60 protein-coding genes, 1 pseudogene and 1 other annotated feature (1 of these 62 running past the window's edge) are annotated in these 57,428 nt (G+C 41.0%); of the genes and pseudogenes, 34 read left to right on the forward strand and 27 right to left on the reverse strand.

Features of this window, described 5'->3' with window-relative positions; all coding sequences use genetic code 11:
- Positions 1-195, reverse strand: a 195-nt coding sequence (locus AC1DSK_RS13035; RefSeq protein WP_477548818.1) for a transposase, incomplete at its 3' end; no start/stop codon positions are given.
- 125 nt (positions 196-320) lie between these two features.
- Here AC1DSK_RS13035 and AC1DSK_RS13040 point away from each other — a divergent pair.
- The 3 genes from AC1DSK_RS13040 (at position 321) to AC1DSK_RS13050 (ending at position 2,650) form a co-directional block, all read left to right on the forward strand.
- Complete coding sequence (locus tag AC1DSK_RS13040) at positions 321-767, forward strand: hypothetical protein (protein WP_477548470.1); 447 nt, start codon at positions 321-323, stop codon at positions 765-767.
- Positions 768-1,061: 294 nt separating this feature from the next.
- Positions 1,062-1,625 (forward strand): sigma-70 family RNA polymerase sigma factor, encoded by a 564-nt coding sequence (locus tag AC1DSK_RS13045; protein WP_477548469.1) that lies wholly within the window; start codon positions 1,062-1,064, stop codon positions 1,623-1,625.
- Entirely contained in the window at positions 1,622-2,650 is a 1,029-nt protein-coding gene (locus tag AC1DSK_RS13050; RefSeq protein WP_477548468.1) for a DUF4179 domain-containing protein, read from the forward strand. Before AC1DSK_RS13045 ends, AC1DSK_RS13050 begins: the two co-directional genes overlap by 4 nt.
- Before the next feature lie 690 nt (positions 2,651-3,340).
- Here AC1DSK_RS13050 and AC1DSK_RS13055 read toward each other — a convergent pair.
- Complete coding sequence (locus AC1DSK_RS13055) at positions 3,341-3,802, reverse strand: hypothetical protein (RefSeq protein ID WP_477548467.1); 462 nt, start codon at positions 3,800-3,802, stop codon at positions 3,341-3,343.
- Between the two features lie 188 nt (positions 3,803-3,990).
- Between AC1DSK_RS13055 and AC1DSK_RS13060 the strand changes: the two genes are divergently transcribed.
- A complete protein-coding gene (locus AC1DSK_RS13060; RefSeq protein ID WP_477548466.1) occupies positions 3,991-4,116 on the forward strand; it encodes a hypothetical protein in 126 nt (41 codons plus the stop codon).
- A 936-nt stretch (positions 4,117-5,052) separates the two neighbouring features.
- Here the strand turns inward: AC1DSK_RS13060 and AC1DSK_RS13065 are convergent.
- The gene (locus AC1DSK_RS13065; RefSeq protein WP_477548465.1) at positions 5,053-6,390 is read right to left on the reverse strand and encodes a M28 family peptidase; all 1,338 of its coding nucleotides are present in this window, start codon (positions 6,388-6,390) and stop codon (positions 5,053-5,055) included.
- A 67-nt stretch (positions 6,391-6,457) separates the two neighbouring features.
- Positions 6,458-7,279: an AAC(3) family N-acetyltransferase gene (locus AC1DSK_RS13070; RefSeq protein ID WP_477548464.1), complete on the reverse strand. Its 822-nt coding sequence runs from the start codon at positions 7,277-7,279 to the stop codon at positions 6,458-6,460.
- 143 nt (positions 7,280-7,422) lie between these two features.
- Between AC1DSK_RS13070 and AC1DSK_RS13075 the strand changes: the two genes are divergently transcribed.
- Positions 7,423-7,908, forward strand: coding sequence for a DUF2306 domain-containing protein (locus tag AC1DSK_RS13075; RefSeq protein WP_477548463.1), 486 nt, complete (start codon positions 7,423-7,425; stop codon positions 7,906-7,908).
- Between the two features lie 19 nt (positions 7,909-7,927).
- Here AC1DSK_RS13075 and AC1DSK_RS13080 read toward each other — a convergent pair whose 3' ends face one another.
- Both AC1DSK_RS13080 and AC1DSK_RS13085 read right to left on the reverse strand, forming a co-directional pair.
- Positions 7,928-8,932: an NADP-dependent oxidoreductase gene (locus AC1DSK_RS13080; protein ID WP_477548462.1), complete on the reverse strand. Its 1,005-nt coding sequence runs from the start codon at positions 8,930-8,932 to the stop codon at positions 7,928-7,930.
- 105 nt (positions 8,933-9,037) lie between these two features.
- Positions 9,038-9,529, reverse strand: coding sequence for a YusW family protein (locus tag AC1DSK_RS13085; RefSeq protein WP_477548461.1), 492 nt, complete (start codon positions 9,527-9,529; stop codon positions 9,038-9,040).
- Positions 9,530-9,701: 172 nt separating this feature from the next.
- Here AC1DSK_RS13085 and AC1DSK_RS13090 point away from each other — a divergent pair, with 172 nt between their 5' ends.
- The 3 genes from AC1DSK_RS13090 to AC1DSK_RS13100 all read left to right on the forward strand — a co-directional run bounded on the left by AC1DSK_RS13090 (position 9,702) and on the right by AC1DSK_RS13100 (position 12,636).
- On the forward strand, positions 9,702-10,679 hold the full coding sequence (locus AC1DSK_RS13090; RefSeq protein ID WP_477548460.1) for a DUF4003 family protein: 978 nt from the start codon (positions 9,702-9,704) through the stop codon (positions 10,677-10,679).
- Between the two features lie 47 nt (positions 10,680-10,726).
- A complete protein-coding gene (locus AC1DSK_RS13095) occupies positions 10,727-12,154 on the forward strand; it encodes an aldehyde dehydrogenase family protein (RefSeq protein ID WP_477548459.1) in 1,428 nt (475 codons plus the stop codon).
- 284 nt (positions 12,155-12,438) lie between these two features.
- Positions 12,439-12,636, forward strand: a complete 198-nt coding sequence (locus AC1DSK_RS13100; protein ID WP_477548458.1) for a hypothetical protein — start codon at positions 12,439-12,441, stop codon at positions 12,634-12,636.
- A gap of 214 nt (positions 12,637-12,850) precedes the next feature.
- On the opposite strand, the gene AC1DSK_RS13105 is transcribed toward AC1DSK_RS13100, so the two are convergent.
- From AC1DSK_RS13105 to trpE, 8 genes are all read right to left on the reverse strand, one after another.
- Positions 12,851-13,330, reverse strand: a complete 480-nt coding sequence (locus AC1DSK_RS13105; protein ID WP_477548473.1) for a hypothetical protein — start codon at positions 13,328-13,330, stop codon at positions 12,851-12,853.
- A gap of 195 nt (positions 13,331-13,525) precedes the next feature.
- Entirely contained in the window at positions 13,526-14,314 is a 789-nt protein-coding gene (gene trpA, locus AC1DSK_RS13110; RefSeq protein WP_477548457.1) for a tryptophan synthase subunit alpha, read from the reverse strand.
- Entirely contained in the window at positions 14,307-15,515 is a 1,209-nt protein-coding gene (trpB, locus tag AC1DSK_RS13115; protein WP_477548456.1) for a tryptophan synthase subunit beta, read from the reverse strand. Before trpB ends, trpA begins: the two co-directional genes overlap by 8 nt.
- Before the next feature lie 2 nt (positions 15,516-15,517).
- Positions 15,518-16,132, reverse strand: coding sequence for a phosphoribosylanthranilate isomerase (locus tag AC1DSK_RS13120; protein ID WP_477548455.1), 615 nt, complete (start codon positions 16,130-16,132; stop codon positions 15,518-15,520).
- Positions 16,132-16,920, reverse strand: a complete 789-nt coding sequence (gene trpC / locus AC1DSK_RS13125) for an indole-3-glycerol phosphate synthase TrpC (RefSeq protein ID WP_477548454.1) — start codon at positions 16,918-16,920, stop codon at positions 16,132-16,134. Before trpC ends, AC1DSK_RS13120 begins: the two co-directional genes overlap by 1 nt.
- Positions 16,917-17,948: an anthranilate phosphoribosyltransferase gene (trpD, locus tag AC1DSK_RS13130; RefSeq protein WP_477548453.1), complete on the reverse strand. Its 1,032-nt coding sequence runs from the start codon at positions 17,946-17,948 to the stop codon at positions 16,917-16,919. Before trpD ends, trpC begins: the two co-directional genes overlap by 4 nt.
- 17 nt (positions 17,949-17,965) lie before the next feature.
- The gene (locus tag AC1DSK_RS13135; RefSeq protein WP_477548452.1) at positions 17,966-18,547 is read right to left on the reverse strand and encodes an anthranilate synthase component II; all 582 of its coding nucleotides are present in this window, start codon (positions 18,545-18,547) and stop codon (positions 17,966-17,968) included.
- Entirely contained in the window at positions 18,544-19,908 is a 1,365-nt protein-coding gene (gene trpE, locus AC1DSK_RS13140) for an anthranilate synthase component I (protein WP_477548451.1), read from the reverse strand. The genes AC1DSK_RS13135 and trpE overlap by 4 nt, the downstream gene beginning before the upstream one ends.
- A gap of 78 nt (positions 19,909-19,986) precedes the next feature.
- Positions 19,987-20,199, reverse strand: a binding site (T-box leader).
- A gap of 409 nt (positions 20,200-20,608) precedes the next feature.
- On the opposite strand from trpE, the gene AC1DSK_RS13145 reads away from it, so the two are divergent.
- From AC1DSK_RS13145 to AC1DSK_RS13205, 13 genes are all read left to right on the forward strand, one after another.
- The gene (locus tag AC1DSK_RS13145; protein ID WP_477548450.1) at positions 20,609-21,433 is read left to right on the forward strand and encodes a M55 family metallopeptidase; all 825 of its coding nucleotides are present in this window, start codon (positions 20,609-20,611) and stop codon (positions 21,431-21,433) included.
- A gap of 12 nt (positions 21,434-21,445) precedes the next feature.
- Positions 21,446-22,381 carry an ABC transporter permease gene (locus AC1DSK_RS13150; protein ID WP_477531283.1) on the forward strand — a complete coding sequence of 312 codons (936 nt, stop codon included), beginning with the start codon at positions 21,446-21,448 and terminating at the stop codon, positions 22,379-22,381.
- Positions 22,381-23,334, forward strand: coding sequence for an ABC transporter permease (locus AC1DSK_RS13155; protein ID WP_477548449.1), 954 nt, complete (start codon positions 22,381-22,383; stop codon positions 23,332-23,334). Before AC1DSK_RS13150 ends, AC1DSK_RS13155 begins: the two co-directional genes overlap by 1 nt.
- A gap of 5 nt (positions 23,335-23,339) precedes the next feature.
- Complete coding sequence (locus tag AC1DSK_RS13160) at positions 23,340-24,467, forward strand: ABC transporter ATP-binding protein (protein ID WP_477548448.1); 1,128 nt, start codon at positions 23,340-23,342, stop codon at positions 24,465-24,467.
- A 62-nt stretch (positions 24,468-24,529) separates the two neighbouring features.
- Positions 24,530-26,167, forward strand: coding sequence for a peptide ABC transporter substrate-binding protein (locus tag AC1DSK_RS13165; protein WP_477548447.1), 1,638 nt, complete (start codon positions 24,530-24,532; stop codon positions 26,165-26,167).
- A gap of 281 nt (positions 26,168-26,448) precedes the next feature.
- Positions 26,449-27,372: a S66 peptidase family protein gene (locus AC1DSK_RS13170; protein ID WP_477598273.1), complete on the forward strand. Its 924-nt coding sequence runs from the start codon at positions 26,449-26,451 to the stop codon at positions 27,370-27,372.
- Positions 27,373-27,390: 18 nt separating this feature from the next.
- On the forward strand, positions 27,391-28,494 hold the full coding sequence (locus tag AC1DSK_RS13175) for a mandelate racemase/muconate lactonizing enzyme family protein (RefSeq protein ID WP_477548445.1): 1,104 nt from the start codon (positions 27,391-27,393) through the stop codon (positions 28,492-28,494).
- Between the two features lie 13 nt (positions 28,495-28,507).
- Positions 28,508-29,449, forward strand: a complete 942-nt coding sequence (locus tag AC1DSK_RS13180; protein ID WP_477548444.1) for a C40 family peptidase — start codon at positions 28,508-28,510, stop codon at positions 29,447-29,449.
- Positions 29,446-30,408, forward strand: coding sequence for an ABC transporter ATP-binding protein (locus AC1DSK_RS13185; protein ID WP_477548443.1), 963 nt, complete (start codon positions 29,446-29,448; stop codon positions 30,406-30,408). Before AC1DSK_RS13180 ends, AC1DSK_RS13185 begins: the two co-directional genes overlap by 4 nt.
- Before the next feature lie 84 nt (positions 30,409-30,492).
- A complete protein-coding gene (locus tag AC1DSK_RS13190) occupies positions 30,493-30,966 on the forward strand; it encodes an acyl-CoA thioesterase (protein ID WP_016428753.1) in 474 nt (157 codons plus the stop codon).
- A gap of 340 nt (positions 30,967-31,306) precedes the next feature.
- Positions 31,307-31,558: a hypothetical protein gene (locus AC1DSK_RS13195; RefSeq protein WP_477548442.1), complete on the forward strand. Its 252-nt coding sequence runs from the start codon at positions 31,307-31,309 to the stop codon at positions 31,556-31,558.
- Positions 31,559-32,023 (forward strand): GNAT family N-acetyltransferase, encoded by a 465-nt coding sequence (locus tag AC1DSK_RS13200; protein ID WP_016428751.1) that lies wholly within the window; start codon positions 31,559-31,561, stop codon positions 32,021-32,023.
- Between the two features lie 192 nt (positions 32,024-32,215).
- Entirely contained in the window at positions 32,216-32,671 is a 456-nt protein-coding gene (locus AC1DSK_RS13205; RefSeq protein ID WP_477548472.1) for a GNAT family N-acetyltransferase, read from the forward strand.
- A gap of 218 nt (positions 32,672-32,889) precedes the next feature.
- Here AC1DSK_RS13205 and AC1DSK_RS13210 read toward each other — a convergent pair whose 3' ends face one another.
- A complete protein-coding gene (locus AC1DSK_RS13210; RefSeq protein WP_477548441.1) occupies positions 32,890-33,525 on the reverse strand; it encodes a histidine phosphatase family protein in 636 nt (211 codons plus the stop codon).
- Between the two features lie 100 nt (positions 33,526-33,625).
- Between AC1DSK_RS13210 and AC1DSK_RS13215 the strand changes: the two genes are divergently transcribed.
- Positions 33,626-34,012, forward strand: a complete 387-nt coding sequence (locus AC1DSK_RS13215) for a hypothetical protein (protein ID WP_477548440.1) — start codon at positions 33,626-33,628, stop codon at positions 34,010-34,012.
- A gap of 204 nt (positions 34,013-34,216) precedes the next feature.
- On the opposite strand, the gene AC1DSK_RS13220 is transcribed toward AC1DSK_RS13215, so the two are convergent.
- Positions 34,217-34,732, reverse strand: coding sequence for a GNAT family N-acetyltransferase (locus tag AC1DSK_RS13220; protein ID WP_477548439.1), 516 nt, complete (start codon positions 34,730-34,732; stop codon positions 34,217-34,219).
- Positions 34,733-34,845: 113 nt separating this feature from the next.
- Between AC1DSK_RS13220 and AC1DSK_RS13225 the strand changes: the two genes are divergently transcribed.
- Together AC1DSK_RS13225 and AC1DSK_RS13230 are read left to right on the forward strand one after the other, a co-directional pair.
- Entirely contained in the window at positions 34,846-35,580 is a 735-nt protein-coding gene (locus tag AC1DSK_RS13225) for a sulfite exporter TauE/SafE family protein (RefSeq protein ID WP_477531269.1), read from the forward strand.
- 53 nt (positions 35,581-35,633) lie between these two features.
- Positions 35,634-36,065 (forward strand): YkvA family protein, encoded by a 432-nt coding sequence (locus AC1DSK_RS13230; protein ID WP_477548438.1) that lies wholly within the window; start codon positions 35,634-35,636, stop codon positions 36,063-36,065.
- A gap of 29 nt (positions 36,066-36,094) precedes the next feature.
- Here the strand turns inward: AC1DSK_RS13230 and AC1DSK_RS13235 are convergent, their stop codons facing one another.
- Positions 36,095-36,811 (reverse strand): serine hydrolase, encoded by a 717-nt coding sequence (locus AC1DSK_RS13235; RefSeq protein WP_477548437.1) that lies wholly within the window; start codon positions 36,809-36,811, stop codon positions 36,095-36,097.
- A gap of 159 nt (positions 36,812-36,970) precedes the next feature.
- Here AC1DSK_RS13235 and AC1DSK_RS13240 point away from each other — a divergent pair, with 159 nt between their 5' ends.
- The 3 genes from AC1DSK_RS13240 (at position 36,971) to AC1DSK_RS13250 (ending at position 39,535) form a co-directional block, all read left to right on the forward strand.
- Positions 36,971-37,921, forward strand: coding sequence for an ABC transporter ATP-binding protein (locus AC1DSK_RS13240; RefSeq protein WP_477598275.1), 951 nt, complete (start codon positions 36,971-36,973; stop codon positions 37,919-37,921).
- Positions 37,890-38,846: an ABC transporter permease gene (locus AC1DSK_RS13245; RefSeq protein ID WP_477598277.1), complete on the forward strand. Its 957-nt coding sequence runs from the start codon at positions 37,890-37,892 to the stop codon at positions 38,844-38,846. The genes AC1DSK_RS13240 and AC1DSK_RS13245 overlap by 32 nt, the downstream gene beginning before the upstream one ends.
- Positions 38,847-38,977: 131 nt before the next feature.
- Positions 38,978-39,535: a M15 family metallopeptidase gene (locus tag AC1DSK_RS13250; protein WP_477548434.1), complete on the forward strand. Its 558-nt coding sequence runs from the start codon at positions 38,978-38,980 to the stop codon at positions 39,533-39,535.
- A gap of 73 nt (positions 39,536-39,608) precedes the next feature.
- On the opposite strand, the gene AC1DSK_RS13255 is transcribed toward AC1DSK_RS13250, so the two are convergent.
- The 3 genes and pseudogenes from AC1DSK_RS13255 to AC1DSK_RS13265 form a co-directional block, all read right to left on the reverse strand.
- A complete protein-coding gene (locus AC1DSK_RS13255; RefSeq protein WP_477548433.1) occupies positions 39,609-40,133 on the reverse strand; it encodes a GrpB family protein in 525 nt (174 codons plus the stop codon).
- Between the two features lie 45 nt (positions 40,134-40,178).
- A complete protein-coding gene (locus AC1DSK_RS13260) occupies positions 40,179-40,475 on the reverse strand; it encodes an MGMT family protein (protein ID WP_477548432.1) in 297 nt (98 codons plus the stop codon).
- Positions 40,451-41,320 (reverse strand): annotated as a pseudogene (locus tag AC1DSK_RS13265) (alpha/beta fold hydrolase). The gene AC1DSK_RS13260 and the pseudogene AC1DSK_RS13265 overlap by 25 nt, the downstream one beginning before the upstream one ends.
- Positions 41,321-41,711: 391 nt before the next feature.
- Between AC1DSK_RS13265 and AC1DSK_RS13270 the strand changes: the two are divergent.
- Entirely contained in the window at positions 41,712-41,993 is a 282-nt protein-coding gene (locus AC1DSK_RS13270) for a DUF6509 family protein (RefSeq protein WP_477548431.1), read from the forward strand.
- Positions 41,994-42,112: 119 nt separating this feature from the next.
- On the opposite strand, the gene AC1DSK_RS13275 is transcribed toward AC1DSK_RS13270, so the two are convergent.
- On the reverse strand, positions 42,113-43,210 hold the full coding sequence (locus AC1DSK_RS13275; protein WP_477548430.1) for an MBL fold metallo-hydrolase: 1,098 nt from the start codon (positions 43,208-43,210) through the stop codon (positions 42,113-42,115).
- Between the two features lie 418 nt (positions 43,211-43,628).
- Here AC1DSK_RS13275 and AC1DSK_RS13280 point away from each other — a divergent pair, with 418 nt between their 5' ends.
- Positions 43,629-44,816, forward strand: coding sequence for a hypothetical protein (locus AC1DSK_RS13280; RefSeq protein ID WP_477548429.1), 1,188 nt, complete (start codon positions 43,629-43,631; stop codon positions 44,814-44,816).
- A 286-nt stretch (positions 44,817-45,102) separates the two neighbouring features.
- Here AC1DSK_RS13280 and AC1DSK_RS13285 read toward each other — a convergent pair whose 3' ends face one another.
- The gene (locus AC1DSK_RS13285; protein ID WP_477548428.1) at positions 45,103-46,017 is read right to left on the reverse strand and encodes a thermonuclease family protein; all 915 of its coding nucleotides are present in this window, start codon (positions 46,015-46,017) and stop codon (positions 45,103-45,105) included.
- 144 nt (positions 46,018-46,161) lie between these two features.
- A complete protein-coding gene (locus AC1DSK_RS13290; protein ID WP_477531256.1) occupies positions 46,162-46,677 on the reverse strand; it encodes a helix-turn-helix domain-containing protein in 516 nt (171 codons plus the stop codon).
- A gap of 173 nt (positions 46,678-46,850) precedes the next feature.
- On the opposite strand from AC1DSK_RS13290, the gene AC1DSK_RS13295 reads away from it, so the two are divergent.
- Entirely contained in the window at positions 46,851-48,155 is a 1,305-nt protein-coding gene (locus tag AC1DSK_RS13295) for an MFS transporter (RefSeq protein WP_477531255.1), read from the forward strand.
- A gap of 87 nt (positions 48,156-48,242) precedes the next feature.
- A complete protein-coding gene (locus tag AC1DSK_RS13300) occupies positions 48,243-49,226 on the forward strand; it encodes an ornithine cyclodeaminase family protein (protein WP_477531254.1) in 984 nt (327 codons plus the stop codon).
- Between the two features lie 55 nt (positions 49,227-49,281).
- Here AC1DSK_RS13300 and AC1DSK_RS13305 read toward each other — a convergent pair whose 3' ends face one another.
- Positions 49,282-49,506 carry a hypothetical protein gene (locus AC1DSK_RS13305; protein WP_016428730.1) on the reverse strand — a complete coding sequence of 75 codons (225 nt, stop codon included), beginning with the start codon at positions 49,504-49,506 and terminating at the stop codon, positions 49,282-49,284.
- A gap of 56 nt (positions 49,507-49,562) precedes the next feature.
- Entirely contained in the window at positions 49,563-51,407 is a 1,845-nt protein-coding gene (locus AC1DSK_RS13310; RefSeq protein WP_477531253.1) for a DNA ligase D, read from the reverse strand.
- Between the two features lie 114 nt (positions 51,408-51,521).
- Here AC1DSK_RS13310 and ku point away from each other — a divergent pair, with 114 nt between their 5' ends.
- Both ku and AC1DSK_RS13320 read left to right on the forward strand, forming a co-directional pair.
- Entirely contained in the window at positions 51,522-52,346 is an 825-nt protein-coding gene (ku, locus tag AC1DSK_RS13315) for a non-homologous end joining protein Ku (RefSeq protein WP_477531252.1), read from the forward strand.
- An 84-nt stretch (positions 52,347-52,430) separates the two neighbouring features.
- A complete protein-coding gene (locus tag AC1DSK_RS13320) occupies positions 52,431-52,718 on the forward strand; it encodes a hypothetical protein (protein ID WP_477531301.1) in 288 nt (95 codons plus the stop codon).
- Positions 52,719-52,801: 83 nt separating this feature from the next.
- Here AC1DSK_RS13320 and AC1DSK_RS13325 read toward each other — a convergent pair whose 3' ends face one another.
- Both AC1DSK_RS13325 and AC1DSK_RS13330 read right to left on the reverse strand, forming a co-directional pair.
- Positions 52,802-53,608: a DUF2935 domain-containing protein gene (locus tag AC1DSK_RS13325; RefSeq protein ID WP_477548427.1), complete on the reverse strand. Its 807-nt coding sequence runs from the start codon at positions 53,606-53,608 to the stop codon at positions 52,802-52,804.
- Between the two features lie 205 nt (positions 53,609-53,813).
- Complete coding sequence (locus AC1DSK_RS13330) at positions 53,814-55,001, reverse strand: CapA family protein (protein WP_477548426.1); 1,188 nt, start codon at positions 54,999-55,001, stop codon at positions 53,814-53,816.
- A 608-nt stretch (positions 55,002-55,609) separates the two neighbouring features.
- Here AC1DSK_RS13330 and AC1DSK_RS13335 point away from each other — a divergent pair.
- Positions 55,610-57,428 carry the 5' portion of an endonuclease MutS2 gene (locus AC1DSK_RS13335; RefSeq protein ID WP_477548425.1) on the forward strand. 116 nt of this gene lie beyond the right edge of the window, so only the first 1,819 of its 1,935 coding nucleotides appear in the window; its start codon is at positions 55,610-55,612; its stop codon lies beyond the right edge, outside the window.

A 57,428-nucleotide genomic window follows, 5' to 3' on the forward strand; every position in this document is an offset into this window, starting at 1 on the left:
TTCCTGTTCTTCTGGTAGTCTGTTGTCCTTTTCTTTAAAAGATCCAGACTGACGGAATTGTGTAATCCATCTATCTAATGCAGAAGCTGTTAGATCATATTCGCGGGCAATTTCTTGGCGGCTTTTTCCGTTTTCATATAGAGCTACCACTTGTTTCTTGAACTCTGTTGAAAACGTTCTTCTTTTTTGGGACATAGTAGATTCTCCTCAACTTGTTTTGTATTAGTCTACTTGCCCTTAATTTGATTGTCCAACTAAGTGTAGCCTATCCAAATGAATTTGTAAGTTTATTTTAAATCAAATAAGAGGAGGGAATAAAGTTGGTATATAATGCAAAAGTTCAGCGAGGAGTTATAGGGTTTTTATTTGCGATGATGATGGGTTTATTAATTTCAAATATTACAGGATTTAATTTTTCCAAAGGGTTATTATATTTTCAAATAGTAGTTCTTGTTTTTCTTTTTGTATCATTCTTTATTCGATATAAGTTTGAAATAAATGACGGTTATCTAACGTATCAACCATTTTTCTTAGCAATTCCTCTCTATAAAAAAGTAATATATCCCAATCAAATAATTAAGATAAAATTTAAACGATTAGGTTGGAGAAACAAAGGTGCTATTATACAAATCAAAAAGGGATTTAACATTCATGTTGTTTATTTCGAACCCGACAACGTATTTATAGATTTAATTAATTTTACAAATAAAAATTCTGTTTCAATCTTAAAAACAAAGGATTATCTGATTTTAGAAAAAATGAAATAACCTTATTCAACTAAAGGGTGCTTTAGTTCAATAAGAACCAAGAAAATAATCAAACTTTTTTATAAAAACTTTATATTAAAATTACAAGAAAGAATCCATTTTGTTAAATCTAAATGGATTCTTTTTATTATCTTAAATATTGAAGTTTTGTTCGAACTTTCGCTCATTCTTTATTTGAAAGTTACACTAATGAGTAAATAACAAAAAATTCTAGAATTTTTTTGAGAATAAACTGTAAGACTGTTCGTTGTACTTTATGAAAAAGCTTTTTCAATCACATAAGGAGCGAAGCAAATGAAAAGTTCATCGACCAACTTTATCACTCGGTTAAAAAAACAAAAAGAAGATGCACTCGAGTATATCATTGATGCCTATATGCCACTCGTGAAAACAATCGCTACAAAAATTTTACACAATATGAAGCGAGCAGATATTGATGAATGTATCAATGATGTTTTTCTAACGGTTTGGCAAAATGCTCATCAGTTTCATGGAGAAACATCAGACTTTAAAAAATGGATTGGCATGATTACGAAATACAAAGCAATCGATCGATATCGGCACGCTGAAAAACAAATCGAACATGAACAATCGGATACACCACTCGAACAAAAAGCAAGCTCCCTACAAACAGATTTATCCGTCTTGCAACGAGAAGAAAAAAATGAATTATTACTGGCAATCAGTCAACTAGAGGAAATTGACCGCGATATTTTTATGATGAAATATTATATGGAGCTACCAAACAGTGAAATTGCCGATGCACTCAGGCTAACGAAAGCTGCTGTTGATAACCGCCTATATCGAGGTAAGAAGATACTAGCTACAAACATGAGGCTAAAGGAGCGATTCATATGAGTATGAAAGAATGGATTGATTTAGATATCGATAAACTTGAGCTTCTAGAGGTGACAGATATTGAAAAAGCACAAGTTAAACAAAATGTACTTAATAAGCGTAAAAAATCACCAATCTGGCGTCATATTGCAGTCGCTGCAGTTATGATTGTTGGTGCCACTACGGCAACCGGTTTTGCGTTCCCGTCTTTTGCATCACAAATTCCGTTTATGGATAATGTCATTAGTTATTTTAATAACGAAGAGCAGCACTACAAAAATTTTGAGACCTTCTCTACTAATATTGATCTTGCGCAGACGAGTAATGGTGTTACAGTCATGATTGATAATGCGGTATATGACGGGACGAACGTCACTGTGTCGTTTGCGATTGAAACTAATCATGAATTTGGAAAAGAGATGCATATGAGTGCGCCAAATTGGTTTGATGCCGTCGGTGCAAGCAATAGTAGTGGTGGCGGAAGTCAAATTACAAAGATTAGTGATACACGCTATGTTGGCTTATCAACATTTACGCCACGCTTCAAAGATGATGTATCTCCAGAAACGGTGGAAGTCACTTGGACTCCACATGCCTTTTATGGTATGTCGAATGATTTAGAGGTTGAGGGAGATTGGTCGTTCGCCTTTTCATTAAAGCGTTTAGAGGGGGATATACAGCTCGTCAATGAAACGGTCCTGCACAAAGACGTGAGCTTCACGCTTCAATCTGTTGAATTTACAGATGTTTCAACCGTTATTTTGTATGAACAAGTGGTAACTGATGAACTGTTAAAAGAGTGGCCAAGTGTGTCACCTGTTTTCTATGTAACCGATGATCTCGGTCATGTGTACTTGAATGGGTCGGGTGGTTCAGGCATGTCACCTGATAATGGGAAAACATTTAACGGAACGACCGCACTTGGCGCTATCCAAGAAGGTGCTAGCCATCTCATCATTCAGCCTGTTGAAATTGCGAGTCTTATGTACGGAAAAGGTCATATCGAAATTGAGCTTGATCCGATTATCGTTGACTTAAAAAAATAATAGCGAAAGCCCCCGTAGAAATTCGGCTGTTGTCTAACATTTACAGTGGCCTTATTTTGCAATGAACGTCCACTATTAGAATCTGTTTTTGGTATAGAATATGCAGGAGGCTTATTAAACTAACGGTTGCTTTAGTTAAAGATCATAGGGCTGTTTAAACAGCCCTTTTCTTATTGAACTAACGGGGTAAGTTGTTTAACAATAATTGGAACTTTTCGTGAAAACTTAGAGTCATATTTAGAAAATGATTTAGGGGTGTTTGTAATATAAAACGTTTAAGTATAAGCTCAATAGTCCTTATATTTTTAGGATTATTTCTTCTTTTTACATTAAACTGGATAATAGACGATTATGTTGAACCTATTATACTTCTAGGAGCTATCTTTTTATTAATTGGGGCTATCTTTTGTTTTATTGCTTTCTCTAAAAGGGAAAAAGGAAGTATAAAATATATATCACTTACTTCTTTTTTTATTATTCTATTTTTAGTTACTTGGTTTGAACCATTCCAAGTTATTCGAATGATGACTTGGATTAAAAATATTATTTAACTACCATGAAAATATATTTCTTCATGAAAAGAAAAATGACAACACTTAAGAAGGCCATGCTCAATCGTTAAAAAAGAGGAGAGCGTACTTTAATAATTCTATGGATTGCGGTGGACACGGAGCAGGTTCACTGGTTAGGTTATTTAAGGCTTTCTACTTCAGCATGAGCCTTTTCCAAGTTCTCAGAGGCTATACCTAAGTGGTGATCCGCTTTTGCTCCTACTTCATCACTGGGATCATCCAAAAGTTCCACCATAGCCCAACCCCAATCAATATAGTTCTCAAGAGCCACTATTAGCATCTCATTCGCTTCTTGGTATTCCTTTGGAGGTGTTAACTCACTCATTACCTGCAAATTAATATTGGTTGTATGTGAAAAAGCCCTACATAATTCCTCCATATCGTCTAGTGAGGATGATGCTGATGCTGCAGATATTTTATTTAAATTTTCATGTATTAAATCATAGTTGTTTTCAAACTTACCCACATACTCCTGTTCTGTGATGGGTTCTGATTTTTCATTTTCACTGGACGTAACCTTTTCTGAACACCCTGTTATTAGCAAGCCACCAATCAACATTATCCCCATTGCTTTTCTCAATTCCCTATCCCCCTTTATTTTTTACTGTATTATTGTTTTCAGAATACTTCAATAATAATAAGTCATATTTATTTTTTAGGTTACACATTCATCGTTACAAATATTGAATCAGTGCTGTCTGCATTATTAATCAGTTTTTTCTCTGCTTTTAATCACTTTCAGTCCATGTTTTAAGGAGCGTTTCATGTTTGCGTACAGCAGAACAAAACCATTTAGGGAAAGAAGTAAAGTCTGGAGTTATCGAACGCAAAGAATCTGGTTTGCCCATTCGATATTTAAGAACAATCGGACAATGGCAAGCCAAACCATCTTAAAATCCAAGCATATAATAGAGATGGGACTATTCATTGGAAAGATGGTATTTGTGATGAAGGCTTATTTCGAGGAAGAACAAATAAGTACAACTAACGGGGTTAGTGAATAATACTACTTTGAATGGATTATGTCGCGAAAATTTAAGCCTATTACAAAAGAAAAAAGCCTTGAGGTTTTTAATTACCAAAAGGCTTTTTGGATTTTAGTAAAGGGTAGGAGTAGGATAACAGGCAACAGCATCTATAAATCTTGGGTCAATTCCGTAGAATTGCCAGAAGGAACCGTTCCATCTATATCCAGATACTTCACCATATTCCACGCGAGTTGGGTAAAACCAGAATTGGTCCCCATTTATAAGCCATACATAAGTGTTCTGATATACACAATCAATTATATAGGATACAGAAGGTTTTGTTGGTATGAGAGGTGGGGGAGGGGAAGTTGGTGCCATTGTTCCCTCGGGCTGGAAAAATCCCATGTTATTTCACTCCTTTAAGTTAGGGTCTCATATTATATGTAGAAAAGAAGTAAAAGGATTATTTAACTGGACTATCAAAAACTAAACATTGTGAAGTAATGTACTTAAACTCCCATGAAAATTAAAATCAAAAAAAAGCAAATTAAAGTAGACCCAGAAAACACTTTTTAAAAAAAGGCTGAGCCTTGTAAGATTTATTATTAATCTAATCTGTCAGATAATCAAAAATCCTCCCTAAAGTAAAAAGTATAGGATGATTGGCTAGTGCAACAACCTGAGTAGGATTAATCTTCCATGAGTGCTACCCATAAAGGGCGAGACATTCAGTGGTTCATCGTCCTTCCTCATCCAGCCGTAGTAATCCTTTTGGAGGCTCTGTGAAAGTATAGTAGACGTTACGTAAAAACCCCACGTAACGGGATCATCCGATCCAGTGACGTGGGGTTTAAGATTTACACTATTTGACTTGGCGATCGATTTTGATTTGATTCCATACAGCTATACTGACGATTTCCGAAACATCTTGCAGTTTTTCTTTGCTGATTTTATCTATTGTATCTTGTGGCTTGTGGTACCAAGGCTCAGCGGGATTGTGGATGAATAGGGCAGCGGGAATGCCTGCATTTGAAAAGGGTACATGGTCGCTGCTGTCACCTTGATTGTAAGGTGTTGGTTCACCGTTTAGCTGTGTGCTTGCATCCTGGGCGAGATCAGTCACAAGGTTAGGCTTATTATCGACCGTTTGCAAGATTAATTCCCCGGCATCTTTGCTTCCGACCATGTCCAAATTGAAGTTTGCCACGATTCGGCTGATTTCATTTTTCGGTAACTGTTTGACATAATGATTGGATCCAAGTAATCCAAGCTCTTCCGCACCGAACGTGATAAATCGAATTTCTGTGTCGGTTGGAATGGTTTTCAAGACACGTGCAAGTTCAAGTGTCATGGCAGTTCCTGATGCATCGTCATTAGCACCCGGCGCACTTGCAACTGAATCGTGATGAGCACCGATGACCAATATATCATGAGATTCTTTGTTGGAAACGTTGGGCTTTTTTGTCGCAATGACATTGTGCGATGTATTTTGAGCGGATTTAGCACCTTCAATGTTCAATGAGACAACAGCACGCGGGTTTTTGTTGAGATGAATCAATATCGCTTCTCCTTCTGTCTGGGTCAACAGCACAGACGGAACATAAGCCTTATTTGGTTCACCTAAACTTCCCATGATGGTTCCTGGTGCATTGTTGTAAAATATGACCCCGGCAGCACCTTTCGCAGCCACATTCAACATTTTCTCCTTGAAGCTGATGACGCCACGTTGCAGGAGTACTATTTTTCCAGTAAGATCCAATTGTGCGATGTCGTTTTTCTGACCAAGTCCAGCGAAGATAACTTCCGCGGTAGCTTTTCCACTAACCGAATATTCTAAAGCCTGTGGATCCAATTTTTTCGAAAATCGCTCGACATCCAACCCGATGGAATTAGGGGCTGTATAGTCATTGAAAGTGAATGCTTGAACTTCGGCTTTATACCCGTAAGCTTCGAATTGCTTTTTGATATAAGCAACTGCAGCATCTTCTTGCTGGGTCCCAGCTACCCTAGGTGTTTTGGATAAAAATTTAATATTGTTATACATGTTATCTGCATCAAGAGACTGCAGTATTTTTGTTTCAAGATTGGTTTCTTTTTCATTCTGGGTAGAAGTGTAATGAGTTGCGAAAGTGGCGATAGGAGCTATGACACTTAGGCAAAGAATAGCTGCAATCGCAAATTTATAAAATTTATTTTTCATTTTGTTCCTCCATCATGTTAGTTCCATTAGGATGAACAAAAATGAGAATTTTACTAATAAAATTTTTTTAATCTTCCTCTACAGGATTTTCTTTTAACCACTCCGTACCAAAATCAACTAGCTGTTTCATTTGAATGATGCGACAGTCGGCTTGACCTAATTTTCCAACATGATAGGCATCGGGATGTTCTTTCTCAAATGCTTCTCCAAGGTCTGGGAAACGATCCGAGTCTACATCAAGTGTTTGGTACTCAATCCACTGACGCTCACCATCCACCAGCATCGCTGCACCCTGATTCATGTAAGTCTTCTTTTCAATTAAATTCTCCGATAGGTGCAAAGCCGTGCACGAATCATATCCGACACCAATTAACAGGATTTTAACATTTTCATTCAAAAAAGAACCGAGTGGGGAAGTCATTCCAAATGAATCCTCAAGTGGATGTTCCATCATCCATTTTTCAGCATCCTTGCCCCAGGCCATAAAGCTGTGAACAGGGTGGTAGCTGCGAATGGTTTTAGGATGACGATGAAAGCATTCCGCTATTTTGCCCATCCCACGTAGTGGGGTCAAATGTGGATCGTAAGCTGGAGTATGTTCTCGGATAGGCGCATGCCATTCTTTTGGAACTGGCGGCAGCATCCAATAGGAAGGCTCTGAGTTCTCGGCAGATTGGGCTGGCATGATAATGGTCCCTTTTTCCGTGATTGTTTCCATCAATACGTCGATAACAGCTTTTGCGCCACCGGCAATCCAACCCATTGATTTGATGGATGAATGAACCATAATGGCGTCTCCTGCTTTGATGCCAAGTGTCTGCAATTGTTGTTTCAATGTTTCAACTGATTGGAAAGATGTAGTTTCTTGTACAAGATCAAATTCACTCATGTTGGCGGCCTCCGAAATCTTTAATAACTTAATCATATAAGAGTAGAGATAACATTAACAATCGGAATATTTTTTTGAATGAATGAAATGGAACTTTATGTATGTTACTATAATTAGGGAATAAATGTAAATAATTGGAGGTGTTGAATTTGTTCAACCTGTTTTTAATGATTCATATTGCAGCTGGATGCATTTGTTTGATTACTGGTTTGCTGGCTGGTATTTCTAAAAAGAGAAAAGGCAGACATACAATCAGTGGAGAGATTTATCATGGATTTTTCGTGTTGGTATTTATCACTACTGTCGTGATGTCTATTATGCACTGGAAAGAAAGTGCCTATCTCTTTTATATCGGAATATTTTCATACGGTCTTGCATTGCTTGGCTATATATCTGCAAAAATCAGATGGGAAAACTGGCTGCGTATCCATATCGGCGGGATGTTGGGATCTTACATAGGGATATTCACAGCCACACTTGTTGTAAACATTCATCGAATACCACTTCTTAACGAATTGCCTGTGCTTATCTTCTGGTTCTTGCCAACCATCATCGGAACACCAATTATATTTAAAATCGGTAAGAAATATCGTCCCGTAAAAAGAGAAAGAAAAACCATTCTGGAATAAACCAGAACGGCTAAAATTGTTATTCGATTTCCGATACTTTCACAATCGCTTTCCCAAGGTTTGCTCCCTTGAAAAGATCGAGAAATGCGTCAATCGTATGATCGAAACCTTCCGTAAGCGTTTCCTCGTATTTCAGTTTGCCTTCTTTGAGCCAAGTTGCCAATTCTTTTGCGCCTTCTCCAAAACGAGAAGAGTAATTGCCAACAGTGAAGCCTTGCATCAATGAGCTCGTCTTGATTAAGTATCCTTGAACACGAGGTCCAACGTCCGCTTGTTCGTTATTATAAGAAGAAATTGCGCCACATACAGGAATACGCGCAAAATTATTCAAAAGAGGGAAGATAGCATCTGAAATTTCCCCACCCACGTTTTCGAAGTAAACATCAATTCCATTTGGACAAGCTTCGCGTAACGCTTGAGCAACATCCTGAGTTTTATAATTTATTGCCGCATCAAAACCCAGTTCCTCGACCAAAAACTTCACTTTCTCATCAGACCCAGCAATTCCAACGACACGCGTGCCTTTAATTTTCCCAATTTGTCCCACGATGGACCCTACAGCACCTGCAGCTCCTGACACAACCACCGTTTCATTTTCTTTAGGTTTCCCTATATCCAGTAAGCCAAAGTAAGCTGTCAAACCAGTCATGCCCAGCACACTCAAATAAGCAGTGGCAGGCGCAATACGGTGATCAATTTTACGGACGGCACTTTCTTTTACCACACTATATTCTTGCCATGGCAATGATCCGAGAACGACATCGCCTTTTTCGAAAAGTGAGGACATCGATTGAACGACTTGTCCTATGATTCCGCTTGATATCATTTCATTCAACTCAAACGGTGGAATATAGGATTTCGCATCATTCATCCGACCACGTAAATATGGATCCACTGAAATGTAAACAGTTTTTACTACTACTTCACCTTCAGACGCACTGTCAATGGATGCAGTGACAATTTCGAAATTCTCTTTAGTTGGTGTCTCCGTTGGTCGATTGATTAATTTTATTTGTTTTTGCATTATCTTACCTCCATTTTATATTTTCTTGTATGTAGTAATGTACCTTACATTGGAGGTTTCTACATGAAAAGAGCCCTCAACTAAGGTCAAGGACTCAAATTAATTTTATTTTGTTACTACAATTTCTTTTTTCTCATCATTTTGCCACGTGATACTTGCTTCAAGTAACGTGTAATTATCTTCAATGCCAAAAGCGCTAACAATTTGGTCAATAATTACTTCTTCAGACATGTTTTCTTTTAATCGCATTTTTTCCAATAAAGGCTCTAATTTTGCCATGGCTTCCTTACCAGTGACCTCACTACTACCATCTGCTACATTTTTGTATTCCACGTCGGTAGAGTCTTTTTCTTCCTCATAATTTACATCAAGCGCTTCTGGTTGGTCAGGATAATCTACTTCCAGTTCAAACTTCCTAAATTCAAATGATTCACCGGTATCTGCTGGATTATCACCTGGAGCATTATCCTCGATATCATTTGCTGTATTGTTATTGGTCACATCTTTTGTAATCTCGTCCTTATCTCCACAAGCCCCAAGGAAGAGGGCAGAAGAGAGCAATAAACTCGCAACAATCAATGTCTTTTTCGATTTCATGTATATCATCCTTTCGATATAATTCTTTGTAGTTGGTATATCCCAAAATTCTCTAAATATCCGTTTTTGCTATGCACAAATTTTTATTAGAAGAGGAAGTAAATTGAGAATGTGGATGAATGAAACTTTTAATCATCATTCTTCGTAAATGTTGATAAAGGGAGTGGATGATATGACGATGGATCAAGTGAAACAAGATTTACAAACAACATTTGAACAAGTAAAGAACGCAGTTGGATGGACTGTCGATAAACGAATTACGTTATCGATAGCAAATTACTATGTCACGACAGGTAAAACGTTTGACGGCAAACGCTTCTTGGCAACCTCGGACGCAATCAAACAAAAAACGGGTTGGACATCTCCACTTCGCTCACACATTCACTACATGATGGTTGCATTCTTGGCGAAGGAAGATGAAGATCCTGCCATTTCAATTGATAACTTATTGACGAAGCAAGGAAAATTAAAATCAGCAGGGTTCAAAAACAATGTATACAGTTATTTAGCAGCACTTTTGATGAGCGATGATGCGACTCTACAAGGACTACATGCGGAACAAGCAAAACACTTATATGATGCGATGAAATCACATCACCCATTCCTGACGCAGCCTGATGATGTGCCGTATGCAGTCATGCTTGGGAAATTGCCAGGCGATTCGAAAGAACGAGCAGCCACTATGAATCGCTATTACACGGAACTTAGACCACAAGGTTTTTATATGGGGAATGAACTTCAATGGATGTCGCAAATTCTTACATACAAGAGTTCGGGCTATCAAGCTAATCTGGTTGGGCAAGCTGTGCATATACGAGATCAGCTGAAAAGTGCCGGAATCAAAGTGAAATCCATGCACTATGTCATGATCGGATTTTTGGCTGCATTGGAAATTAAAGATGTAGAATTGCAACATGTCATTGATACGTACCGTCAACTGGAAACAATGAAGCTTTTCAATTGGTACAAAGATATGATTTTACCTATCGCAGTCCAACTCGAAACGAAACACATTATCGATAATGAAGGAACAACCTCAGTCAGTTTTGCCACTACCATTGAACTAATGTTGCAAGCGCAACAAGCCGCCATGATTGCTACGATGGCAGCAACGAATGCGGCAGTCGCGTCAAGTGTTGGAGGTGAATGATAGAATAATGAAGAATGTATATATATCAACCTCAGGAGGTGTATCTTTTGAAAAAAACCGGACTTTGGATTAATGGAGATTGGCGCGAAGCAAGTGAAACATATGATTTGAAAGCTCCCTATGATGGAAAATTACTTGCAAAAGTGGCAAAAGGATCACCAGAAGATGTGAAAGTAGCAATTGCTGGTGCCGAACAGGCTTTTCATTCCTTCAAAAAATGGACGGCATATGATCGGGCAGAAATTTTATATAAAGTGGTCAACATTATGCGAGAGCGTAAAGAAGAACTCGCGATGACATTGGCACAAGAAGCGGGAAAACCGTTGAAAACGGCACGTGGTGAAGTAGATCGCACGATTGCGACCTATCAATTTGCTGCAGAAGAAGCGAAGCAGTACCGTGGGGAAACCATTCCGATGGATGCTGCCCCTGGAGGTGCGAACCGAATCGGATGGACAAAAAAAGAGGCTATTGGCGTTGTCTCAGCCATCACGCCCTTTAATTTCCCATTCAATTTAGTGGCGCATAAACTGGGACCTGCTTTTGCAGTTGGAAATACGGTAGTCTTAAAGCCGGCAACACAAACGCCATTGAGTGCATTGGTTATGGCTGATATTTTTAAGGAAGCTGGTTTGCCGGATGGTGCCCTTCAAATTATAACAGGGAGCGGGAGTGATTTAAGCGACTCACTCATTACACATCCAGCGGTCAAAAAAGTGACATTTACCGGAAGTGTTCCTGTCGGATTGAAAATTAAAGAAAAAGTAGGTCTACGCAAAATTACGCTCGAGTTGGGTTCAAACGCAGCCTTGATTGTGGAGCCAAGTGTGCCAATCGAAAAAATTGTTAAACGTTGTGCGGAAGGGGCATTCAGCTTTTCAGGACAAGTATGTATTTCTTTACAACGCATTTACGTAAACCGCGAAGTGTATGATGAATTCGTGCAAGGATTCGTGGAAGAAACGAAAAAATTAATAGTGGGTGATCCACTGGATGAACAAACCGATATCGGTTCCATGATCCATCCGGACGAAGTAAAACGCATCGTCGGCTGGATTGAAGAAGCCAAATCGCAAGGAGCAACTGTGGCCACAGGTGGCGAATTTACAGAGCGTCAGTTGCATCCAACTATTTTAACAGGTGCTAAAGAAGACATGAAAATTGTATGCGAGGAAGTCTTTGCACCCATTGTTTCCGTCATTCCTTACGATACACTGGATGAAGCAATTGAGTGGGTGAATGCTTCACAATTTGGATTGAATGCAGCAATTTACACCAATGTCTTAACGGATGCTATGAAGGCTGCAGACGAAATTGAAGCGGGAGCCGTCATCATAAACGACATTCCTACTTTCCGTACAGACAACATGCCGTATGGTGGCATCAAGATGAGTGGATATGGCCGTGAAGGTATTAAATTTGCCGTCGATGAAATGACCGAACTGAAATTTATTACGATGAAAACCGTATTTTAGAAGTGACGAAGCAACCCAATTGTAAAGCTCAATTGGGTTGCTTTTTTTCTGACCACTCGCTGTGGGTTTTCGTCCATTCAAAATGGTTTTTTGTCCACTCAATCTCAGTTTCTGACCATTCGCTATGGAATGGACACGATTCTTCTTCAGAAAGACACATCACCATTCCTGTTTTATTAAAGAAGAAGGAGTAACGGGAAAAAAAGAGAATTAGTTAAATTAAACTTGAATGATTGAATGTAGTTATTTATCGGTGTTACTAATTAGAGCGAGGTGAAAGAAAGATGAATAGTTTAATCGCAACACTGTTTTTATTGTTCGGGTGTCTTATATTGACGTTGACTTATTTTAATAATTTTATGGAACCAAGTGGTATTCGATGGTTGGCAGTAGGATTAATTGCAACAGGTATTTCAATTTTTGCAAACGAGCTCATTAAAATAAATGCTGAACAAGATGCACAAAGGATAGCTGGAAAGTAGACAAAGATGCCAGTGATAACATTTATTCGTTTAATAATTGTTGATATTTTTATTTCCAGAAGCCCGAGCAACCAATCGAAATAACCAAATCCAATAAACAGGAATCGAGCAATGAAATCACATCCTGAGAAAGAAATTCTATATTAAAACAACGATTTAACTTTGCTGTACTGATCGTCAAAACTGTAATTTCCAATTACGTAAAAGTGAATTTTTATTTCACTTCAGCCACAAAGGTGTAGGAAACTTCACCGTTATTCCATTTTGCTAACACTTCATATATATATTGACCTTTACTTGCAGGAACCGTTATTTGATTTTCTTTCAAAGTAATTTCTTTTTCTCTTCCATCCTTATTCCATAAGTAAACATATAGTTCGGGATTTTCTTCAATATCAATCGTCACTTTTTGATTCTGTTCTAAAGCAATGGCTTTGAAATCTTCAGCGATTTGGTATGGGGAAGCGGAGTCAGTTTGGACAACCTGAGTTTCAGAACCTTGTTTTCTTTCCCATTTATAACCTCCAACTACCATTTCATGTTGTGCATTATTAACTCTAACGACTCCAGAAATAGATGGAGGAAATTCATTTTCATTTACCTTAACTTCTTTTCCTGCGGTAACCGTATCGTTCGAACATCCAGTAATCCAAAGCGAAGTAAATAATAAAATGGCAATTAACAAAGGTTTCATTTTCAAATTTCTTCCTCCTTTATATAACTTTGACGAGTAAGGAAACATAAGTGTTTCACTTTCCTAAGGAAGGTGAAAAAATTTAATCGGCAACACACGAGTTTTATTCTGCCTCAACTAGTATTTATTCCGTTTCACCCAACTCTCTCCTAAAAAAAAGACCACATGCGAACCCGCATGTGGTCCAAACTAGTTTTATACGATTTCCACTGCTTTCGATGCAGCAATCAACTCTCTGACACTATCAAGATTTCCTTCATGCAATGCATCAACTATACGGCTTCCCACAATGACGCCGTCTGACAGTTTACCCATTTCTCGAACCTGCTCAGGCGTGGAAATCCCGAAGCCTGCAATGACTGGAACTGGGCTCACTTCTTTAAGCTTCGCCAAATGTTCTCCGACTTTCATAGCAAACTCTGCGCGTGCACCCGTAATGCCCGTCACCGTAACGGCGTACAGAAATCCTTCTGAAGCTTTTGCAATTCGCTCAATACGCTCGGGGGGGCTTGTTAAACTGACCAATTGAATGAGAGCCAAATCGTGTTTTGAGAACTCATCCTTCACCATCCCACTTTCTTCAAGTGGCAAATCTGGAACAATCAATCCACTCACGCCGATATTTGCACAATCCTTAGCGAATGCCTCTATGCCATAACGGAACACCGGATTCAAATATGTCATTAGGACAATCGGAATGGTAACTTCACTACGAACTCGTTCGATTTCTTCCAAAACACCACGCAAGGTCACACCTTCAGCCAACGCACGTTTCCCAGCCTCTTGAATGGTCGGTCCATCTGCAACGGGATCTGAAAAAGGAATTCCTAGTTCTACCGCAGTAGCACCAGCCTCTTGAAGAAACAGTAATTGCTCACGGAGTTTTGATAACCCTCCGTCACCGGCCATGATATAAGGAATGAATGCTTTTCCACCTGTTTCGACTTGTTGTTCTATGGCAGTTTGCAACTTCAGTTTAGTCATTCGTTCCACCTCCAAGCGCATCACGCACTGTGACAACATCTTTATCTCCACGACCAGATAAACAAATCACGACAATTTCATCTTTGTCCAAATCAGCAGCCAGTTCAGCGGCAAAATGAATCGCATGAGCTGATTCGAGAGCGGGGAGGATGCCCTCCGTACGAGCTAACAATTGAACACCCGCCAAAGCCTGTTCGTCCGTTACTGATGTGTATTCAACACGACCATTTTCATGTAAGTAGCTATGCTCGGGTCCTATTCCGGGATAATCGAGACCTGCTGAAATGGAGTGTGCTTCCTGAATCTGACCCGCATCATCCTGCAGTAAATACATAAGTGCTCCGTGCAAAACTCCTACAGAACCTTTCGTCAAGGTGGCGGCGTGCTTATCGGTATCTAGTCCTGCACCAGCAGCTTCGACGCCGAATAATTTCACGCCTTTGTCTTCTATGAAGGGATAAAACATTCCCATGGCATTACTGCCACCACCAATACAAGCAACAATCGCATCTGGCAGACGGCCTTCTTTTTCAACGATTTGCTTACGCGTTTCATCCCCAATAACACGCTGGAAATCACGCACAATTTTAGGGAAGGGGTGTGGTCCTAAAACCGAACCCATAATGTAATGAGTATCCTCGACATTCGTCACCCAGTAACGCAGCGCTTCATTAACTGCATCCTTCAACGTTCGACTGCCTTGGGTAACGGAAATAACTTTCGCACCAAGCAGCTCCATGCGGAATACATTCAGTTGCTGACGACGGACGTCTTCTTCTCCCATGAAAATCACACACTCTAAATCCAGCAGTGCACAAACCGTTGCAGTTGCCACACCATGCTGGCCAGCGCCTGTTTCAGCAACGACTTTTCTTTTACCCATGCGGACCGCAAGAAGTGCCTGCCCGATTGTGTTGTTGATTTTGTGCGCGCCTGTATGATTGAGATCTTCACGTTTCAAGTAGATTTTGGCGCCGCCCATTTTTTTCGTTAAGCGTTCAGCAAAGTAAAGGGGATTTTCCCTTCCCACATAATCTTTCAAGTAGTAGCGGAATTCGTCAAGAAAAGCTTCGTCCTTGATAGCTAAGTCGTAAGCTTCCTCGAGCTCTATCACGGCTTGCATTAATGTCTCGGGGACGAATCGACCGCCAAATCTGCCAAAATGACCGGTAGTGTTTGGTTGGTTGTAGGTAGTTTGCATGCTCATCTCTCCTCACCTCGAACTGCACGGATAAACGTGCGGATTTTTACTGCATCTTTCCGTTCCTCCGTCTCGACTCCACTGGATACGTCCACCATAAAAGGATTGACGGTTTTAATTGCTTCTCTTACGTTTCTTTCATTCAGACCGCCGGCTAATATGACTTTCTCAAGTGGAATATTAGCTTTTTCAAGGAGTTTCCAGTCAAATGACTGACCTGATCCTCCGCGAAACTCCACGCCTGGTGCATCAAACAAGAAATAATCGACTTCATATTGCGAAACCTTTCGCACATCCTCAAAACTTTTTATCGATAACGCTTTAATGGTAGGAAGGAATATTTGTCGAACATATTCGGGTGCTTCATCACCATGCAGTTGAACCATATCCAATGATACTTCTCCTGCGATACGATTCACTTCATCCGGTGTTTCATTGACGAATACACCAATTTTCAACACATCATTTGGAACTGCACTAGCAAGTTTCTTGGCGGTTTCAACCGTTAGCTGGCGTCGACTAGGTGCGAATACAAAACCAACAGCGTCTGCTCCAGAATCAACAGCGATTTTTACATCTTCCAGTTCCATCAATCCGCAAATTTTGACTTTTGTCATCACAATTCACCACGTTTCACGTGAAACGAACGCAATATTTCGTCAATATTTTCACTACGCATTAACGTTTCTCCAACCAGCACGCCTTGCGCTCCAGCATCCGCAACTAAAACAGCATCTGAGATGTTGCCAATCCCACTTTCACTAATCAATACGCGTTGTTCATGAAAAGGGAAGTGAGCGGCAATTTGCGATGTGTTTGCTAAATCTACTTCGAACGTTTTGAGATTACGATTATTTACGCCGATTATTTTTGCATTAATCGCCAACGCTCTCTGCAATTCTTCGACATCATGAACTTCAACCAAAACTTCCAAATCCAACTTACTAGCATAGTCAAATAGCTTGTGAAGATTTTGTTGATCGAGCGCAGCGACAATTAGCAGAATGATAGATGCGCCAGCACGTTTTGCCTCTTCAATCTGCAAAGGGTGAATGATAAAGTCCTTGCAGAGGACGGGAAGATTGACGGCTGATGATACTGCATGTAAATCATCCATCGAGCCTTTGAAAAATTGTTGATCAGTCAATACAGAAATCGCAGCTGCGCCTGCCTTTTCATAAGCGAGTGCCTGCTGTACGGGATCGACATTACCATCAATCAAACCTTTCGAAGGGGAGGCGCGTTTAATTTCAGAGATGACCTGTAAGTGCTGCGTGTTATATAAAGTCTCAAATAAAGAAGGCTTGTCAGTATGTGTTTTAGAAAATTCAAATGGTCTTTCTTGTTCCAATAACTCTTTCACTTCTAGTTTTTTCACTTCTAAAATCTGCTCTAAAATCGTCATGCGTTCACCTCCAAATGGCTTCGATTTTGACTATAAGTGACGACTGATTCCAAAACACTGAGCGCACTACCTGTTTCAATGCTCTTTCGTGCCTGGTGAACGCCTTCTTGAATGGTTGAAACGATGTCTGCCGCAAACAAACCGATTCCCGCATTCAACAATACGGTATCCATATAAGGCGAAGATTCACCTCGTAACACGCTTTTTAAAATGGCTGCGTTATCCTTGGCGTCCCCACCGCGAATCGCTTCAAGTGGAGCAAATGACAAGCCAACTTCTTCGGCATTCAATGTAAAAGGGATGTAGTCGCCGTTTTTCATAAGTACGAGGTGGTTGTCTCCGGATAAAGAAGCTTCATCCATTCTATCGGCACCACTCAAGACGATTGCTCTTTTTCGGCCCAGACGATATAGGGCTGCTGCGATATCCATCAATTTATCCTGGCGATATACGCCGACCATTTGGGATGTTAATGCCACGGGATTGGTTAAAGGGCCAATCATATTGAAAATCGTCGGTTTTCCCAGAGACTTACGAATGGATTGAATCCGTTTCATTTTCGGATGGACATATGGGGCGAATAAGAAAGCGATATTCGTTTGATTTAATAAGTCTTCCACTTCGCGTGGTTGGAAGTCCAAAGCAATGCCGAGCTCTTCGAGTACATCCGCACTGCCCGTTCTGCTCGAAATGCTGCGGTTCCCGTGCTTGGCGATTTTCAATCCTGCTCCCGCCAAGACAAAGGCAGAAGTGGTGCTGATATTAAAACTGTGGGAACCATCGCCTCCAGTTCCGCAATTATCGAATACATGGGGGGAGGTAACAGGAATCTGTGTAGCATTTTCACGTAACACTTCAACAAGTGCAGCTATTTCTTCGGTAGTTTCGCCTTTTTTTGATAGGGCACTTAAAAAATTCGCGATATCCACGCCTGCAATATCTTCTGAAAACATGGCGTTCGTTGCTTCTCTCATCTCACTGTACGTCAGTGACGTTCCACTACGTACACTCTCTGTAAATCTTCTCATCTCAATCTCTCCTCTGACTAAATCTCTACTGGCCGAGCTATATCTGTTAAAAAGGCTTGAAGGATTTTATCCCCATCACGCGTTCCAATTGATTCTGGATGGAACTGCAAGCCATAAAGCGGGTAATCCATATGTTGAATTGCCATAATACTTTGATCGTCCATAGAAATGGCTGTTGTTTTAAAACATGAAGGCAAATCCTCCAAGACGAGCGAATGGTAGCGCATGACGGGTAAGGGTTGCGGCAGGTAGGCAAACATTCCTGCATGTGAATGCCGAATGGCAGATACTTTTCCATGCATGACCAGTGTTGCCTGTTTGATTTTGCCACCAAATGCCACTCCAAGAAGTTGGTGACCCAAGCACACCCCGAGCATTGGGATGGTTTGATGAAATTCATTGATGATTGATAAAGAGTGCAACTTGTCATTTGGTGACCCAGGACCGGGCGATAGCACGATTGCTTTTGGGTTCAACTGACGGATTTCATCTATCGAAATTTCATCATATCTGACAACTTTTACTTCTTCACCGAGCATCGATAAGCTTTGATACAAGTTGTACGTAAACGAATCGTAGTGGTCTAGCAGCAAAATCATGACAGCACCTCCAATAACGACTTCGCTTTGTGCAACGTCTCTTCGAATTCTGCTAGTGGATTGGAATCATAGACAATGCCTGCACCTGCCTGGACATAAGCGGTTTGATTTTTGATGACCAATGTTCGAATGGCTAACGCGATATCGATATTGCCATTAAAACTGATGTAACCAACTGCTCCTGCATATACGCCTCGTCTTACATTTTCCAACTCTTGAATGATTTGCATGGCACGAATTTTCGGTGCGCCAGATACCGTTCCTGCAGGTAAACAAGAGATTAGTGCATCAAGAGGATGCTGATCATTACGCAACGTGCCAGCCACTTCGGAAACGATGTGCATGACGTGCTGGTATTTTTCAATGTTCATGTATTTCGTTAGATGGACGCTGCCCACTTCGGTAATACGACCCAAATCATTCCTTCCCAAGTCCACCAGCATCCGGTGTTCGGCAAGTTCTTTCGGATCGTCGAGCAATTCTTTTTCAAGTTGTGCATCTTCTTCAGGTGTGTGACCTCGTCGTCTAGTTCCAGCAATCGGATTTGTCGTCACCCGATTACCTTGAATGCTCATCAAACTTTCTGGAGATGCCCCGAGCACTACATGTTCATCAAAATCTACGTAAAACATATAGGGGGAAGGATTGTCTTTCCGTAATTTCCGGTAAAGCATGAAAGGGTCACCTGTATACGTTGCCTGCAATCGTTGAGATAACACAATTTGAAAAATTTCTCCCGCCCGGATACATTCTTTTGCGCGCACTACGTTATCGATAAACGCTTGTTTGCTCACATTGGTTGTGAATGGAAGGGTAGATTGTATACATTCTTCTTCACATTCCTTTACTGCCAGTTGGTGTACAACATCATTGATAAGAGAAGGGGTTGTGCCGTTATGCAAAATGGTGACATCTTGTTTTTGATGGTCATATACAACGACGGTTTCATAAACGAGCAAATGGATATCGGGCATATCACGTTCGTTAGGGAGGGCTGGCCCAATGTCTTCATAGTGTGCGATGACGTCGTAGCCAATGTAGCCAACTGCACCACCATTGAAAGGGAATTCCAGATCATCGTCAACAATGGGAAGTAACGTTTTCAATAATTCGATAGGCTTTCCGCAATGCACGGTGATTTCACCTGTTAGAAGTGAATGCTCTATCAAATCGTTGGCTGAACCACGAAATTCTTTCACTGGATTTGCGCCGATGAAGGAATAGCGACCCGATGCTTCATATTTCAAAGAACTTTCCAGCAGGAATTTCCGCGTTCCCTGTAACCTTTTGAAAATAGCGATGGGCGATAAAGTGTCCCCGTTGATGGTAATTCGTGCTGTTTTTACTGAATGTGTTTGCATGTAAACCTCTCCTCTGCTCAGCTCATTTGCACCCGGAAAACAAAAAAATCCCCTGTACATGAACAGAAGAGTTCATGTACAGAGGACGGAATGACCGCGGTGCCACCTCAAATTAAAAGCCAATAATGGCTTTCGCTTTAGGACCTGTAACGTAGATCACACGTTTTCCCGTACTGACATTCTGGGAAACTCTCCAAAGACCATTCACATCAAGTTGCCTATCAGCTTCCACCAGCCGCTGACTCTCTATGAAGACGCACTTGTGCTACTATTCTTTGTCATCGATTTTTCTCAACTCAACTCATCTCAACTCTTGGTGTTCTCACCGGCGATGTCGCTCCCGACACCTTCTGCCTAAATCCCGAACAAAAAAGTTGTTCCTATCGTAGTACGCATGAAAGAAGATGTCAACTGAAATCTTTTTGCAGAAAAAATTGAGGGCAGATGTGTGTCGGTGTCTATGCCATTTTATCCGTGGGGACTAGCAATTTAATTGGGGTCCCTTCGGATATATTTTGTGTTCTTCAAGTATTTTGTCGGAAGTGGAATTTCTCTCCGTCAAATCATTTCGTGAAACGAAAAAAAACCTCAAACTATATTGAAATATTCTAAAAAATTTGATATCTTTTAATAATATCAATCAGCGAAAATTCATAATAATAAAAATATGAGTCAATGGCATGAGGGGGACATCAAGAATATGAAATTTTTTATCTCGATCGATATGGAAGGGATTACAGGTTTACCTGATCACACTTTCGTAGATTCGAAGAAACACAACTATGAACGCGCCCGTCGTATCATGACAAACGAAGCAAATGCCATTATTGAAGGCTTACTGAAAAAAGGGGCTACCGATATTTTGGTGAACGATAGCCATTCACAAATGAACAACTTACTTGTTGAAGATTTGCATCCCGAAGCCATGCTGATCACGGGTGGGGTGAAACCTTACTCAATGGTACAGGCACTTGATGAAACATATGATGGTGCGATTTTCGCAGGCTATCATTCACGTGCAGGTCAACCCGGTGTAATGAGTCACTCGATGATTTTTGGAGTGCGAAACATGTTCATCAATGACGTGGAAATTGGAGAGCTCGGGTTCAATGCATATGTGGCGGGTCATTTTGGTGTACCGGTCATCATGGTTGCTGGAGATGACGGAGCATGTCGTGAAGCAGCGGCACTCATTCCAAACATCACAACAGTTGCAGTAAAAGAGTCAATCACTCGCCAAGCGGTCAAAACGATGCATCCGGAAAAATCACATGCACTGTTGACTGAACAAATCCAAAAAGCAGTGGACAATCGTCATTTGGTTAAACCACTTACCCCACCAAAAACCCCAACGTTGCGAATTGAATTTGCCAACTATGGTCAAGCCGAATGGGCAGCCATTATGCCCGGCTGTGAAATAGAACCTGGAACAACGATTGTGAAATTTGAAGCAAAAGATATTTTGGAAGCGTATCGAGCAATGTTAGTTCAAGTGGAACTGGCGATGCAAACGACGTTCTGTTAAGGGGGACTTAATATGTTCTCATATACCATCAAACGTTTCTTAATGATGATCATGACCATTCTGATCATTGCGACACTGACATTTATCTTGATGCACTCAATTCCAGGATCGCCGTTCAATGAAGAACGTACGACAAATGAAACGATTCAAGCCAATTTAGAACGCTTTTACAAGCTGGATGAACCACTTCCGGTCCAATATTTGTACTACCTAAAATCCATTGTCACGTTGGATTTTGGACCTTCAATCAAAAAACCGAATGAAACGGTTAATGAACTGCTCTCTCGTGGCTTCCCGATATCCTTTGAGCTCGGGATGGTAACCATTTTGGTAGCAGTAATTTCGGGTGTCTTACTCGGAACCTTTGCAGCACTGCGTCATAACGGGATTATTGATTACTTTGCAATGACATTTGCGGTAATCGGAATTTCCGTACCAAGCTTCGTGTTGGCTACATTGCTTATTCAAAAACTGGCAGTAGATTATAATATTTTCCCACCAGCCACCTGGTCGAGCCCGATGCATATGGTACTTCCGGTGCTCGCTCTTGCTACGGGTCCAATGGCCATCATTGCACGTTTAACCCGTTCGTCGATGCTTGAAGTATTGACGCAGGATTACATAAAAATGGCGAGAGCAAAAGGATTGTCACCGTTTCGCATCGTTGCACGACATGCGTTGCGCAATGCCTTGATGCCTGTCGTCACAATTATGGGGACGATGCTTGCTGGGATTCTGACAGGAACGTTCGTCATCGAGAAAATATTCGCAATTCCGGGGATGGGAAAATACTTCGTTGAAAGTATCAACAACCGGGATTATCCGGTCATTATGGGAACGACCGTATTCTACAGCACGATTCTCGTAGTTATGTTATTCATTGTCGATTTGGTTTATGGATTCTTAGATCCGCGTATTAAATTGCATAAGAAAGAGGGGGATGCGTGATGACTATCAACCACGAATCGACACCCGTATCACCCAACCAAGTACCTGATGAATGGTTCCGTAAGAAAGATAGAAATTTAGTCGAAGCGGAAGCCGTTGTTCGACCTTCATTATCCTATTGGAAAGATGCATGGCGTCGACTACGCACAAATAAGCTGGCAATGACGGGTTTAATTTTCTTGGTTCTTTTGACGTTACTTGCGATTTTTGGTCCGATTTTCTCTCCGCATCCCGTGGATGGCATGGATTTGCCGAACCAAAACAAAGCACCTTCAAGTGAACACTGGTTTGGGACGGATGAAATGGGACGCGATGTCTTTACACGCACCTGGTATGGCGCTCGTATTTCATTGTTTGTGGGACTTGCCGCAGCATTAATTGACTTCTTTATCGGTGTGATTTACGGCGGTTTCAGTGGCTACAAAGGTGGACGTACAGATGCCATAATGATGCGTATCATTGAAGTCCTGTATGGCTTGCCGCATTTATTAGTTGTTATTTTATTATTGGTTGTTATGGGTCCAAGTTTGACGACAATTATTGTCGCTCTGACCGTTACCGGATGGGTCGGAATGGCCCGAATTGTAAGGGGACAAGTACTGCAAATCAAAAACTATGAATTCGTGACAGCGTCCAAATCATTTGGAGCAAAAACACCACGAATCATTCGGCGAAACTTATTGCCGAACACCATGGGTCCAATCATTGTCCAAATGACCTTGACGGTTCCGAGTGCCATTTTCGCGGAAGCCTTCCTGAGTTTCCTTGGACTCGGTATTCAAGCCCCATTTGCAAGTTGGGGTGTTATGGCGAATGATGCCTTGCCAGTTATCCTATCAGGTCACTGGTGGAGACTATTCTTCCCGGCATTTTTCATTTCATTAACTATGTTTGCATTTAACGTCCTTGGTGACGGACTACAAGACGCACTTGATCCGAAGTTAAGGGGGTGACACATATGAACGAACAGCAACTAGAAAACGCCCGGGAATTGGCGAGAGAAAGACGCGCGGAAGTCGGTCGTACTCAACAAGCGGTTGTGACTGCGCACACGCAAAAAACGAAACGTAAAAAAGTCATAACCGACGACATCATTTTGTCGGTAGACAATTTACATGTGTCATTCAAAACATATGGTGGAAATGTACATGCCGTCCGTGGTGTGTCCTTTGCTCTCCGAAAAGGAGAGACGCTTGCAATCGTAGGCGAATCGGGTTGCGGAAAATCCGTGACATCCAATGCCATTATGGGGCTTATTCCACAGCCGCCGGGGCGTATTTCAGATGGCAAAGTAATGTTCAAAGATGTCAATCTTACGAATATGACGAAAAAAGAACTTCGCAAAATACAGGGTGTCGACATCTCGATGATTTTCCAAGATCCGATGACGGCACTCAATCCGACACTTACCATTGGCGAGCAGTTGATGGAGGGTGTGCTCACACATACCAAAGCAAGCAAAGCGGAAGCGAAAGAAAAAGCGCTAGGCATGCTTCGCTTAATAGGTATCCCAAATCCGCAAGAACGTTTAAAACAGTATCCTCACCAGTTTTCAGGCGGAATGCGTCAACGGATAGTTATTGCCATTGCGCTCATTTGCGAACCGGAGTTATTAATCGCGGATGAACCGACAACTGCACTAGATGTAACGATTCAAGCGCAAATTCTCGAATTGTTTGAAGAAATTCAAGCGAAAACAGGGGTATCGATTGTTCTGATCACTCATGACCTGGGAGTTGTAGCAAAAATCGCAGATCGTATTGCGGTGATGTATGCCGGTAAAATCATTGAACTCGGTACGAAGCGTGAAATATTCTATACGCCACAGCATCCGTATACGCAAGGCTTGCTCAATTCGGTTCCGCGTCTCGATTTGATTGCGGAAGAACTGCAGCCAATTGAAGGGACACCACCTGATTTATTTGCGCCGCCTACAGGGTGTGCATTTACAGCGAGATGTCCATTTGCAATGGAAGTTTGTGAACACGTACATCCAGACACAACGGTTAAAACAGCTACTCATCGCGTCGACTGTTGGTTACAGGACGAACGTGCACAAGCGTTATTGGAAACAGCTCAAAAATAGGATGAACGCACTTAGGTGCATAATCATAAAGCATGAACACAATTCCAAGGGGGAAAACACACATGAAGAAATGGCTCTTGTTTTTACTGACAGCTGTATTCGTACTTGTACTATCAGCATGTACAGCGAATAATGATGCAGGCGAAAAGCCAGCTGACAAAGGCGGAGACGACAAAGAAACAGCTGAAGAAAAAGTGCTTTACTTGAACAACGGCAGCGAGCCAACATCATTCGATCCATCGGTCGGCTTTGATGCTGTTTCTTGGAATGCATTGAACAACTTGATGGAAGGGTTAACTCGTTTAGGCGAAGACCATCAGCCAGAAGAAGCAACGGCTGAAAAAATTGATGTATCTGAAGATGGTTTGACATATACATTCCACATTCGTGAAGATGCAAAATGGTCTAATGGAGACGTAGTTACTGCTAAAGACTTCGTATATGGCTGGACACGCATGTTGGATCCGAACACAGCTTCACCAGCGGCGTTCCTTGGTTACTTCATCGAAGGTGCAGAAGCATTCAACACAGGTGAAGGTAAGATTGAAGACGTAGCAATGAAGGCATTGGATGAAAAAACATTTGAAGTAAAATTAACTGCACCAACTGATGCATTTTTGAATATCATTACAAACCCAAGCTTTTTCCCAATCAATGAAAAAGTGGCAACAGAAAACGCACAATGGTTCACTGAATCAGAATCATTCGTAGGAAACGGTCCATTCCAATTAGCATCATGGGAACATGATGTGAAAATGGTATTTGAGAAAAACCCAGAGTATTGGGATGCTAAAACTGTGAAGCTAGATAAAGTAGAGTGGGCAATGGTCAACGACTCCAATACAGAGTACCAAATGTACCAAGCAAATGAACTAGATGTATCTGATGTTCCATCTGAATTGGCTGCTGAATTAATGGACAGCGAAGAAGTATCAATTCAAGACCAGGCAGGTACTTATTTCTACCGTTTCAACACAACAATGGAGCCTTTCACGAACGAAAAAATTCGTAAAGCTTTCGCAACAGCAGTCAACCAAGAAGAGATTGTTGAATTCGTAACGAAAAACGGTGAAAAACCAGCGCATGGTTTCGTTTCTTACGGCTTCCAAGGTCCGGACGGTTCTGAATTCCGTGACACGGTTGGCAATTTAGTAGAATTCAACGCTGAAGAAGCGAAGAAATTGTTAGAAGAAGGTATGAAAGAGGAAGGCTACGATAAATTACCGACTGTTACTTTAACGTACTCAACTTCAGATACACATCAAAACATTGCGGTTGCTTTGCAAGCGCAGTTTAAAGAAGTTTTAGGCGTGGACGTGGAATTAGCGAATGTAGAAGGAAGTGTATTCTCTTCTGAACAAAAAGAATTGAAATACCAATTGTCCCGTTCTTCATTCTTACACGACTATGCAGATCCAGTGAACGCGATTGAAAGCTTCGTTACAGGTTCATCAATGAACCGTACTGGTTGGTCAAATGCAGAATTCGATAAACTGATTGCTGATGCAAAAAAAGAAACAGATGCAGAAGCGCGTTGGCAGTTATTGATGAATGCTGAGAAAGTATTAATGAACGAAATGCCGATTTTCCCAATCCACTTCTATAACCAAGTGGCATTGCAAAAACCAAGCGTTTCTGGAATTGTGCGTCACCCAGTAGGTTACCTAGACCTTAAATGGGTAGACAAAAAAGCGGAATAATTGAGAAAAGCGGAAAGCGCCACTCTAGCTCGACACTGGCGCTGGAAGAACCGATGCGAAAGCACTGCTTTCGTCTGAGGGTCTGAAGCTTAAGTGCGAGCTGGCGCTTGGAGCTAGACACAACTGGTTTCGAAAGAAATACCCATAAATTTATACTTTCAAGACAATAAAAACAAGAAGTTGCGGCGTCTCAATCTGGCGCCGCACCCTTCTGTTTTCAAAAGAAGTTATACTTAGGAGAATAACTTTTTTTGAAAATAGAAGAGAGGAGCAATATACGCATGCGCATACGACCAACACGATTACAAAAAGGGGATACGATTGGCATTATAGCCCCGTCAAGTCCTCCCAACTTAGAAAGCTTGCAACGCTCGCTCACATTTTTAGAGCAACTGGGATTAAACGTCAAAATGGGCAAACATGTCGAGAACGTGCACGGCTATTTGGCTGGTACCGATGATGAACGTCTGGAAGATTTACAAGCTATGCTTGCTGATCCAAGCGTAAAAGGGATCATTTGTGCAGGAGGCGGTTACGGGGCAGGGCGTTACGCTGACCGAATCGACTTTCAATTAATGGCGGAACAACCGAAAATCTTATGGGGTTATAGCGATATCACTTTCCTCCATACAACCATCGGCCAATTCGCCAATGTGGTGACATTCCATGGACCTATGCTTGCATCAGACGTAGGGAAAGATACGTTCCAAGATTTGTCCGCACGTATGTTCAATCAGCTGTTCGAACCAATTGAACTGCATTATACCGAAGATATTTCTCCATTGACTACATTAGGTGGTGGGAATGCACAAGGGGAACTTGTCGGTGGGAATCTTTCATTGCTAGTGAGTGCACTGGGCTCAAAATATGAAATCGATACTCGTGGCAAGTTACTGTTGATTGAAGACGTGGATGAAGAACCATATAAAGTAGACAGCATGTTGAATCAATTACGATTGGCTGGGAAACTTCAAGATGCAGTTGGTATCGTAGTTGGGGATTTTGCCCGAGCAGAACCTAAAAAACGAAAAACGACATTGACACTTGGTGAAGTATTGGAACATTACTTGGGTGATTTAGGAAAACCAGTCGTTTCTGGTTTTAAAATAGGTCATTGTGAACCACACTTTGCCGTTCCACTAGGAGTGGAAGCAAGACTCGATGGCGATGCCAAAACATTGACCATCTTACCAGGAGTTAAATAATCGGGAGGGGAAACTACCATGATTCTATATTCAATTGAAACCTTTTCTGTTGCGGTACCGCTCACAAAACCGTTTAAAACCGCACTTCGTACCGTAACGATTGCTGAATCCATATTTGTGAAAATTACAACTGAAGATGGAAATTTTGGTTGGGGGGAAGCACCCCCTACTCACGTCATCACAGGTGATTCGCTTGGGAGTATTCAGTTTGCTATCGATCATGTAATAGGCCCCCAACTGATTGGACTTGATTTGCATCATTCGGAGCGGGTATTCCAAAAATTGCACCGTTCCATGGTAGGGAATTCAAGTGCAAAAGCAGCACTTGATATGGCCCTCCATGATTTGCTTGGTCAGCTTGCAGGGCTTCCGCTTGTCACATTGCTTGGTGGGTACCGAGATACACTCGAAACGGATTTCACGGTCAGTGTCAATGATGCGGAAGAAATGGCTGAAGACGCAGCTCGTTATGTAAAAACAGGATTTAATGTATTGAAGATAAAAGTAGGCATCGATGATATCGAGAAAGACGTTGAACGAATTCGGGCGATCCGTGAAAAAATCGGCTATGAAACGAAACTTAGACTGGATGCGAATCAAGGCTGGGAAGCGAAAGAAGCGGTCCGAGCAATTGGGCAGATGGAAGATGCCGGGCTTGAAATCGAACTCATCGAGCAGCCTGTGAAAGCGAATGATATCGAAGGTTTACAGCATGTGACCTTGCATACACATACGCCAATTATGGCGGATGAAAGTATTTTCACACCGAAAGACGCACTACGCGTTCTTCAGCTTCGAGCAGCAGATTTAATCAATATCAAACTGATGAAAGCTGGTGGCATTTATCAAGCGTTGAAAATCAATGCTTTAGCTGAAAGTTATGGAGTAGAATGCATGACTGGGAGCATGATCGAGACGAAACTCGGGATTTCCGCAGCGGCTCATTTTGCTGCAAGCCAGCCGAACGTGACACGCTTTGATTTTGATGCGCCATTGATGCTTGCAGAAGATATTGTCGAAGGTGGCATTGTTTATGACGGTCGACATATTCGTTTCTCTCGTGAGTCAGGGCTCGGAATACATACAGATTTAATGAATAAACGATTTCATCGTAAAGGGTAAGGGGGATTTTCATATGCTAGTACAATCATCCACGACCTGGGCTTGTTCGGTAGCGGTGGCGACAGTATGGACTTCGCCTGAGTCTGCACGTACTCAAGACGCCGATGGGCTTGGAAATCCAGTCCGTTTCACAAAATGGCTGGAAGCAATGAAGTATGAGGATTTGCTTGATTTGTGCAACGGTAACCGCGTGCAAACACAAGTCCTTTACGGGGAACCTGTATTGATTGAAGAAATCGTTGGTGACTGGGCAAAAGTAATCTGCACATGGCAACCTTCCAAAAAGGACAGCCGTGGCTATCCGGGATGGATACCCGTTGCTCAATTAAAAGAAATGGAACGCATCTCAGATTTCGGCTTTGCCAAAGTGACACAGCCTAGAGCGCAACTTTGGACGAAAGATTTAAAGCCTTTGCTGGTGGTTCCTTTCAACACGATTCTTCCTATACTCGATAATAATGAACAATTTACTTTAGTTTCAACACCTCATGGAGAAGCCCTTATTTCAAGCGAAGAAATCGAGCATGGGCCAGGAATTGAAGCTTTCATTGAACGTTCAGGGGATGACGTAGTGGCGAGTGCCATGCGATTTTTGGAGCTTCCGTACTTCTGGGGCGGAATGTCTTCGTACGGCTATGATTGTTCAGGGTTTAGCTACAATATGTTAAAAGCGCATGGTTATTTCATCCCTCGGGATGCGGATGATCAAGCAAGAAATGGTGAAGAAGTGGATATGGCCATCATGACTCAGTGGGAGATTGGCGATTTATTGTTCTTTGCGAACGTAGGGTCAAGCAATGTTCGGCACGTAGGCATTTACACAGGCAACGGGCAAATGATTCATTCGCCTTCCACTGGACAACACATTGAAGTAATAGAACTTGAAGGAACAAAGTTCGTAAAAGAATTGTGCGCCGTAAGACGCTACGCAAGAGCTGAGGGGGAAGCGTCATGACTAGTCAAGTATTGCTTGAAGTAAAAGATCTGAAACGCCATTTTGATATAGGCAAGAATCAAACATTAAAAGCTGTGGACGGCATCAGTTTTGAAATTTACCAAGGAGAAACATTCGGACTTGTTGGTGAATCAGGCTGTGGCAAATCAACTGCAGGACGGACGATTATGGGTTTATATAATCGGACGGAAGGGGAAGTAACGTACGGTGGGAAAAATGTACATACGATGGGCGAAAACGATCGCTATGCATTTTTGCGCAACATGCAAATGATTTTCCAAGATCCGTATGCATCACTTAATCCTCGTTCAACTGTTTTTGAAATCATTGCAGAACCGATGGAAGTCCATGGGTTACATAAGAGAAAAGAAGATATGCAACGACGGGTTTATCAGTTATTGGAGGATGTTGGACTCAATCGTGACCACGCCAACCGTTATCCGCATGAATTCTCGGGAGGACAACGTCAACGGATTGGCATCGCGCGTGCGCTGGCACTTGATCCAGACTTCATCATTGCCGATGAACCAATATCGGCACTCGATGTATCTGTTCAAGCCCAAGTCGTTAAGCTACTGCAAAAACTGCAAAGCGAAAAAGGCTTAACGTACTTGTTCATTGCGCATGACTTGTCGATGGTCAAATACATCTCGGACCGTATTGGTGTAATGTACTTGGGACATATGGTTGAATTGACGACGAGTGAACAACTGTATGCAAATCCACTTCATCCATATACGCAAGCGTTGTTATCCGCTATTCCGATTCCAGATCCGGACATTGAAGAATCACGCGAACGTATTTTGCTCGAAGGGGAATTGCCGAGTCCAATCAATCCACCTTCAGGCTGTGTGTTCAGAACGCGTTGCCCGATGGCGATGGAAGTCTGTGCGAACGTAAAACCCGCTTGGCAAGAACAGGAACCAGGACATTTTGTGGCATGCCACTTGTACGAGTAACTACGATTGTATAAAGCTTGAAACTTTTCATTCGCAGTAGTGTTTTGTATGATGAGACTATCCAGCAATGAAGGGGAGAACATCATGACAAATACAGTACCCATGAGCCAGTCGCGAACAATCCAAACACATTTGGTTTTACCGCCCGATACGAATCACCACGAAACGATTTTCGGGGGTAGAGTTCTATCTTTTATAGATGAAATAGGTGCTATTACTGCGATGAAACATTGCAATAAGCCTGTTGTTACGGCTTCAATCGATTCAGTAGATTTTCTATCATCCGCTCGAGTTGGGGATGTGTTGGAGATGGAAGCAATCGTGAGCTCAACTGGCCGCACTTCCATGGAAGTGTATGTACGTGTGCAATCGATGAACTTGTTGACAGGAGAAACAAAGTTAACGACGGAATCCTTCTTGACGTTTGTAGCGGTAGAAAATGGAGTTCCAATGCCTGTCCCAGGAATACTGCCTGAAACTGAAAACGAACACCGCCTATTTGAATCAGGTCCTGCAAGAAGAGAACATCGGAAACAACGAATTCAAATGAAATTATAGAAAGAAAGCGGTGGCTTACAGGCTGCCGCTTTTTTTGTTGCTGACTGGGGCAACTATTTGCTTGATTGGGGCAACTTTCTCTTTCATTGAGGCAACTAACCATTTCCCTCCTAATTTCCCACTAATAAAAAGTGATTTAAATCAAAACGGTAATATTTAATGAAAAACGAGAGAGTATAATTTCGACTAGCAAGCCGCAGACCGAGAAGCGTGAGACCAACAAGTATACGGCCTACATACTTGACGTGTTTAAGTAAAGCAGGAATAAATGTGATTCCTATGGAATTTATAGGTAAAACAGGCATTTAACATCATTCAGTTTTAAAGGGGGAATTCCAGTATGAAGATGCAAAAAGAAGTAACACCTAAATTCTTAATAATAATGTGCGTGGCGTACAGTCTATTTGTCATTAGCCAATGCTTACAAGTCATGTACACACCATCTACAGTTATAAAAGTAGTCAACTTGATCGCTATCGTCTTTCTGTCTGGAGTAATCGGAGCGTTTATCCGAGAGATTTTCATTTTGAAAAAGAAGCGATTGTTAGAAGAGATGAATAACGACGAATCACCACAACTGGGAGGGAAATAAATGGTCACATTAAAACCTATGAGACAAGAGGATTTTCAGCAATACCTTGAAATTGCAGTAGAGGACTATGCTAAAGACAAAGTAGCTTCAGGGAATTGGAGCGAAGCGGAAGCATCCGAGCTTTCCAAAAATGAATTTAACCGTCTGTTGCCTGATGGTGAAAAATCGAAAGGGAATTACATATTTTCTATCTTCCATGATCAACAAATAGTCGGAATGATATGGATGGCACAAAAATCTCCTGAAAAAGCTGATGAAGGTTATATTTATGATTTTAGTATTTTAGATGAATATCAAGGAAAAGGATATGGCAAGGAAGCAATGAGAGAAATTGAAACAATTGCGAAAGAACTAGGAATGTGCAAAATTGGCCTTCATGTTTTTGGTCACAACCAAGTCGCGCGGGGCTTATACGAGAAGATGGGCTACGAAATCACCAATATAGTCATGGCGAAGTCAATTTAAAAATCCTTTTAATACGATAAGCGAAAAAGTCCTAGAATCAAGACAGGTATACAAGGGGTCAATGCTCTATCCTACCTATTTGGTGCTCTATAAATAGTTCCTTACACAATAAGTTTGGTTATCCTACATTCTTCTATAACTATGAATAAAGATCGCCAGTCGACTACAATTAAAAACTACGGAGTGATAATGGTGGATATTAAAATAGATGATTTAACGGGCACTGAAATTACTAAATTGATAAACGAGCATCTTCATGGTATGACACTGCACTCACCACCAGAAAGTATACATGCTCTCAATCTTGAGCAGTTGCAACAACAAGATATTACATTTTGGAGTGCTTGGGAAGGAAATGAATTGGTTGGATGTGGGGCACTTAAAGAAATTGATGGTCAGCATGGAGAGATCAAATCAATGCGAACCTCTTCATTCCATCTTCGCAAGGGGGTTGCAAAAAGAATACTTCATCACATAATTGAAGAAGCCACACGACGTGGCTATCGGAAGTTAAGTTTGGAAACGGGATCAATGGATTCTTTCGATCCAGCAAGAAGACTTTATGAAAGGTTTGGGTTCAACTATTGTGACCCGTTTTCCGATTACAAGGAGGACCCAAATAGCGTATTTATGGAAAAGAATTTATAAATTAGCTCGTACCTATCTATAGTGATTCTTAAATAAAAGAAGGATAGTTCGACTTATCAAATAACCGGGGAAATTAGTTAAAGAAATACATGGTTATTTGATAAGGTGAATCACCTAAGTGATTCACCTGTGAGATAAATTAATTCCAAATACGGGCGTTCGGTGGGAAGATATTATTTTAGTGAAAATATTAGAGCACAGTCAGCATCTTTACTACTTTATTGAACCTTTATAGGTCCCTTCGCTTCTTCTGCATGGGACATGTCGCCAATCATAGTCAATTCGCGTCTATCAGTATCGATTTCTAACACTGTCAGACTCGTTCCGTGAATGAAAGGTGGATCCCACAATAAATCAAGATCAGTTCCACTGAAGTGATTAATCAAGCATTTCTTAACGACGCCATGCGTGACAATCAGGACGTGACCATCCGGATGAGCTGCAGCAAGTTCTTCCACTGCACGTAATACGCGTTCTTTCAACATGTGAAAACTTTCCCCGGAAGTCGATTCATATTGGCTCGGGCGTTCATAATAGGTTTTGACTTGCTCCGCATAATCACGATCAATATCCGAAGATAGCATTCCTTGCCATTCACCTACATGGATTTCACGTAAATCTTCTTTTTGAATAAGAGGAATGTTACGTTCCCCAATAATGAGTTGAGCTGTATGAACCGTACGTCCACTTGTACTACTATATACAGCGTCGAGTGGGACATCATTAAGACGCGTTCCTAGTTGAGACGCCGCTGCCATTCCTATGTCAGTTAACGGTGAGTCTGCCCAGCCTTGCATGCGCGATTGTACGTTCCATTCTGTTTGTCCATGGCGTGTAATATATAGGGTTAGCATCCAATTCCTCATTTCTATTAATCGAATATATCTCTTATTTTACCAAATGTGAAACTTTTTATCAGGTTTTGCGTAGTACATATAAAGGAGCGAAACATACATGCTAGCAATCTTCGATAAATACCAAAACATCATTATCAGCATTATCTTAGTTTTCTACATCGTTAATTCCATCTACATAGGTTCTGATGGGTTATCCTTCATGTTGTTCATACTGGTAATCCTCATGCAAATCATCCGTTTGAGACAATATATTAAGCAATTGTCCTTTGTACAATTACTCGCACTCTTCGGTATATTGGCGGGTTCTATTGTTGCACTAGTACTGATTTTCATGAGTTTGAATCATTTAATCGGTGCAGGTATTCTGTCATTTCCTGACTGGATGATCATGGTCCTTCAAATTACCTTGATTATTTTGTTTATCTTAACTGTGAGTGCAATCATGCGTAATTTATATCAACGTTTTACCCAGTCAAAAGTATAGAAAAAAGGATGCCTTTATCAGAGGGCATCCTTTTCTATTAGTTTAATAAAGTTGATAAAATTACTTTTTAATAAATAATACTCTTTAATTACAATTGTTTCCCAGCCATCGTATTCACCTTCATACTTATCAGAGATTTAGTAAATTTGCGATTTCGTTTATTGAACGAAAATTAACTGAATCAACACGCTTAAGTTTTGCTGATTAGTGAAATTCAGAAACAAGCAATCCATATAAGTACATGTCATGACGCTTCCCGTTACGTTGTAAAAACTCTCGGAACGTTCCTTCGGGCTTAAAACCAAGAGATTCATAAAGTTTGATGGCACCTACGTTATAGCCGAATACCGTCAGCTGCAAACGATGAAGATTCAGTTCATTGAAACCATAATTCATCAACAATTGCATGGCTTCTTTCTCAAATCCTTTGCCGTGAAATTCTGGCCCAAGAGCTATGGACAGCCAGCCTACACGATGCGACCATAAAATATCTTCGATGGCACAAACACCTAAAAATTGCTCCGAATCAATCGGTCGAATGGCAAAGCGAAAACTACGATCAGAATGGTCCATTAACTGTTCCGCATTTTTTTCTGATTCTTCACGAATGGGAAAGGCATTATAAAAACGTCCAAAAGATTCCAAGCCATTCCACAGTCGATACGTTGGCAAATCTTCTTTTCTCATTGCAGTCAAACGAATTTTAGAGCCAATAAACATCGAATATTCTCCTTGTCATAAGTTTTTCTTATTGTACTTCATTATATCATCGTCATTTTCTTAATTCGAGACACGAAGTACAATACAGTTAATAAGAAAGACAGGTGATTAAGTTGGATTATTTTCTATTGTATTTTATAGGGGTAACCGCAACGACAATCGGCACATTGGCAGGTGGCGGGGGCCTTATCAGTTTGCCAACGATGTTGTTGCTCGGCATGCCGATTCATTCAGCTATTGGGGCAAATAAAGTATCCAACACGGTAAGTTCATTCTCAAGTTTCTTTACATTGTATAAACGTAAACAAATCTCGTTGAAGGATTCTCTTTGGCTAATCCCAATCAGTTTGGGTGGAGGCGTGACCGGGGGATTTATTGCTTCACAGCTATCCGCAAACTATTTGTATGTATTGGCGATTTTTCTTCTGGTATTTGCATTTGTTACTTCATTTATTGGCAAAGGTAATTTCACAGGCGAAGAACCATTGAAATTAACAAAGGTCAGTGGACCAGGGCTGTTTGGTATTGGTATTTATGATGGACTTTTTGGTCCGGGACAAGGCACGTTAATGCTATATTTGTTCAGCTACTTGAACATTGCGTATGTGAAATCAGTGGGATTGGTCAGGCTGGCTACTTTTTCAAGCTGTTTCGGCGCAGCAATCAGTTATATTACATCTGGAGCTATTATTTGGCCATTGACCCTTGCTTTGATGGCGGGGTCTATTACCGGAGCTCAGCTTGGAGTCCGTATCGCAGAGAAAATAAAACCTCAATACGTAAAGCCTATCTTACGTGTCGTGACCGCGTTACTCATTTTGCAATTGGTTGTTGAAAACATCCTATAGTATCATTGAAAACTTTCTTTCAAACCGACATACTGATAAAAAGGAGTGATGACATGAAAAAGCAAGATATTCAAGAGAATTGGGTAAAAAACGTGGATCCACAAGAGCAAATAGAGAGCTCACATGAGCATTATGATGAAGAGAAATTTTGGAATAAAATTGTGAAGTATGGCAAAAAAGCAGGAGAAAAAACAGTGTACACAAGCTTGTTACTTTATTTCACAGCTCAAAATCCAGCGGTGCCGAAATCTGCTAAGCTGACAATTGCGGGAGCACTTGGCTACCTAATCTTCCCGGCAGACGTACTTCCAGATTTCATTCCAGTTGTCGGTTTGGTAGATGATGCAAGTGTAATTGCTTATGCTTTATATCAAGTGATTTCTCATATAGATGAACCAACGAAACAACAGGCATACGAGAAAATGAAATCCTGGTTTGGAACAACTGACAATAGTATAGAAGACCTTATGTTGCCTAAAAAATAAAAAGAGCGGACCGTTGACGGTTCGCTCTTTTACAATTCGTCTAACATATGTCCAAACTCATGTAACAATGTACGTCCACTAGAATTATTGCCCTCAGTTAAACCGACAAACAACCCCACTTGGCCTTTGTACATAAATAAGCCCACATCATGCTCGACATCATCCAATTCGCCTGTTTTGTTGAAGAAAACAAATTGCTCGCTTTTGACACCAGCTGGAACTTTATTCTGAAACTGCTGCTTTTCAAGTATTTGAAGCATATCGTGAAAAGCGTGTGAGCTGACCATATGTCTTAAGCAGGCAACCATATCGCGACCACATGTGAAATTGTCCCGGCCCTCCGAAATAGCAATGAGGTCTCGCATTTCCCGACCCAATACGGTTTTTGTCATACCGAGATGTTGTATATAAGAATTGAGCCGTTTCAACCCGTAGCGTCTGATTAGTATGTTAGTTGCCGTATTATCCGAAACCACCATCATGAGAGCAAGTAAATCACGAACTGAAAAGAATCTTGGTTGTGTAACAAGTGTTTGCAATACACCTGATCCATCCACGATGTCTTCTGGGGATACTTCAATCTCTTCATTTGAATCCTTTGCATGGTGCAAACCATATAGGAAAATAGGAAGCTTTATGACGCTTGCTGATTTGAAGATTTCATCAATATTTTTCGAATAACGAACGACTCCAACTGGATACTCCATATGTAAACAATATTTCTCGGGAAATAATGTTAACCCCATCTGAACCCCTCCTTTTTACTAGTTTAATTCAAAAACTTTACCAAATAAATCCTTAAAATGAAATAAAAACGAAACTAAGAGTCATGTGATTCGTATATATGGACGTAGGTTGGAATGAACTTTTTAACTAGTCATTTCGTCTTAGTAAGTAAATGAAGGATGTCTCGATTAAGGAAGGTGAAAAGCGTGGAACAACAACCAATCGTTGAATTAAAGAACTTGTCAAAAACCATTGGCAAAAAGAAAATTATCGATAATTTGAGCCTGCAATTATTCCCTGGTCAAATTACGGGTTTTCTGGGGCCGAATGGTGCTGGTAAAACAACGACGATTCGCATGATGGCCGGTTTAATGAGGCCGACAAGCGGAGAAGTAGTGGTGGAAGGTCAAACACTGACAGAGCACTTCGAAGAAGCAATGAGCAAAGTAGGGGTTATCGTCGAAAATCCGGAAATGTACAAGTACATGTCGGGGTGGAAAAACTTACTGCATTTCGCACGCATGAACAAAACCATTTCAAAGGAACGCATCGCTGAAGTCGTCGATCAAGTAGGCATGCAAAATCGTATTCATGAAAGAGTTTCTACTTATTCGCTGGGTATGCGTCAGCGTCTAGGCCTTGCACAAGCATTGCTGCATCGTCCGAAGTTTTTGATTTTGGATGAACCAACCAATGGTCTGGATCCTGCCGGAATACGTGAATTTCGTACTTACTTGCGTAAAATCGCTGTTGAAGATGGTGTGTCAGTATTCGTATCGAGTCACTTGCTTTCAGAAATTGAACTGATGTGTGACCGAATCGCTATTATTCAAAACGGACAACTTATTAATATCCGTGAAATTAATCAAGAAGAAGAAGCTCATTATTATATTGAAGCTCAACCGATTGAGCAGACACGTGAACTATTATCAACACAAGGCTTAACTCTTGAAGATAGTGGTGCAGGATTCATTGCCAAAGTGGAACAGGACCAGATCCCTTCCATCATTCAGGCGATGGTCACGGCAAATCTTCAAGTATTTGCTGTGCAACCGTTCCGTAAAACATTGGAAGATCAATTCCTCGAAATGACTGGAGGTGGCCAAATTGCTGAATCTCATAAGAAATGAATGGATGAAACTGTGGCATAAAAAAGCCACTTGGATAATGGCTGGGTTATTGGTCCTCATATTAATCGGGATTACAGGCATCTTTAATTGGGCGATTGGCCACACGGTACAACAGCCAGACCAACCCACTTGGGAAGAAGATGCTGCTGTAAATCAAGCAAATTTAACAGCTGAACTGGCAAATCCAAATCTTGATGCAGAGACTAAAAAACAGTTAAAAGAAGAACTGGCCGTCACTGAATACCGCTTAGCGGAAAACGTGGCACCATTCAGTCCGAGTGATAGACAACAAAATATAATTGATTCCCATCAGTTGCTTTCATTGGTACTTATGTTTTCAGTCATTGCAGCAGCCAGTATCGTTGCATCCGAATTTTCTCAAGGAACAATCAAAATGTTGTTAAGCAGACCTGTGAAACGGTGGAAAATCCTAACGTCCAAATACATCACATCATTGCTTTATGCATTAGTATTATCCATCATTGCCTTAATTGCGAACGTAATTGCTGGATATATATTCTTTGATTCAGGAAGCGGTGCGATGTTGGATGTTCGTGGCGGGGAAGTAGTTGAAGTATCTTACTGGGGACGGGTTTTAACCTTATATGGCTTACAATATATCGGAATCATGGTATTCACTACATTTGCATTTATGATTGGAAGTGTTTTCCGTACAAGTTCACTTGCCATCGGATTATCGATCTTTCTGTTGTTTATGGGTCCAAATATTGTCTTTTTCTTACGTAAATACGAAATTACGAAATACATCCTGTTTACGCATACTGATTTAACTGGTTACATTACAGGCAATATGTTCATTTCAGGCATCACCTGGCCATTGTCAGCCGCCGTGTTGACTGTATATGTCGTATTGTTCTTATTCATCAGCTATTGGTCGTTTACAAAGAGAGACGTTACAGCTTAATTATGGTAGAGTCGTTCCTTTTCGGAGGAGCGACTTTTTTAATCATTCGCCTAATCGTCAGTTCGAATCATTGAAAGCTCTGGTGAATTTACGTAAGATGAAAAGCAGTGTGTGGGAAAGGAGGAGTTCGTGTGAAACGATTATGGACCGTCTTGAATATTGTATTGTGGCTCGTCATCGGCGGACTCTTCTTTGTTTGGGTCCACAATGAACTAGAATTTAGAGAAGAACGAGAGGAACGCCCTTTACCGGAAGGTTTGCATCCCATCGTGGCAGAAAAGAGCAATCAATTGATCGGAAAAGCTGAGGAAATTGGCATTCCTATTTTAATCAGTGATAGCTTCCGTTCCGTTGAATCCCAAGATGTCCTTTATGAAAAAGGACGCTCGATTGAAGGTGACATCGTCACGTATGCACGCGGCGGTGAAAGCTATCATAACTACGGACTCGCCATCGATTTCGTCCTGCAAAACAGTGACGGGACGATTAGTTACGATTTACAGCGTGATTTGAATGGCAACGGGGAAGCGGACTGGTTCGAAGTTGCAAGCATTGGCAAAGACTTAGGCTTTGAATGGGGCGGAGACTGGCCTGGCTTCAAGGACTACCCGCATTTAGAATATACTTTCGACTTATCGATCAGTGACTTGCAAAACGGCTGGCGACCAGAGGATAAGGTGGAAAAATGAAATAGAATTAAATAGCCCTCCTCGATAGTCTTGAGGAGGGTTTTAAGGTTCTATACTCATTTTTAGGCAGCCTTTAAGTTAATTTATCCTCATTTTCAGCAAACCATTGTATTGCTTTCTGTTCCATTTCTTTGACGAATAACATTTTTGCCGGACTATATTCGCTGGTATTCTCAAACTGTTGAGCTAACTCTTCTTTAAAGTGACTATATCTAAACACTTCTTCTGGATGAGAACGCAAATAGTCGCGGAAAATTAAGTGGCGAGCTATTTGTGGATTGTCGTATTGATAGAAATGAATATGATGAGTTCTGTTTTCTCCGCCTTTTCGGAATAACCTTCTTCCATCAATACCGTATTCTCCGACCACATCGTATCCTAGAGAATCCATTTTCTCATTAAAGGAATCAATCTGATGAATGTCTTTTACGATACACATCATATCGATTACTGGTTTTGCTTTTAGACCATGAACAGAAGTACTGCCGAAATGTTCAAATTTAATGATTTCATCTCCGAAAATTTCACTTAAAAAATAAACTTCTTTTTGAAACATAAGTGCCCAGTTTTCACTGAAGTCAGTAAGTCGAACTTTCATTTATTTCCCCTCCGCACAGCTCGATTTAATAGTTTCCAGAAAGGTTTACTCAAAAACACTCAAATCCACCCGTCCATCACTTAAGAACGCAACGTCTTCACCCTGAAGTAACATACGTTGCAACTCTTTCGATTCTTCAGTGGGCACGGCAATTTCACCGCGTACATTGACTACGCGGTGCCATGGCAAGCCATGTTTTTCACTCATCGTATGTAAAATCCGTACCACTTGTCTTGCTGCGCGGGGGCTTCCTGCCATGCGCGCGACTTGTCCGTAGGTAACGACGTATCCCTCTGGTATTTCTTTTAATATCCGAACTACTTCCGCCGTGAATGGTTGCATGATGCTGTTACCTCCTTGAAAAACGCGTGTAGTTCTTGTTGGAATTTATCTTGCTCTTCCAGGAATGGATAGTGATTGCTGGTATAAAACTGTATGAACTAACTGCCACTAATTGATTCATAAATTTCTTTTGAAAACTCGATGGGACATTGTACGTCATGAGTTCCACAGCCAATCCACACCGGGCAAGTAATTTTGTCTATTCTTCTTGACACGTCATAGATTGCATATTCTCTTGCAAACATATTCATGCGACCAGTGGCCATCGATTTTTGCGGTGCATCGGCAAAATACACATCATAGTGTTCAGGTAGATGAAGAGATAGCTTCGTTCGTTCTTTTGAAAGTTTCATTCGTTCATCCTTTGCCAACCCGGAAACTTTCAACCGTTCTATCAAATCTTGCATGTACTGAAACTGAGGGTGAGCGGCGTTGTAAATACACGACTTTGCGTCACCGTAATAACGACCTGCTGTACCTACCAAAAGAAGCGCATCTAACCGTTTCGAAAAATGAATTCCGTATAATAAACCAATCATTCCGCCGGTTGAATGACCTGCAAATGTCCACGTTTCATAGCCCAATACTTTTCGAATGGCTTCCAGATCCATCACGGCATCAATCATACTCAATTCAACTTCAGACGAAGCATCCGCGGATGAGCCAGCTCCACGCAAATTCACTAAATATACTTGATGGCTATGTACAAAGCTCTCTGCAAATAGATCACCTTCAGAAGTAAACTCGGAGTAATGATGTGTGACACAAAGAGGGGCTCCAGAACCTTTTGAAAATACTTCAAAAACACCGTTTTCAGTTTCAATCAATTGTTTTATCCAGGACATTTCCGCACACCCCTAACTACTTTCATTGTAATCAAACCTCGTTCATCATGTCGACTGAATATGGTATATTACTGGTAACTAAGTATTTAATGTAAAGTTGGGGGTAGCTGCTATGTCATAACAACGTCACAGGGCTTTAAATCCTGAGGACTTTGAGGGCAAATAAAAAAGAGGCTATTAGCTGTAATTAGCCATGCCTAGATACACATATGTTTTGGCTGTGAAATTGTTCGCTGGGAAGGAAAAGGACGAGATTGTTATGTCCGCGATCCATTCGGAATGGTCTTTAATGTGTGGGAAGAATAGGAAAGATAATCGATAGAGTTGTTTAGTGGCTACAGGTCAGTATACAATGAGGGAAGTTCAATGAACTGACAAAGGAGAATGCCACATGGAAATTACAAATCACATGGTTGAAAAAATGAACGACCCTACGGGCATTATTGTTGGAGACCGTTTTGAGTATCTGCTTGCCGTTGAAGTTGATGAAGATGATGAGTTATATACAGAAGGCGGATTAGAATTGCGTGTCATTCTGGCTGTCGAAGAAGATGTACATCGCATCGTGCAGTATCATTTTACCGATAAAGCTTCTAATGAAGTGTTAGATTTTGCTTTAGAAGATGATGAAGAGGCAGAAATTCTCGCGTATTGCAAAAATACGTTGGCATAAAATAATACCCTTTTTCAAAGCTCGTTCTTATCAGAAGATAAGTGGAGCGATGAAAAAGGGTTTTTTATTGAAATATTACAGATTATCGATAATGGATAACCAGACTACTGATAAAATAATTATACCAACTTCCACCATTCCTCAACGGGATAGTCATCGGAACCAATTACAACAGATTGCCCAATTTTTGGTGTCGTAATAGCTACGTCAAGTGCTTTCGCAGCTTTTGTGACGCGCTCAATAGGATCGGTCCATGCGTGAAACGCAAGCGTAAAAGCGGACCAGTGGATTGGCATCATCAATTTACCATTTAAATCGAGATGGGCTTGTACCGTTTCTTCGGGTTTCATATGAATGTTTGCCCAACGATCGTCATACTGGCCACATTCCATCATAGTGAAATCAAATGGACCATACTTTTCGCCAATTTTTTTGAAATGCGTATCGTAACCACTATCCCCACTATAAAAAATACTTGTTTCTCCACTGCGAATGACCCAAGAACTCCATAAAGTAGAATTGTGATCGAACAGACTGCGGCCAGAGAAGTGACGTGCCGGAGTACTGATAAATTCAATGTCTAAATGGTCAAAAGTGTCCCACCAATCGAGTTCTTTAATTTTTTCAGGTGCTACACCCCAACCTTCCAATCTACTCCCGACACCAAGAGGGACGATAAATAGCCCGACTTTGTGCTTCAGTAATTGAACGGAATCGATATCAAAATGATCATAATGGTCATGAGAGTAAAGGACGATATCGATAGCGGGTATATTATTAATGTCAAATGGCAATTTCTCACTATATCTCTTTCCACCGATCTGAGGAAAAGGGGAAGGAGAGCTGCCAAGCATAGGATCGATGAATATAGTTTTACCATGAAGGTTCAGTAATACAGTCGAATGTCCGAACCATGCCACGCTTGCTTGTGAATTAAGAAAAGAATTCCATTGGAAATTCTCCATCGGAAGCGATCGTGCTGGTGTCAAATCAGGATTTTTTTGAACATAATCTTTAATCATGGAGCCTAAGGTTTTTAAATCATTAGACATAGTCGTATATGAGATATTCTTGAATTTGTTTTTTTCATAGTTGGGGGATGCTATTAATGTTAATTTCTTCTTGGCATTCGGAGCTTTCCCGAATGCCGGATAATGCTGCAAAAAGAGAGTGGAAGCAGTAGCAAATGCTGCCACTCCGAATAAAGTTTTTTTCATCAATGGCACCTCAAATGAGTTTTAGGTTATAAAATTTTTCTGATATATGTAGCATAAAAGAAATAAAGAAATTAGTCATATTTTAAGAGTAATGGTTAAGTGCATTTATTGACTCTAATTATTCTGTCTAATTATCGATAAACATTCAACTTCCTCCAAAACGTAAGGAAGTTTTTTTATGTAAATTTAATCGTATCAGTGTCCATTTAATTCCCAAGCCCACAAAATCCATAATGACGATTAATAATCGTTCGAACATTATTTATCCGCTTACATGCATGTTATTTGCTATAAATAGATGAATATTCTTTAAATTCTATTTATTCTATATATTTATCATGTCGAATCGTGTTACTGTAGTACACATTACTTCGTGCAACGAAGCGAAAGAGAAAAGTAATGGGGGTAGGGAATCAATATGTCACAGATGCTAGCTTTAAGTATTTTAGTTTTCATTCTTTTTATTGGGGATGTCGTCGCGATTCGCACGAAAGCGTGGGTTCCTTCAATTTTTATCAGTGCCGTTCTTTTTTTAATCGGCTATTGGACATTCTTTCCCGCAAACATTGTAGAGTTATCAGGAATTCCATCAGTTGTAGCAGTCATGTTAATTTACTTGTTAATTACCAATATGGGCACCTTGCTATCTTTGCAGGAACTGATAAACCAATGGAAAACCATTTTGATTGCATTGGCAGGAATTCTAGGAATCATTGCTGGATTATTTGGAATCGGTACTTTCCTATTCGGCAGTGAAACAATAATTGTAGCCATTCCACCTTTAGTGGGCGGGCTTGTATCGGCACTTATTATGTCAGAAGGCGCCGCAGAGGCAGGACTTCCAAGCTTAGCTGTTTTCGCCATCGTTATTTACGTGATGCAAGGGTTCGCAGGGTATCCTTTGACATCAGTCATGTTGAAAAAAGAAGGAAAACGTTTGCTTCAACAATTGCGCAATGGGGAAATTGGTTTGAAGCAAGTAGGGGAAGAAAATGAAGAAACACATTCAAGAGAATTGAAATTATTTAACTGGATGCCTGAAAAATACAATACGGAATTCTTTAAATTTTTCCGCTTGGCTTTTGTCGGATTTTTAGCGTATCAAGTATCTACATGGCTTGCACCATTTGTGACCATCAGTCCATTTGTTCTCTGTTTACTATTTGGAGTAATCGCGAGAAGCGTGGGATTCTTGGAAAAACACCCGTTGAAAAAAGCGAACGGATTCGGATTCGCCGTTTTAGGGTTAATGCTGTTCATTTTGGACGGCCTGAAAGCAGCGACGCCAGATATGATGATTGATCTAATCTATCCGTTGATTGGCTGTATTGTCATCGGTGTAGCCGGCATGTACGTGTTTTCGTTCATCATGGGCAAGGTGTTAAAAGTCAGCAAAGAAATGGCGTTTGCCGTATCTTTAACGGCCCTATACGGGTTCCCGGCGGACTACATCATCACTAACGAAGTCATCAATGCGTTAACTCAAGATGAAAGAGAACGGGAAGTATTAACAAGTCACATGTTGCCACCAATGTTGGTTGCCGGCTTCATCACCGTGACGATTGTTTCCGTTATATTGGCAGGAATATTCGTTGGATTCCTATAATTGACAAACAAAAATGACCTTTCCGAATGAATGGAAAGGTCATTTTTAGGTTGAAATGAGTTATTAGTAAATATTAGATGTCAAGGTAGACAGAATTGCGTTCCAGGTAGACAGAATCGATGTCAAGGTAGACAGAATTGCGTTCCAGGTAGACAGAATCGATGTCCAGGTAGACAGAATCCCGATCCAGGTAGACAGAATCGATGTCCAGGTAGACAGAATCCCATTCCAGGTTGCACAAATCGTAGATTACAGTGGATATCTTGAACTCACGCAACTATTCAACCTAACGCTCACACGCAAATTGGTCTTTATCACGGTCCATTTTCGGTTGATAGGCCGGATGGTCACTCGGCACTCCGTTCGGATACTTGGTACGGAGGTGCGTACAGTTATCGAACCACTCAGTTGTTCCTGCGGGATTGGTAGTCACAGAACTATTTGATCCAGAAGAGTTATCGCTGCTTGAACCGCTCTGTGAAGAAGTCGTTGATGAGCTTGCAAATCCTGAATCGGTGGCGTAGTCTTCAATTGCCCAAAATCCGGCTTTCTTCGACTGAGCTTCTTTTTGTGCTTCTTCGTAAGGATTTAAATGACGAGTATTTGGTGGATAGACATATGCAACGCGTGCCAATCCTTCACGGATCAATGTTTCCTGTACACTTTTGCCGTCGACATATACATAAGCCAATAGACGTCCATATTTATCTCGTTTCTCACCAATATCAAATTCAAGTGTTAACTTTCCGCTGTTCACGAGAGCACGATTTCGCTCCTTGGCTTCGGGCCCGAAAGGTTGTTTTCCTAAACGAGGGTGACTCGTCTCCGGTGTATCGATTAACAAGTAACGGACCGGTTCGTCCACGCCTTTATACATCACGCGAATCGTATCGCCGTCCGTCGTCGAGACCAATGTCACAGGGATTTGATCCGTCGTACCTTGTTGAGGTGCTGTTATGATTTTCGTAGCGGACTTAGATTCCGCCGGCTTAATGGTAGTTACTTTATCGGCAGGCTTGTCGTCTTGCTTCTTATCGTCAACGCCGCTTTCTTGATCTGCAGAACCGGAATCTTCGTCTGTCGTCTCTTTTACAACAGGCTCATACTTCTCATCGTCCATGCTTGTCGTGCCACAACCAGAAAAAATAAGGGCACTACCCACAATCAAGCATGTTAATTTATTTTTGAAACTAAAAGTCACTTTTAATATCCTCCTCGAGATTTCCTTTTCTAGTATAACAACAACCTCCGTCTATAAAACATAATATTTAACATAGTGTGTTGCCATACCAATTGACCGAAAAGCTACACAAAAAACCTCCTCTGGATTTCTGAGGAGGTTTGGTTAATTTTTCGATGATACGACCAAAAATCGTACATCGTTTTCAGTATGGTTGAACCAATAATGTGTCTTACGTGCATCGAATAAAGTGGATTCTTGTTCACGAAGTTCAGTTCGATTGCCATCCATTTCGACCGTTAATACGCCTTCCACTACGAACAGAAATTCATGTCCACCGTGTGAAAATGCATTCCCTTCATTTTCTCCCGGTTGAAGTGTGACTAAAATAGGGGAAAAGCTAGCATCTCGAACTCCATGAGATAAGTCCTTGTAATAAAAACGCTCCCTTCGGATAGCCAAATTGTCATGTGAATGTTCTTCTGCAAAAAACACACTCGGATTTACACCTAATGCGTCTGCAATTTTCTTTAGCGATTCAAGCGTAACACTCGATTTTCCCCGTTCCACCTGTGATAAAAAACTAATGGATACCCCGGTTTGTTCAGACAAAGCCTTTAACGTCATTTTCCGTTCTTTGCGAAGACTTTTTAATGTATCCCCAATTGATTCTTGTGGCATAAGAATTCCTCGCTTCATCATAATCTCTTACTCTCATAATACATCACTCAAACAGCAATGAAATATAAATTGTGACAAAGTATTGACAGAAAATTTATAACTGTCTAAAATGAATCTCGGAAGATAAATTAAAGTGTCACTTCAATTTTCATTTCACATAAGGGGGATTTATGATGGATAAAAAACAAACCCGTCGCATCTTGATTGCGAGTTTAGTAGGGAGTTCAATAGAGTGGTTTGACTATTTCTTATACGGAACAGTTGCTGCACTTGTTTTCAACCAACTATTTTTCGTTAATGAAGATCCGACTGTAGGACTTTTATTAGCATATGCGTCATTTGCTTTAGCTTTTTTCATCCGTCCGTTTGGCGGCGTGATATTCAGTCATATCGGTGACCGCATTGGACGCAAGAAAACACTCGTCTTAACGTTAAGCTTAATGGGGATTGCTACGTTTGGAATGGGCTTATTGCCAACTTACCAAGCAATAGGCGTTTGGGCTCCTATCTTATTGATTACACTTCGCTTAGTGCAAGGTTTGGGAATCGGCGGGGAATGGGGAGGCGCACTTTTACTCGCAGTAGAATATGCACCCCCTGAAAAACGTGGATTGTTTGGTAGTATCCCGCAAATGGGCGTAACCATCGGAATGTTGATGGGAACGATCGCTTTATGGGTGATGACGTTACTTCCTGAAGAGTCATTCATGACCTGGGGCTGGCGTGTGCCATTTATTTTAAGTGCTTTATTAGTTATTTTTGGTTTATGGATTCGTAAAGGCATTGATGAAACACCTGAATTCAAAAAAGTGCAGGAATCTGGCGATATTCCAAAATTGCCGATTGCAGATACACTGAAATACCACTGGCGTGAAGTGTTGATAGCTATTGGAGCGAAAGTGGTAGAAACTGCACCTTTCTATATTTTCAGCACATTCGTCGTATCGTACGCAACAACAAATTTAGGATATACACGAACAACTACATTAACTGCCGTTATGATTGCTACCGTCGTTACGACGATATTAATCCCAATCATGGGGAACTTATCGGATAAAGTGGGACGCAAAAAGTTATACGTTGCTGGCACGGTCGGCATGGCACTCTTTGCTTTCCCATACTTCTGGATGATTCAACAAGGGTCAGTTGCATTATTGATTATCGCAACAGTTATTGGACTCGGAATCATTTGGGCACCGATTACAGCAGTTCTTGGCACGATGTTTTCGGAAATCTTTGATGCAAAAGTACGCTATACGGGCATTTCATTAGGCTATCAAATCGGTGCAGCATTAGCGGGTGGTACAGCTCCACTTGTTGCTACGGCATTACTAGCACGTTTTGATAATTCGTATGTACCGGTTGCACTTTACATCGTGTTCACTGCACTTATTTCACTAGTTGCAATTTGGGCTGTGAAAGATCGCAGTCGACAACAATCTAAACGAATCGTGGTAGGAAAAGAGAGTCGCGCGTAAGCGGCTCTTTTTTTCTCTTATGTTCAGCTCACCACACGAAATCATTTATTAGTGTGGGAAGTAATGTTTTTTGTTAGGAGGAAGACCATGTTAATCATCAACGAACATCAGATTCAACAACTCTATAAAATGGTTGATGCCATTGAAGATATCGCAGCGGTATTAAAGGCTATAGAAGCAGGGAAAATCAATAACCCCCATCGCACAGTACTCGAATTTCCTCAACACGAAGCATCCGCATTATATATGCCGAGCGCCGATATGGCTGGCGAAGTAACAGCGGTCAAAGTAGTAACGATTTTTCCAGGAAATCCGGCCGAAGGAAAGCCAACCACACAAGGGGTCGTGCTACTTTCCGATGCGACCAATGGCGAGCATGTCGCAATGATGAACGCATCGTATTTGACACGACTGCGAACAGGTGCACTTAGTGGCATCGCAACGGATTTATTGGCAAAAAAAGATAGCCGAATCCTAATAGTCATCGGAACAGGGGCAATGGCTTTTGAACAAGTACTTGGCGTGCTGGCGGTTCGTACCATCGAAAAAATCATCTTGGTTAATCGGACACCGGAAAAAGCGCAAGCATTTGGCGAGAAATTACGTACATTTGGAGTGAACGTGCCTTTTGAAATCGAAATTGATGTTTCAAAAGCGGTGAAGCATGCGGACATTATTTGCTGTGCCACCCGATCAAACGAACCTGTATTCATGGGATGTGATTTACAACCAGGAACCCATATAAATGGCGTAGGTTCCTACTTGCCTCATATGCGTGAAGTGGACGAAACAACAGTGTTAAGTGCAGACAAAATTGTGGTGGACGACTTGGCTGGCGTAAAAGATGAAGCTGGTGAATTGATGCACGCTGTAGATAGTGGGAACTGGTCATTTGAAGACGTTCATGCCCAACTCGGAGAACTTGTTGTTGGAACGAAGTCGGGAAGAGAAGTACAAGAAGAAATCACCTTCTTCAAATCCGTAGGAGCTGCCTATTTCGACCTTGCTGTTGCAAAAGGCGTCTATTCTAAAGCAAAAGAAGCGGGGATTGGAATGGTTGTAGAAGTTTAATATTTATAACAGTAAAAGAGCATCGGCTAAGCCGATGCTCTTTTGTTGAATCCATTCAATGTGAAGTTTCAGTATGTGCGGTGATTTCTTCGGCAAGGTCATGTTTCACCAAATGTTCGCCCAGATGGTCGCTACTACAAAAAATCAACCCTTCGTACACCACGCAGATATCTTCTTCATAAATTTCCCCGTTACAGAAATCGCAATTATAGATCACAATTGCTTGTTGTGGATCACTAGGTAGTCCTGCACCTGTAATCATTGGATTTTCAATTTGCATCCGAATCCTCCTTATTTTTAGTATTTAGTTTCTCCGATAATAAAAAATTCAATGAGTTATGCCTTATTTTCCACTAATTCTTGCAGTTGACTCAGAACATCGGCAAACTTCATTTCGTCAGCTGTATCCCGGAAATTCCGAAAAGGATTCCCTTTGTTTTTCAGGCGTTCCAAAACGGCGGGTATGGAAAATAGATCAGGTTTCAAGGAATCGTGTACTTCATCCCAAGTTAACGGTGTGGCAATCAAACCTTTTTCAGTTCCTCTAGCAGAATAGGGTGCGATGATGGTTTTCCCTTCATGATGCTGCACATAGTCCAAATACAATTTGTTGTGGCGGTTCTTAATCAAGCGCTCTGTTGTAAACCATTGAGGTTCCTGTTCGCATAAAAAATCACAAACAAATTTTGTGAACACGCGTGTTTCGTTATAAGAAAAACGATCAAGAGGCAAAGGAATGTAAACTTGCAAACCTTTGCGACCAGAAGTTTTCACAAAGGATTCAAGACCAAATTGATCAAAGATAGCTTTCATTCGCTGCGCGGCTTCTATGGCCAATGAAAACTCTTGAACGGATGGAGGGTCCAAGTCAAACACAATCTCTGTCGGCTTTTCTGTTCCTATTGTCTGGAAAGGAATATGTAACTCCAATGCCAACTGATTCCCAAGCCATAGTAAGGATTCCAGGTTATTGCACACCATATGTGTGATGTCATCTCCTGCTGAGGTCGCGAGAAAATCTGGAAATGTATCAGGTGCATTTTTTTGATAAAAACTTTCTCCTTCAGCACCATGCGGGAAGCGGATGACGGTCAGTTGTCTATCCTGCAAGAAAGGCAACATATGGGGAGAGACATGTTGCAAGTAAAGTAAGTAATCATCTTTGTTCAAACCTAATAATGGCCACACGGGCTTGTCCGGATTCGTGATTTTTACATTTTCGGGTAAAGGATAAAGCTGACGTTGCATTTGTTTCCAATCGCAATCGGCAGAGTCTTTGTCAAAGACGAATGCATGAAATCGCGGTTCCCTTAGGTGTTTGCCATCGAAATCAATGCATGCAATTTCTACGCAAATGGATGGTTCAAGTTCCCATACATTCGAAGAAATTAAGGTGCCATTTGATTCGAATAACGTCCTTAATGTATTCATTTCTTCTTTTTTCAGCCCGTGACGAAAAGTAACAACTTCAATCAACTGTCCTTTGCCATAAATGGATCCATGGAAAAAACCATTGTTGTGATCGTATTTGGATAAAATGACCGTGACATATCTCCAGTTTTTAATTTTCATCCAGTTGCTGGTGCGTTTATCACTTTGCCATTTGCTCATTTTTCCTTTGGCAACGATACCTTCACCATTACTTACTTTTACTTCATTCCACAATTTCTTGCTGTGTTTGTTTTCCTCAACCATTTGAATTCGTGCAAAATCCTGATAATCCACGGAGTGTGGCAAATTGAGGGATTTAAACAACTTACGCATAAGCTGCTTACGCTCTGAAAAAGGAACACTTTGTTGCGTTTCGCCTTTGCAGGTTAACAAATCAAATGCAACATAATGACAAGGGAATTCCTGAGCATGTTTACTGATGACGCTTTGTGTTCGCATACGGCTTCTCATTTGTACAATGGAAAAGTTACTTTGTTGGTCATTCACCAAATAAACTAGTTCTCCGTCAAGCATCAAGGGCAAAAAGGAGCGGATATTCTCATAAATGTCCTGACAATAATCAATGATTTCAGGAAACATCGGATTGAGCACTTTGCCATTCCGGCTTTTGAGAGTGGGCGTTTCATCCACCCATTCAAGAAGGCAACGAAAGCCATCGTATTTCACTTCGTACAACCAGTCTTTTCCCGTTGGAATTTCTGTTGCAGCAGTTAAAAGCATCGGCTTCAATTTTTATCCTACTCTCGATTGTTTTTCCTAGCTTTTGTAATTTTCCGCACCTGATACATAAATATAGGCAAAAAAAGCATAGTAAGAAAAAGAAATGTAGGTGGTGAATCGAATATGCATACTGTTTGGAAAGGAAGTATCAGCTTTGGACTGGTCAATATTCCAGTTAAGCTTCACGCTGCGACAGAAAATAAGGATATTAAATTACGACAATTACACAAAGAGTGCAACACGCCAATCAATTACCAAAAGGTATGTGCCGGCTGTAAAAAAGAAGTACAAAGCGAAGACATTGTTAAAGCTTACGAGTATTCGAAAAATAAATTTGTGGTGTTGGACGACGATGAACTGGAGAAATTGAAAAAGGACAATGAAGACAAAGCAGTGGAAATTATTGATTTCGTGAAATTGGAAGAAATCGACCCCATTTACTTTGAAAGAAGCTACTACATGGCGCCGGATGGGGGAGGAGGGAAAGCGTATTCCCTTCTGCAAAAAGCATTAACTGAATCTGGGAAAATTGGCGTTGCCAAAATCATGATCCGTTCAAAAGAACAGCTAGCAGTAGTGCGAGTTTACGACGAAATTTTGATTATGGAAACGATTCATTTTCCAGATGAAGTACGAAGTGCGAAGGAAGTCCCAAATATCCCGAGTGAACCGGCTATCGTTCAGAAAGAACTTGATACTGCCTTGTTATTGGTGGAGCAATTAACGACGACGTTTGAACCCGAAAAATATACGGATGACTACCGTACTGCACTGATGGAATTGATTGAAGAGAAGAAAACTGGCAACAAGACCGTAACGGCGAGTGAGAAACAAGTTGCAGCACCTTCAAATGTGACCGATTTAATGTCTGCACTTCAAGCGTCACTGGATAAAACCAAAAAGAAGAGGCCGGCTCCCCGAAAGAAGAAAGCGGCAAAAACGTCTTAACATACATTGGACCTGGTCCTTTGTATGTTTTGCTTTTTCTGGCATATCTCCTGTACCATTAAAGCAAAGGAGGGTTGTCGGGTGATGAATAAAGAACAACACGCCATGATTGTTTACACGGAAGTAGAACGAAAAATCGACTTTTATTACAAGCTACAGAAAATTGCCACGCATCATGAACTAACCATCACATCTGAAAACGTGACGACAGCCAGAACAAAATTTACACTCAATCAGGTACTGGATGTTTCCTACAAGTCTTTTTCTTCAGAAGCGGGAATTTTATACCTCCATACCCATCAAGGCGTTTTTCCATTCAACATTCACAGCAATCCGCAAACCTTTATCGATACTTTTCGCTCGTTCAAATAATGTGGGTCATCTTGCATTCGTGATGCCTGAATAATCTAAACTAAAAAGAAAACAAAAAGAAGCCGTTAAAGCTGACGGCTTCTTTATAAACTGACTTCGGGCTTAGGATTTGAAAGACTTACCTCGAAAATATCAATGATTTCAATAAACCGTTCGGCTTCTCTAAAAACATGATCCGCTAAAAGAGGATGAATATCACTCTTAATCCGGCATGCTTCAATTAAATCACGGGCTGTTTTCTTAAAGTCTCTTAATGCAACGACGGACACCCGATTTTGATCTAAAAAATGATCGAGTAGAGGGGTCGTTTCTGATTGTGGTCTCATACTATCCAAGTCAATTGCCTGGAACATTAACTGATCAAAATCGTTGCTAAATTCTCTTGCCTGATCGACCAATTTTCGTTCGCTTGGGTCTAATAAATGCCCGATAAACTTCGCATGGTCCGCCATAATTTTAAGGAAGAATACATTTTCTTCAATGATGGCCTCGGGTAAAGGCTGTAATTTACCTTCATTCAAATCTTTTAATCGATTAGCAAAATAAGCGGCTTCTCTACTCGTATGATCAACCAGTAAAGGGTAGTTATTTGACGTGATTTCACAACGAAGAATGAGTCCTAATACTTTTCGTTTATACGCCCAAATGGATGCAACTGCTTGATACACCTGCGTGTTGAAAGCTTTAATCTGTCGTGGATCGGTATGCACCGAGTAACCGGCTAACTGCTCTTCAATTCTTTCAAAGACAGCAATGAACTGTAGAGCTTCCTCAATAAGCTTTTTATCATTTGCAGAAAATCCTAAACTTAAAAATAGAGCATGTTCTTTCATAATTCTTGCCCAAAATCGAATTTCGTCTAATGACCTTACCACAAACTCGTTCGACATCAATTCGCCTCCGTTCGTTTGCCTACAAATAATTGTATGCCAGGCTTTGTCAAACATGCTTTAATTTAGACAATAATTGAGGCTGCAAACTATCCTGAGTTGCATCAAGATAGCTGCTAGATGAAAAATGAATCCAAAGATAAGGCATAGGGTAAAAAACACAAAAAAGAGGATGGCTATAGAGCCGTCCTCTTTCATTTATCGATTATTTTTCAATAAACGTTAGTTCATTCGTTAATGCGTTCATGTGTCTTTGGGTGTTCTCATAGTGCGTTTGATAGCCAGGTAAATAAGATTCCGTTAACAAATGCATAGGGATGACTTCGAAGTCACTCTTGTTTTTGTAGTAACCATAAGTCGGTACGAAACTAGGGTGATCCAACTTGATAACCGTTTTCTCCGAATCCACGACTTTCGTTATTTCCACGCCACCAATGCCACCTGTCAATTTCTCCAAACCCTCTTGGCTAGATAAAAAGTTTCCTAAACTATACATGACGAATGTTCGCGTTCCGTCCGGCCGTTCAATCCAATCAACAGGTTGAAGAACGTGAGGATGATGGCCAATGATAATATCAACGCCCATGCTTGAAAGCTCATTGGCTAAATTAATTTGTGTGTCGTTTGGTGTTTTTTCATATTCATTTCCCCAGTGCATGGATACGACCACCACGTCCGAAATGGTTTTCGCCTTTTTTACGTCCTGTTCAATTAACGGCAAGTCAATCAAATTAATCAAATAAGGTTTGCCTTCAGGAACTGGCATGCCATTTGTGCCATAACTATAGGACAGGAAAGAGAAAGTGATGTCATTCTTCGTGACAGTCCGTACCATATTCCGGTCGTCTGGCGATTTAAAAGCACCCGTATATGGCATCCCAATTTGATCCCAATAATCAATGGCGTTAAGAATTGCTTTTTCTCCTCTATCCAGCGTGTGATTGTTTGCGATGGTCACTAAATCGATTCCCGAGTACTTCAACGCATCTCCAATCTCATAAGGACTGTTGAACTTGGGGTAACTGGAAAGACCCAGCTCCGGACCCCCAATCATCGTTTCTTGATTGGCAATTGCAATATCAGCACTTTCGATAAAAGGCTTCACTTTTTCGAACATGGCCGTAAAATCATATGTTCCGTCAGACATTTTTGCATCTTTATATACGGGTTGATGTAGCAGGATATCGCCAATTGCAACAAGTTTCGCGGTTGTTACCACGGGTTTTTCAATTTTGAATGCTTTGACTGTAATTGGCTTTATAGGTTTTTTTGCCATTTCAATTTCCATTGCATTGGCGACCGGAATACTGTCGATTGGCAATTCAGGGGCAGAAAAATGTGAACAGCCAACGATTAACATACATAAGGCGATTAATAAATAGTACTTTTTCACGACGTTCCTCCAAAATATTCATTAGCTACGATATAAAAAGAGTGATAACAACATGTATCGCAAATTAGTAACTAGTTTTGACAAAAAATGCGACGATAATACGTATGTAGCAATGAAGATTGATATGCTGGAAGAATGAAAAGTTCAATAATAGTATCTTGTCATGTGGTTATTCTATAAATAGATGAAAAGTCCTGCTGAAACGGGTTCCTATAATTGACAAAATTCTGAAATTCGCATATTCTGAATTTGTAAAAGAAAGATCCGAAAGAGGAGTTTATTTATGAGTGTGGCAGTTCTTAACTAATCCGTCATTTTAATACGGTCTTGAAAGTAGCAAAAACCAAGAAAATGCTTGGTTTATTTAGGTTGCGCTTTTCAAGAATTGTTAAGAACAAGCATCATAGCAAAGAAGAATGGAATTTCCAGCTATGGCATGTATTTGTCATCGCTTTTTTTGTGTCTATAAACGGTCATTTGTTTGATTTTCGTCAACCAAAACCGATTTAGTGCACAAATCAGGGGCTCCATTACATGCAATATCTTCTAAGCCGTCATGAGTGTTTTCATGTCGGCTTTTTTATTTGGAAAAAAGGGAGGATTTAATAATGAATCAACAAACAATTGATGTATTGGGATATCAGGAAATTTTACAGGAAGTAGGGAGCTTTGCGATTACGGAGCGGGCGAAGAACTCAATCGAGGGATTGCGACCGACCACGAATAAGAAAAGTATTGAACATGGATTAGGTGAGGTGCATGAAGCACTGCAAATTATGAAAATCAGTGCCAGTGTGCCGATTCATACATTAAGTGATATGGAGCAATACATCGAACAGGCAAAGAAAGGATTGTACATTCGGGCTGATCAGTTTACTCGTGTCCTTTCTTTCCTGGATCACTGTAATAAACTGAAGCGCTTTATGAAAGATAAACAGTACGCAGCACCTACTATCCATTTGTATGCGGAATCAATAGGGGATTTAAATGAGTTGGAAGCTGAACTTACGCGCTGCTTGAGACACGGTCAAGTAGACGATTATGCTACGAAAGAACTTTCAACTGTTCGAAGACAGTTATCCATGCAACTGGCTAAGGTGAAGGAACGAGCACAAACGATGGTGAAGTCAAAAACGTTTGCGCAGTTTTTGCAGGAAGCCATGGTTTCCGAAAGAAATGGCCGTTATGTGTTTGCCGTCAAAAGGGAGTACCGAACTAAAGTAAAAGGGACTGTTATTGATTCCTCTGCATCAGGCGCTACGTTATTCATGGAGCCGAAAGAACTGGAAGAAATGCAAGAGTCGATCGAGTACTTGAGAATTTCAGAAGAGCATGAAGTGGAGAAGATATTGTACGAACTGACCGAAAAATTCTTAGAACAAGAACTAGCAATCAACATTGCTATGGACACGATGCATCATTATGACATCATTTTTGCGAAAGCAAAGTACAGCGTCTCCATTGATGGGGAACGTCCGACGTTGAATGAAGACTATAACATTCATTTGAATGGAGCGAGGCACCCTATGCTGAAAGGGAATGCGGTTCCTTTATCCATCCATTTCGGAGAAAAAGATCGGGCACTGGTCATTACGGGTCCGAATACTGGCGGGAAAACCGTCACGCTAAAAACCATCGGACTGCTGACCATGATGGCACAAACAGGTTTGTTCATTCCAGCGGAAAAGGGAAGTTCACTCCACATTTTCCATCGAATCTATGTGGATATAGGCGATGGACAGAGCATCGAAGCGAATTTAAGCACATTCAGTTCACGTCTTTTGAACATTATCGACATTTTAAAGAAAACCGATAATCAATCACTTGTACTGCTGGATGAGCTTGGTTCTGGAACGGATCCGAGTGAAGGGATGGCATTGGCCATCGTCATTTTGGAGCAATTGTTTGAAAAAGGAGCAACACTCTTTGCAACGACCCATTACAGTGAAATGAAAGATTTTGCCGACCGGAAAGAAGGGTTTGTGAATGGCTCGATGGAGTTCAATCTCGAGACACTGCGACCAACGTATCGTTTGTTATTGGGGGAAAGCGGGAAAAGCCAGGCGTTTGATATTGCATTGAAGCTTGGATTGCACCCGCAGTTAATCAGAAAAGCACACGACATATCGTATAAAGGAGAGCAGTCATACCCTCATGATGCCAGTGAGGCTGATTTGAAGGACCTTCATTATGTGCAGCAAATCACGACAAATAAATACGCCAGAAAAACTCGACAAAATAAGGAAGCCATTGAAGAAAAGGTAGCGCAGTTTGAACAAGGAGACAATGTCACGATTCCCGCTACGAATGAGACTGGAATTGTATATAAAGGACCTGACAGCAATGGGAATTACATCGTGCAAGTGAAAGGCGAAAAGAAAGCCTTTAACCATAAAAGATTGCAGCTTCACATTAAAGGAAGTGAAC

This window comes from Paenisporosarcina sp. P4_B8, assembly GCF_056402175.1.

Excerpts from the sequence above, each read along its gene's own strand:
- AC1DSK_RS13045 (WP_477548469.1), top strand. The coding sequence starts at position 1,062 with ATGAAAAGTTCATCGACCAACTTTATCACTCGGTTAAAAAAACAAAAA.
- AC1DSK_RS13050 (WP_477548468.1), top strand. The coding sequence starts at position 1,622 with ATGAGTATGAAAGAATGGATTGATTTAGATATCGATAAACTTGAGCTT.
- AC1DSK_RS13065 (WP_477548465.1), bottom strand. The coding sequence starts at position 6,390 with ATGAAAAATAAATTTTATAAATTTGCGATTGCAGCTATTCTTTGCCTA.
- AC1DSK_RS13070 (WP_477548464.1), bottom strand. The coding sequence starts at position 7,279 with ATGAGTGAATTTGATCTTGTACAAGAAACTACATCTTTCCAATCAGTT.
- AC1DSK_RS13080 (WP_477548462.1), bottom strand. The coding sequence starts at position 8,932 with ATGCAAAAACAAATAAAATTAATCAATCGACCAACGGAGACACCAACT.
- AC1DSK_RS13085 (WP_477548461.1), bottom strand. The coding sequence starts at position 9,529 with ATGAAATCGAAAAAGACATTGATTGTTGCGAGTTTATTGCTCTCTTCT.
- AC1DSK_RS13090 (WP_477548460.1), top strand. The coding sequence starts at position 9,702 with ATGACGATGGATCAAGTGAAACAAGATTTACAAACAACATTTGAACAA.
- AC1DSK_RS13100 (WP_477548458.1), top strand. The coding sequence starts at position 12,439 with ATGAATAGTTTAATCGCAACACTGTTTTTATTGTTCGGGTGTCTTATA.
- AC1DSK_RS13105 (WP_477548473.1), bottom strand. The coding sequence starts at position 13,330 with ATGAAACCTTTGTTAATTGCCATTTTATTATTTACTTCGCTTTGGATT.
- trpA (WP_477548457.1), bottom strand. The coding sequence starts at position 14,314 with ATGACTAAACTGAAGTTGCAAACTGCCATAGAACAACAAGTCGAAACA.
- trpB (WP_477548456.1), bottom strand. The coding sequence starts at position 15,515 with ATGCAAACTACCTACAACCAACCAAACACTACCGGTCATTTTGGCAGA.
- AC1DSK_RS13120 (WP_477548455.1), bottom strand. The coding sequence starts at position 16,132 with ATGACAAAAGTCAAAATTTGCGGATTGATGGAACTGGAAGATGTAAAA.
- trpC (WP_477548454.1), bottom strand. The coding sequence starts at position 16,920 with ATGACGATTTTAGAGCAGATTTTAGAAGTGAAAAAACTAGAAGTGAAA.
- trpD (WP_477548453.1), bottom strand. The coding sequence starts at position 17,948 with ATGAGAAGATTTACAGAGAGTGTACGTAGTGGAACGTCACTGACGTAC.
- AC1DSK_RS13135 (WP_477548452.1), bottom strand. The coding sequence starts at position 18,547 with ATGATTTTGCTGCTAGACCACTACGATTCGTTTACGTACAACTTGTAT.
- trpE (WP_477548451.1), bottom strand. The coding sequence starts at position 19,908 with ATGCAAACACATTCAGTAAAAACAGCACGAATTACCATCAACGGGGAC.
- AC1DSK_RS13145 (WP_477548450.1), top strand. The coding sequence starts at position 20,609 with ATGAAATTTTTTATCTCGATCGATATGGAAGGGATTACAGGTTTACCT.
- AC1DSK_RS13150 (WP_477531283.1), top strand. The coding sequence starts at position 21,446 with ATGTTCTCATATACCATCAAACGTTTCTTAATGATGATCATGACCATT.
- AC1DSK_RS13155 (WP_477548449.1), top strand. The coding sequence starts at position 22,381 with ATGACTATCAACCACGAATCGACACCCGTATCACCCAACCAAGTACCT.
- AC1DSK_RS13160 (WP_477548448.1), top strand. The coding sequence starts at position 23,340 with ATGAACGAACAGCAACTAGAAAACGCCCGGGAATTGGCGAGAGAAAGA.
- AC1DSK_RS13165 (WP_477548447.1), top strand. The coding sequence starts at position 24,530 with ATGAAGAAATGGCTCTTGTTTTTACTGACAGCTGTATTCGTACTTGTA.
- AC1DSK_RS13170 (WP_477598273.1), top strand. The coding sequence starts at position 26,449 with ATGCGCATACGACCAACACGATTACAAAAAGGGGATACGATTGGCATT.
- AC1DSK_RS13175 (WP_477548445.1), top strand. The coding sequence starts at position 27,391 with ATGATTCTATATTCAATTGAAACCTTTTCTGTTGCGGTACCGCTCACA.
- AC1DSK_RS13180 (WP_477548444.1), top strand. The coding sequence starts at position 28,508 with ATGCTAGTACAATCATCCACGACCTGGGCTTGTTCGGTAGCGGTGGCG.
- AC1DSK_RS13185 (WP_477548443.1), top strand. The coding sequence starts at position 29,446 with ATGACTAGTCAAGTATTGCTTGAAGTAAAAGATCTGAAACGCCATTTT.
- AC1DSK_RS13190 (WP_016428753.1), top strand. The coding sequence starts at position 30,493 with ATGACAAATACAGTACCCATGAGCCAGTCGCGAACAATCCAAACACAT.
- AC1DSK_RS13195 (WP_477548442.1), top strand. The coding sequence starts at position 31,307 with ATGAAGATGCAAAAAGAAGTAACACCTAAATTCTTAATAATAATGTGC.
- AC1DSK_RS13200 (WP_016428751.1), top strand. The coding sequence starts at position 31,559 with ATGGTCACATTAAAACCTATGAGACAAGAGGATTTTCAGCAATACCTT.
- AC1DSK_RS13210 (WP_477548441.1), bottom strand. The coding sequence starts at position 33,525 with ATGCTAACCCTATATATTACACGCCATGGACAAACAGAATGGAACGTA.
- AC1DSK_RS13215 (WP_477548440.1), top strand. The coding sequence starts at position 33,626 with ATGCTAGCAATCTTCGATAAATACCAAAACATCATTATCAGCATTATC.
- AC1DSK_RS13220 (WP_477548439.1), bottom strand. The coding sequence starts at position 34,732 with ATGTTTATTGGCTCTAAAATTCGTTTGACTGCAATGAGAAAAGAAGAT.
- AC1DSK_RS13230 (WP_477548438.1), top strand. The coding sequence starts at position 35,634 with ATGAAAAAGCAAGATATTCAAGAGAATTGGGTAAAAAACGTGGATCCA.
- AC1DSK_RS13235 (WP_477548437.1), bottom strand. The coding sequence starts at position 36,811 with ATGGGGTTAACATTATTTCCCGAGAAATATTGTTTACATATGGAGTAT.
- AC1DSK_RS13240 (WP_477598275.1), top strand. The coding sequence starts at position 36,971 with ATGTCTCGATTAAGGAAGGTGAAAAGCGTGGAACAACAACCAATCGTT.
- AC1DSK_RS13255 (WP_477548433.1), bottom strand. The coding sequence starts at position 40,133 with ATGAAAGTTCGACTTACTGACTTCAGTGAAAACTGGGCACTTATGTTT.
- AC1DSK_RS13260 (WP_477548432.1), bottom strand. The coding sequence starts at position 40,475 with ATGCAACCATTCACGGCGGAAGTAGTTCGGATATTAAAAGAAATACCA.
- AC1DSK_RS13270 (WP_477548431.1), top strand. The coding sequence starts at position 41,712 with ATGGAAATTACAAATCACATGGTTGAAAAAATGAACGACCCTACGGGC.
- AC1DSK_RS13275 (WP_477548430.1), bottom strand. The coding sequence starts at position 43,210 with ATGAAAAAAACTTTATTCGGAGTGGCAGCATTTGCTACTGCTTCCACT.
- AC1DSK_RS13280 (WP_477548429.1), top strand. The coding sequence starts at position 43,629 with ATGTCACAGATGCTAGCTTTAAGTATTTTAGTTTTCATTCTTTTTATT.
- AC1DSK_RS13290 (WP_477531256.1), bottom strand. The coding sequence starts at position 46,677 with ATGCCACAAGAATCAATTGGGGATACATTAAAAAGTCTTCGCAAAGAA.
- AC1DSK_RS13295 (WP_477531255.1), top strand. The coding sequence starts at position 46,851 with ATGGATAAAAAACAAACCCGTCGCATCTTGATTGCGAGTTTAGTAGGG.
- AC1DSK_RS13300 (WP_477531254.1), top strand. The coding sequence starts at position 48,243 with ATGTTAATCATCAACGAACATCAGATTCAACAACTCTATAAAATGGTT.
- AC1DSK_RS13305 (WP_016428730.1), bottom strand. The coding sequence starts at position 49,506 with ATGCAAATTGAAAATCCAATGATTACAGGTGCAGGACTACCTAGTGAT.
- ku (WP_477531252.1), top strand. The coding sequence starts at position 51,522 with ATGCATACTGTTTGGAAAGGAAGTATCAGCTTTGGACTGGTCAATATT.
- AC1DSK_RS13320 (WP_477531301.1), top strand. The coding sequence starts at position 52,431 with ATGAATAAAGAACAACACGCCATGATTGTTTACACGGAAGTAGAACGA.
- AC1DSK_RS13325 (WP_477548427.1), bottom strand. The coding sequence starts at position 53,608 with ATGTCGAACGAGTTTGTGGTAAGGTCATTAGACGAAATTCGATTTTGG.